The organism is Vreelandella boliviensis LC1, from assembly GCF_000236035.1.
Lineage (GTDB): Bacteria > Pseudomonadota > Gammaproteobacteria > Pseudomonadales > Halomonadaceae > Vreelandella > Vreelandella boliviensis.
On record NZ_JH393258.1, the window covers coordinates 482,843 to 540,513 of the forward strand.

Below are 57,671 nucleotides of genomic sequence, written 5' to 3' on the forward strand. Positions count from 1 at the left end.
CGTCCAGCTCGCTGGCTTCATCCGCGCCGCCAATAATATGTACTGCCGTTCCCGCACGCTCTAACGGCGTCAGCAGATCACGTACCGACTCCTGCCCGGCGCATACGACAATGCTATCAACGGCAAGTACTTGTTCGACGCCTTCGCGGCGAATATGCAGCCCTTCGTCGTCGATTTTGAGGTATTCGCAGCCGGTAAGGTTTTTCACTCCGCGCTGCTTAAGCGATGCCCGGTGTACCCAACCAGTGGTTTTACCCAGATACTTGCCGGGCTTGGAGGTTTTGCGCTGGAGCATAACAATCTCGCGAGGAACCACGGGCGACGTCGGCGCTTTTAAACCACCCCGTTCGCCCACCGCCAAATCAACGCCCCACTCGTCACACCAATCGGCGATATCCAATCCCGGGTGTCCTTGGTGGGCCAGCAATTCAGACACATCAAAACCGATGCCCCCTGCGCCAATCACCGCTACTTTACGGCCAACGCGGTCAGGGGATTCAATCGCCTCGGCGTAGCTCAGCACCTTACCGTGATCGTGCCCTGGCAAGTTTAGTTCGCGGGGTTGAACGCCGGTGGCCATGACCACCTCATCGAAGCTGGCAAGCGCTTCTGCAGTGGCGGTGGTTTTCAAGCGCACCTCTACCGCATACTTCTCCAACATCACCCGGTAGTAGCGCAGGGTTTCATTAAACTCCTCTTTACCGGGAATTTTACGCGCATAGTTAAACTGCCCGCCCAGCTCACTGCGCTGCTCAAACAAGACCACGTGATGCCCGCGGCTTGCGGCTGTTACAGCCGTTGCCAGCCCCGCCGGGCCGCCACCCACCACGGCTACCCGCTTGGGCGTTTGCGCGGGTTCTACGACTAGCTCAGTTTCGTGGCAGGCGCGAGGATTAACCAAACAGGAGGTTAACTTTCCAGCGAAGGTGTGATCCAGGCAGGCCTGGTTACAGGCGATGCAGGTGTTGATCTCGTCTGCCAGCCCCTCCTTGGCTTTGCGTACCCAGGCGGAGTCGGCTAGGAAAGGCCGCGCCATGGAAACCATATCGGCGTGGCCCGCTGCCAGCACGCGCTCGGCCACCTCGGGCATATTGATGCGGTTGGTGGTGATCAGCGGAATCGATAGCGCCGACTTGATCCGCCGTGTCACTTCAGTAAAGGCGGCGCGCGGCACGCTGGTCACAATCGTGGGCACCCGCGCTTCGTGCCAGCCGATGCCGGTATTGATCACATTCGCCCCGGCAGCTTCAATCGCTTGGCCCAGCGTAACGACCTCATCCCAGGTGCTGCCCTCTTCGACCAAATCAATCATCGAAAGGCGGAAGATAATCACAAAACGCTCCCCCACTGCCGCGCGAACTCGTCGCACAATCTCGACTGCAAAGCGCATACGGTTTTCAAACGCCCCGCCCCACTCATCGTCACGCTGGTTGGTACGCTGGCAGATAAACTGATTGATCAGGTAGCCTTCTGACCCCATGATTTCCACACCGTCGTAACCCGCCTGTTGAGCAAGCTTGGCACAGCGCACATAGTCGGCAATTTGCTGCTCAACTTGATCGCTGCTCAGCGCCCGAGGCATAAAGGGGTTGATGGGCGCTTGAATGGCCGAAGGGGCGACCAAGTCCGGCGAATAGGCGTAACGCCCGGCGTGGAGAATCTGCATACATAGGTGGCCACCCTCTGCATGCACCGCTTCAACGACCCCTCGGTGCTCTGGCAACTGCGCTTCATCAACCAGCGCGTTGGCTCCCTGGAACACCGCACCCTCAGGATTAGGCGCGATACCGCCGGTGACGATCAGGCTAACCCCTTCCCGCGCCCGCTCAGCATAAAAAGCGGCCAAACGTTCAAAGCCATTGGGTGCTTCTTCCAAATTGGTGTGCATTGAGCCCATTAAAATGCGGTTGGGCAGCGTTAAATGGCCAATCGTCAGCGGGCGAAAAAGATGCGGATAGGCGGGCGCACGGGTCATCACGGGTCTCCTTGATATTATTAGTCGCACGGTTAAAGCATATTCAAACAAGCGTATGACATCCTTGCCGCAACGTACAGACCTTTACTTACCGCAATATTGCCGAGTTTGCCGTTCTACCCTCTTGCTCAGCGTGCGAATCCACGTCACATTACCCGGCTAACGATAAGGAACCGTTGCTATGCCCTTGATGTATTTTCTGCCGCCGCTCGCCACTGTGCTTATCTGGTCGGGCAATATGACCATTAATCAGCTTAGCGTAGGCGCCATCGCACCAAGCAGCATCGCTTTTTTACGCTGGCTGCTCGCCCTCGCCGTGATGACCCCGTTTGTGCTGCCCGCAGCGTTACGCTACCGCGACGAAATCCGCCGCCAGTGGCCTAAACTAGCGCTGCTGGGCTTGCTCGGTATGGGCCTGTGGCAAGGGCTGGCCTATGTGGCGGCAGAAACCACGACCGCGACCAACATGGGTATTCTCGCCGCCATGGTGCCGCTGCTAACCGTACTGCTTAGCGCGCTGATTCTACGCGAGCCGCCGACCCTGGGCGGTATCGTGGGCGGCGTGCTGGCATTTGTGGGGGTGACCGTTCTACTAGGGCGCGGTAATCCGCTCTCGCTGCTGCAGTTACAGGTAGCCCTCGGTGATGCGCTGATGGTGGTGGCAGCTACCTGCTACGCACTCTATGGCGTAATGCTCAAACGCTGGTCGATGAATTTACCGCCCTGGGTGATGCTTTACGCCCAAGTCTGTTTCGCGGTGCTGTTTTTATTACCGCCTTATTTGATGGGGCCAATGACGCCCATTGATAGCCACAATATTGGACTCATTGTTTACGCGGGTATCCCTGCTTCGATCATTACTACCTTTTTATGGATGCGCGCGGTGCGCCAGATCGGCGCCAATCAATCGAGTATTTTCATCAACTTAATGCCGCTATTTAGCGCACTGATTGCGATGGCTTTCCTGGGTGAGCAAGTGGCGGGATTCCACTTTACCGGTGGGTTGCTGATTCTGGCCGGGGTGATCATGGCGCAAACGCTGACACAACCGTTGACCCGCGACTTAACCTCGGATAAGCCGGGCAGCGCCCAATAATGCTAGAATGGCCGTCGATTTCTAACGCTGGGAAGCCCTGATATGTCCCTGGAAGAACTGCATCTTAATCTGCGCAACCTAATGAGCGATGACTACGATCAGCTCAAGGCATTGATGGACGCCGTCTATCACGATATCGGCGGGTCATGGCCGAAGCGCACCATCGACAAATTAATCCAGGAATTCCCCGACGGCCAAATCGCCATTGAAGACGATGGCCTTCTGGTGGGCGTAGCACTCACCGTGCAGGTGGATTACGATGAATTCTCCAACCCCCATAAGTACGACGACCTAATCGGCCATCGCGAGATCATCCTCAATGACGAGGATGGCGACGCCATGTACGGGCTGGATGTGCTGATTCACCCAGACTACCGGGGTTATCGCCTGGGCCGCCGCCTTTACGAAGCGCGTAAAGAGCTGTGCCGCTCTATGAACCTGCGGGCAATTCTAGCCGGTGGGCGTATTCCGGAGTATCACCAGCACGCCCATGAACTCACCCCTGCCCAATACATTGATAAAGTTTCGCGTAAAGAGATCTACGATCCGATTCTCTCTTTCCAGCAGGCCAATGACTTCCAGGTAAAGCGCCTACTGCGCAAATACCTGCCGGAAGATGAGCAGTCGCGTGGCTACGCCACCTTGCTTGAGTGGAACAATATTCTGTTTGAGCCCGCGGCCAGCGTACTCGACAACAAACCTACCCAAGTGCGGGTGGGTGCCGTGCAGTGGCAGATGCGTGAATTTGCCTCAGTCGAGGCAGCCTTACAGCAGATCGAATACTTCGTAGACGCGCTATCCGACTACCAGAGTGACTTTGCAGTATTTCCAGAACTGTTCTACGCACCGCTAATGGGTCTTCAGGATCGTGATGCGCAGAAAGATCAAATGGGCGCGATCCGCTTCTTGGCTGGTTTTACTGAGCGCTTTAAATCCGAGCTGTCGCGGATGGCGGTGTCCTACAATATCAATATCGTCGGTGGTTCGATGATTGAAGTGGGTGACGATGACCGACTCTACAACATCGCCTACCTGTTCCACCGCGACGGCAGCGTTGAACGCCAGGCCAAGCTGCACATTACCCCACAAGAACGTCGAGATTGGGTAATTGAAGGCGGCGACGAGCTACAGGTGTTCGATACCGATGCAGGCAGGGTGGGCATCCTGATCTGCTACGACGTGGAATTCCCGGAACTTGGGCGTCTACTAGCAGACCAGGACATGGACATTCTGTTTGTTCCCTTCTGGACCGACACCAAAAACGGTTACCTGCGTGTTCGTCATTGTGCTCAGGCGCGGGCGATTGAAAACGAGTGCTACGTGGTGCTCTGCGGCAGCGTCGGCAACCTGCCTTCGATTGAAAACCTGGATATCCAGTACGCCCAATCAGCGGTGTTCTCGCCGTCTGACTTTGCGTTCCCTCACGATGCGGTACTGGCCGAAACCACGCCTAATACCGAGATGATCTTCTTCTCGGACTTGGATCTTACTCGCCTAACAGTAGTACGTGCCGAAGGTTCGGTGACCAACCTTAAAGACCGCCGCAAAGATCTGTTTGATCTACGCTGGCGCGACTGGTCGTGGAAATCGGGCGCGAATCTCGAAGAGTGAAGTGACTCATGAACACAACAGCGCCGCCCAATTGGGCGGCGTTGTCTTATGATGATCGCATGTCATTGCGAGCGCTACCCCACATGTCATTGCGAGCGAAGCGAAGCAATCTCGGGGTTGTGGCCACCGCGGCATAGATTGCGTCGTCGCAGGCTCCTCGCAATGACAGTTAGGGCGTTGTGCAGTTCAATCAGGCCAAACGAGGTGCGCAGGCACGCGGCCTTTGGCGTCGAACAGAATCCCCTCATCGCGTAGCTTACGATGTTGGCGCTCGGCACCACCGTGATCTGCAAGCTTCAAAGAAGATGCAATCACGCGATGCCAAGGCAACTGGTGGCCATCCGGCAGGTGGCGCATCGCCGAACCTACCATGCGTGGGGTAGCGCCTTCGGTCATGGCAGCAATGCGGCCATAAGTGGTCACACGCCCCGGCGGAATCTGATCGACAATGGTGTAGATCTGTTCGAGCAGTTCCGGCCGCGCCATATGATTATCCTTTTATTCCTTGCGAGTGCTTCAGAGCAAGTACTTCAGAGAACGTGCTTAAAGCCCCTCAACCAGTTGATCGATCGCTTGGAAAGCTTCTTTGAGGGCTGCGTCGCGCTGCTGGTCACCCATATTCAAACCTTCAGCATAGACCACGTGGGTATCTTTAATTCCCATCAGACCCAGCATGGTTTTTAGGTGGGGCGTCTGGCTATCCATTTCGGTGCCTGCGTACTGACCACCGCGCGCTGCCAGAATAATCGCGCGCTTGCCCTCTACCAACCCTTGCGGGCCATTTTCGGTATAGCGGAAGGTTTCACCGGCACGCAGTACTCGGTCAAACCACGCCTTCAGTTGCGAAGGAATTCCCAGGTTATACATCGGCACCGCAATCACCAGTACATCATTAGCATGCAGCTCAGCCAACAGTCCATCCGAGCGCGCGGCTAAAACCTGCTGATCAGCGGTACGCTCTGCGTCCGCCACTTGCCAAGCACCTAGTTCACTAATATCCAAGTGGGGCAGCGCGTTCTTAACGACATCACGCTGGGTGACCTCAATACCATTACGGGCGTTAGCCTGTTCGATAAAGCGATTCGCCAGCGCATTGGATTGGCCATTTTCCGCCAGAATAGAAGAGGTAATAACTAGGGCACGGGTCGTCATTGAAAACTCCAAAATCGGATAGGGGAAGAAAGTATAACTATTCTACGGCGCTTCCCAAGAACCAAAAGCGCAACGTTTTCCGACTTACATTCGATTAAATCGAATCATGCGACGGCCAATTAAAAAGCCCCGCGACGCAAAAATGCGAGGCGAGGCGCGGTCAGTGTATTAAATGGCTATAGCTCGGTTACTTCAGTTCAATTACTTCTTGGGCCAAGCCTTTGGGTCAACCTTGTTAACCAACTTGGGGAAGCGGCTAGGATCAAATACTGGCTCTTTGCCCGCTTTCAACTGCTCTTCGTAGTCGCGGAACAGCGCAAAAGCCACTGGCGACAACATGAGAATAGCGACCAGGTTAATAATCGCCATCATCCCCATAGAGAGATCGGCGAAGTTCCAGATAGCCCCCAGGCTTGCCACTGAACCGACCATAATCATCGCCAGCACCGCCAGGCGATAAATCATCACGGCAACCGGGGCGCGGCGTCCGGCTAGATACTCAATATTGGACTCGCCGTAGGAGTAGTTGGCAATCACCGAGGTAAACGCAAACAGCAGAATCGCCACCGCGATAAACATGCCGCCCCAATCGCCCACATGGCTGGACAGCGCCATTTGGGTCAACTGAATGCCGTTGTTCTCCTCACCCGACATCAGCTCCGGTCCAGCCATAATGATGATGGCCGCCGTGGCCGTGCAGATCACTAGCGTATCCAGAAACACCCCAAGCATCTGAATAAAGCCCTGGGCAGCGGGATGATCTGGCCGCGTAGAGGCCGTGGCTGCCGCATTGGGTGCGGAGCCCATGCCCGCTTCATTTGAAAATAACCCGCGCTGAATACCGTTCATAATCGCCTGGGAAACCGCGTAGCCCACCGCGCCACCGGCCGCCTGCTCAAAGCCAAAAGCACTGCGCACAATGGTCATGATCGCTGCGGGCAAATCGCTGATATTTAAACCCACTACCACCAGCGCCAGCACCAAATAGAGCAATGCCATTAAGGGCACAACAAGCTCAGCCACCTTGGCTATCGACTTCAAGCCACCAAAGATGATCGGCGCCACAACGGCCATCAAGACTAACCCCATAGCCCAGGTGGGAATGGCAAATGCCTGTTCCATGGCCTGGGCGATAGAGTTGGCCTGAACGCTGTTAAACGCCAACCCAAAAGCAATAATCAAACAGATAGAGAACAGCACAGCCAGCCAGCGCAGTCCCAGGCCACGCTCAATATAACGCGCAGGGCCGCCGCGGAAGGTGTTGTCGCCGTGGTCGGTTTTATACGCCTGGGCCAATGTCGATTCCACAAAGCTGGTCGCCATCCCCACCATTGCGGTCATCCACATCCAGAAAATGGCCCCAGGGCCACCAAAATAAATAGCCACCGCGACACCCGCCAGGTTACCGGTGCCTACCCGGGCGGCCAGACTGGTTGAGAGCGCTTGAAACGAAGAGATACCGCCATTTGATTGGCGCGAGCTACGCAGCAGCTTAAACATATGGCCGAAATAGCGCAGTTGAATACCGCGGGTCATCACCGTGAAATAGAGGCCTGCACCAATCAGCAGGTAAATCAACACGCTGCCCCAGAGCAAGCCGTTGCCGCGATCCACCAGCGATGTCAGCAACGGAGGAAGAGTAAAGTCCATGAAAATCACGCCTTTTTTAAACAATGAAGGCGCATCATTTTTCACGGCTGCACCAAAATGGCAAGAAAATTGGTAAAAAGTCTTTAAAACAGCAATAAACACTTATCACATTGAATCACAAAGCCACCGCCACACCAGCGCGGCTTCGTCGCTAACGTGTCGCCGGCTAGGCCGCACCAGCCAGAAGCGTTCATCGCTGAGCACACTGAGTTCAAAAGGCGCCACTAAATCGTTACGTTGCTCCATTAAGCGACGGTGGGTTAGCGCGATCCCCCCACTCTGGCTAGCGAGCGCCAGCGTCATCACCTGGTTATCACAAGTGAGCGACCAACACTGCGCTTCCAGGTGAGCAACCCCCGCTTCCTGCAGCCACCCCGGCCACCCCACGCCAAAGCCGACGGCGTGCAGCAGCGTATGTCCAGCCAGATCGCTCGGCGCATTTAGCGTCGCCGCCAATGCCTGCGAGCAAACAGGCAGTAGTTGCTCTTCGCCTAGCGGCTGCATCTCAACGCCCGTCCATTCCCCTTTGCCATAGCGAATTTCGATATCTGCCCCTTCGGGGCCAAAGTCATCAGGCCAAATAGCACTCACCACGCGAATCGCCACCTGGGGGTGAGCCCGGTGGAAGGCAATTAAACGCTGTGCCAACCACGACTGCTGAATAACCGGTGTGGCACGCAGCGTCACCGGCTGCTCAGAGGTGCTACCAAAGACCTCCAGGGTGCCCTCACTAATACGCGCAAAAGCGTCGTGAATGCTCGGCAGCCACGCCTGCCCGGCGGGGGTGAGCGTCAAGCTGCGGGCATGGCGCACAAACAGCTTCTGCCCCACGCGGTCTTCCAACAGCCTTACGCGTTGGCTAATGGCCGCTTGAGTAACGCCCAGCTCATTGCCTGCGGCGGTAAAGCTCAAGGTGCGCGCCGCAGATTCAAAGGCTTGCAGCCATAATAAAGGCGGTAGCTGGCTCATGAAAAAGTGACCTATAAATAAAATGACATCTTAGGGGTCAGATTAATCGTTTGTCACTGCCGTTGCTACTCCGCATCCTAGACAGCATCTACGCACACCCCTTTTGTAATGCCGTTGAGGGAGCGAATCGGAGATTTAATGAATAGTGCAGCACAGACCACACTAACGACACCTCATTCCCACGCCCCAGAGATGGGCGAATTAAGTTCTTATCAAGCGGGCCCGATACTCACTCAAGCGATGCTTGTCCACCATGGCGTTGCCCTTGAGTGGCAAGATGGTCAACAGACCACCCTACCGCTGCTGTGGCTACGCGATCACTGCGCCTGCCCAGCCTGCCGTCATCCGCAGACCCGCGAAAGGCTCTACCTGCCGCTTGAACCCATCACAGAGCCACCCAGTGTTGCGCTTCAGGATGGGCACTTACACCTGACCTGGCAGGATGGTCATGTCAGTGCCTTTCATAGCGGCTGGCTTTATCAGCGCCGCCCGGAAGCCAAGCTAACTTCTGCCTTGCCCAACACCCAGCCATGGGTCGACCACTTCACTCCTGAGCGCATCCGCCATAGCGATTTTTTAACACCGCAGGGCGAAAAAGCCTGGCTAACCGCCATGTTACGCGACGGGCTGGCACTGATTACCGACGGCCCGCTGGTAGAAGAGGAAGTGAGTCGTTTAGCTGAGCGTATTGGGCCCCTGCGCGCCACCAATTTTGGCGCCCGTTTTGATGTGCGCTCCAAACCCAACCCCAATAACGCGGCCTATACCGCGGTAGGGTTGCCGCTGCATATCGATCTGCCCAACTGGCGCCAACCGCCAGACATTCAGTTGCTCTACTGCCTGCAAAACGGCGCCAGCGGCGGCGAGTCGCTGTTCGCCGATGGTGAGCGTGTTGTCGAAGCCCTGCGCCAACAAGACCCGGCTGCGCTGACCATTCTCAGCGAGACGCCCATCGATTTTCGCTTTCAGGATGAAACCCACGATATATCTATGCGGGCGCCGGTGATCACCCTGGATAGTGCAGGCAACCTGCTCGAGATGCGCTTGAACAACTGGATTCGCGATGCCCTGCACCTGCCGGTAGAGCAGATGGACGCCTGGTACAGCGCCTACGCGTTACTGTGGAAGTTATTTCACAGCGAAGCACACCAGTTGGAGTTCACGCTTCGCCCAGGGCAGATGGTTGCCTTTGATAATCGCCGCGTACTTCACGGACGGCGCGAGTTCGATCCCAACAGCGGCGCACGCCATCTGCAGGGCACCTACTTAGACCGCGATATGTTGGCTTCACGCCTTCGCGTGCTCGCCCGCAACGATTAACGCGGCACTCATTTATTTAACAACAACACCCACCTGACAAAAACCTAGCAAGGAGATCGTATGACACACCTTAAACCTCTCGCCTCTGGCATTGCCCTCGCTACCACCGCGCTATTCGCATCGACAGCTCAAGCCGACGACCAAACCCTCGATTTTGGTGTGCCCGCCTGGCCCGGCATTACGGTAAAAAGCGCTATTGCAGAACAGCTATTGAACCCTCTGGGCTACGAAACCAGCACCCAGGAAATCGGCCTGCAGGTGATTTATCAAGGTATCGAGAGCGGCGATATCGACGCCTTCCTAGGCGCTTGGCTGCCCGCCCAGCGGGAAATGTTCGATCCCCGCAAGGAGTCCGGTGTGCTGATTGACGTGGCGAATAACGTCGATGGCGCGCAAATGACCCTGGCTGTGCCGGAATATCTGTATGAGAGTGGTATTCAGAGCTTTGCTGATTTAGATGAAAACCGCGACCAGTTCGACGGTGAGATCTATGGCTTCGGCGCGGGCTCCGCTGCCAGCGAGATTCTCCACAATGCCATTGATAACGACACCTGGGGATTAGGTGACTGGCAGGTAGTTGATACTAGTGAAGTGGGCATGCTATCCGCTGCACGTGATGCAATCTCTCGCCAAGAGCCAATTGTCTGGGTAGGCTGGACGCCCCACTGGATGAACCTTGAACTGCCCATGCGTTACCTGGAAGATCCTCAAGACCTATTCGGTGAGAACAATGGTGAAAGCGATGTGTTGACGCTATTGCGCAGTGACTACGCTGAAGCCAACCCCAATGTGGTGACGTTCTTTGAGCAATTCACCTTCACTGCTGAAGAGCAGAGCTGGATGATTCAGGCCTATGGCCAGGAAGAGCAAGCACTTGCCGACGTCGCCGAACAGTGGATCAACGACCACCCAGAGCGCATTGAAGCCATGCTCGCAGACATCACCACCACCGAGGGTGACCCCGCTTGGCCTGTCATTGAAGCCCAGTTCAACAACTAATCACACGTTGATGAGCTATTGCGCTTAGTATAAAAGCGTCTTCATCCCATCGGACTGCTGGCGTATGCTAGCGCTCTTTTAACCGATGGGAGTGGGCATGTCGCGGACATTGAGCAAGGGCGTTGGCCTGCTGGTAGTCGTCGTGCTACTCGGCATTATGTGGCATTTGCTACAGCGCTACGACCTACTGACCCAGGCGCGCCTTAGCGAGTATATCGGTTACATTCGCCAGTGGCGTACCGCGCCCTGGATGTTTGCCGCGGTAATGGTCACTTACGCCAGCGCCTTGCTGGTGATGTTTCCACTTAGCCTAATGGTAGTAGTAACAGGCTTATTGTTTGGCCCGATCTGGGGGCTGGCGTACGCCACGCTGGGTACATTAACCTCATCGATTGTGTCTTACTGGGTAGGCCGCTGGCTGGGCCGCGAGGCACTTATGCGCTACGGCGGACGCCATCTGCGCGGTCTCTCCGGCTACTTGTCCCGACGTGGCATCCGGACAATGACGGTGATTAACCTGCTGCCGCTCGCCCCATTCACGCTCACCAATATGCTGGCGGGCGCTTTTCACCTTAAGTTTCGCGACTATATGATCGGCTCCACCCTGGGCATCGTGCCGGGGCTGGCAGCAGTGATTTTATTGGGTAGTCAGTTAGGCGCGCTTTTTACCGCAGCCTCATCCAAAGATCTCATCCTAGCGGGCGTTGGGCTCGCCGCCGGGGTTGGCCTATTAATAGGCCTCAAGCGCTATGCCAACCGCCGTCAAGCGGCAAAAAAACAACCTCACCGCGAAGGCGAGTGATATTTGGCCAGCACCTCAGCGTAAAAAGTTGCCACAGCTGAGGCAAAGTTCTTAATATCAAACTCCTTGGCAAAGTGGCTGGACTGCTTGCCCAACTGCTGGCGCAGCTCAGTATTATCCTTTAACTCCACCACTTTCTGCCCCCACGCCTGGCGATTTTGCGGTGTTTTGAAGCCGTTGACTCCCTGGCGTACCACGTCATCAATACCGCTGGAACGCACCGCCACCACCGGCAACCCCGCTGACATCGCCTCAAGAATCACCATGCCCTGGGTTTCCGAGGTAGAGGCAAACACAAACAGATCGCCTAGGTGGTAATAAAGCGCCATCTGATCAGGCGGCACTGCACCCACCAGGGTTGCCTGCGAGGTTAGCTTCAAGGTGTCGATTTGAGTTTGAATCGCCTCGCGATCTGGCCCATCTCCAATCAGCAGCAAATGAAAATCCTCGTGCCCCTGAGACTGAAGGTCGGCGAGAGCTTCCAGCATAAAGCCAATATTTTTCTCTTTGCTAATCCGCGAAACGCTGATCAATATTTTGCGTGAAGAGCTAACACCTAATTGCTCACGCAACGCATCAAGCTCACTTTCATCCACTTGAGAGAAACGCTCGACATCAATGCCGGTTGGCTGCACCAGCGTGGGGGTTTTAACGCCGATCATGCGCAGATACTCTTCTGCCGAATAGGTTGGCACGATCACCCCCTGGCATCGGTTAGAAAAGCGCTTAATCAGGTAATGCGAGATCAGATTACGAAACAGTGCGCCTGGCAACGGCACAAAATGAGCATAGTGCTCCAGGCGAGTATGGTAGGTATAGATCACTGGCACCTTAAGCCGACGGCCCATAAACAGCCCCATGGAGCCAAGCCAGAAGGGGTGGTGCACATGAATAATATCCGGCTTGAATGCCCGTAGGCAGCGGCGAAACCGCGCGCTAAACGGGTTAGTTAACCGGAACTCGCCCTTCTGTCCAAACGCCATCAGCGTGGGGATACGTTTTATTGATCTATCGTCCTCGCAGGCTTCTCGGTAGCGTGGCACTAAAAGCTGAAGTAAGTGACCTAGATCGCATAAGCCATTACGCAGGCGGTCCACCGACACCGACACCCCAGACACAAACGGGAAGTAGTTATTGGATACCATCGCCACGCGCAGTGATTTACCCAGGAAGGGCGTTGGATCAATATCAAAATCGGGATAGTAGTCACGATCTTCAAAAATCAGCCGATGCAAACGCAGTGTGAGAAGCGCCAGTACACCGACAATCAGCAAAAATCGTGTATAGCTGACGTAGAAAAACGCATAAAGTGTCGACCAGACGCTGGTGACCATACGCCACCAGCCGGGGCTATCTACGTTTAAACGCACCGGGGCAATGGCGACATTCTCGCCTGCTACATCGACGATGACATAGTGATGAAAGCTGCTATCGGCATCGATCAGGATTCCGCCCGCACCGCCGGTGGTAACGTAATCCACGCCGTTAATCGTCCGCCGGTGGTAACGTAATCCACGCCGTTAATCGTCTGCTGGGAAAAAAGCGTTAAGTTGGCGGAAAATACAGTATCAACAGCATGCTCTTCCGCTAGCGCCATAATGCCGTCCGCCAGACGCGGATCATTGAGATAATTGTCCGCCTCAAACAGCGGCGCATCGCTCACCACATTGTGTAGCGGCAGGCCAATAAACAAAAACTTATGTTGTGCCTCAGAGGCCGCAAGCTCTCTGGACAACCAATCAAGCTGCCAAGAGGTAGATGACTTGCCGGTTACATCAAGAAAAATAAAGTGGCTGTTACCTGCAACAAAGGAGTAAAAGTGCGGGCCAAAATACTCATAAAACAGGTAGCTACCAAAATCACTGTCCTCGTTATCACCGTAGGTGAGTAAATAGGGGACATTGAGCTGCTCCAGACTTCGGTAGATCGCCTGATAGCTTTCGTGTTGGCCACCACTGACCGCATTGCCTGCCGAAATCAGAAAGTCGATGCCGCCCTGATTAATCAGTGGCACGATCTCATCTTGAAACACGCTCACCGAGTTATTGATATTGCCCACCACCGCAAAACGATAGTCGGTTCGCTCCCGCAATGCCTCTCGAATATCAGCCACTTCAAGGGTATGCACCGACTCAAACTCGGGCTCTGCCACATACAGCCAAATTTGGTGGGCAATCAGCCCAACCACCAGGGCGAGATTAAGATAGAAGAACAGCCGCAACCAGCGCTGGCGGGAAAGGCGAAGAAAGGAACGTCGTGGCATTTAAAAGCGCTTTTCAATAATAAAAATGGGTACCCGCCACTATACAGCAACGCTAAGTCGAGGTGGCGCCCCTGGTTAGCGCGCTTCACACCCGGTCAAGGTAGCCAGTAACCGGCGTGGCCCTGCCTGATTGCGGTGTTCACCCAGCCAAATACCTTGCCAAGTACCTAAGGCCAGACGTCCATCACGCACCGCCAGAGTAAGCTGCGTACCCAGCAGGCTGGCGGCCACATGGGCGGGCATGTCGTCGGGGCCTTCCAGGGTGTGTCGGAAATAGGGCAAATCTTCGGGCACCAGGCGACGCAGAAAAGCATCTAAATCGTGGCGAACATCCGGGTCACTGTTTTCATTAAGCGTTAACGAGGCAGAAGTGTGCATTAGCTGTAGATGCAGCATGCCAATATGGCAGTCACTTAAACATGGCAGCGCGCGGGCTACATCATTAGTAATCAAATGAAAGCCGCGCTCCATTTCAGGCAAATGGATCTCTTGTTGGCACCACATAAACACCCCTTTATTTGTTATGTAACCGGAAAAACTTCATCACCAGCATGCTCTTTTTGTATGGCAAAATAACCAGCAATAGCACTTACCATAGTCCATCGCTCATAGCTCATCGCCCAACATAGCTCATCGCCAAGGAGCGCGTTAATGAAAACACTGCTAGGAAGCAGCGTCGTCAGTATGGCCCTACTCACCGGCTGCACTGGCATTCCGGATGGCACGCAGCCAGTCTCTGGCTTCGAGCTAGACCGCTACCTGGGCCAGTGGTTCGAAATTGCCCGTTTGGATCACTCTTTTGAACGTGGCCTTGATTGCGTTACCGCCACTTACAGCCTGCGCGATGACGGTGGTGTGCGAGTCATTAACCGTGGTTACAACCTTGAAGAACAACAATGGGATGAGGCTGAAGGACGCGCCTACTTTATTGACGATGAAAGCGTTGGGCGCTTGAAGGTTAGCTTTTTTGGCCCCTTTTACGGCGGCTATAACGTTCTCGAATTGGATGAGGAGTACCAATGGGCGTTAGTGGCAGGCCCTAACCGCGACTACCTGTGGATACTTTCACGCACAGCGGAAATGGATAGCGCGACTGAGACTCGCCTGCGTCAACGGGCAGCCGAACTGGATTTCCCTACTGAAGAGCTGATTGATGTTAACCAAGGCGAGGCTTGTCCTAGCCGATAAGTAGCTTCTGATTAGCTCCCTTCCGCCAATATCGACACCCGCCCCGGCATTTCGCGCTGAACATAGTCAATAAAAGCGCGCAGCCGGGCGGGTACATGGCGGCGTTGCTCAAACACCGCATAAAAATCTGCCCGCACCCCCTGCCAGCCGGGCAACAGCGCTATCAATGCGCCACTGGCAAGGTGCTCGTTAACGTCCCACCAGGAGCGCAGCATTACACCATGGCCGTCCAACGCCAACCGGGTAATGACCTCACCATCGTTGCTGGCTAATCGACCGCTGACTTTTATCGACTGCATTTTTCCAGGCAATCCTTTTGCAGGCTGGGCGATTTGTTCAAAGCGCCAAAGCGGGAAATCACTGTCGTTCTCGCGAATCACCAAACAGGCGTGCTGCTGTAAATCTGCCGGTACTTTCAGAGGTGGCGCTTGGGCAATGTAAGCAGGCGACGCGCAGAGCACTCGTCGATTGACCAGAATGCGCCGAGCAACCAAGCGCGGCTCCGGTGGTTCCCCCACGCGAATGCCAATATCAAAGCCGTGATCGCTCAAATTGAGCGGAAAATTGGTTAACTCCAACCACCCTTCCACCTCGGAATGATCGGCACAAAAGCGCGATAGCAGCGGCGCAATATGGCGACGGCCAAAACCAAAGGTGGCGTTTACTCGCAAGCGTCCGCTAAGCGCTTGATTGACCCCCTCACCCAGTGAATTTTCCAGCTCATCCAGCTCATCTAAAATTAGCGCGCCACGAGCCAGATAGCGCTCGCCTTCAGCGGTTAGCGTCAGCCGCCGCGTGGTGCGAGCCGCCAGCTCTACCCCCAAGCGCGCTTCCAACTGCTTTAGCCGCTTGCTCACCGCCGAAAGCGATAGCCCCAGTTCGCGAGCCGTCGCGGTTAAACTCCCCGCCCGCGCCAAGTGCTGAAAAAAAGCCAAATCATCCAGGTGTGCCATTTCTCTCCTCAGCTATTCTGCACTTTCAGGCAACAATAACTTGAATAGTAGCCTGATTATCTCCGCCAAAATAGCCGCTACACTCTAACCACACTCATTAGCATGCCACTTAACGAACAAGAGCAAGGAGTCACTATGACCCACCGTATTGCCATTATCGCCGGTGACGGCATCGGCACCGAAGTGATGCCCGAAGGCATTCGCGCCCTAGAAGCCACCGCCAAACGCTTTAACATTGACCTTGAGTTCACCACCTTTGAGTTTGGTAGCTGCGACTACTACCTGGAGCACGGCAAAATGCTGCCGGATGACTGGTTCGAGCAGTTAAAAGGCTTCGATGCGCTGTTTTATGGCGCAGTGGGCTGGCCCGACAAAGTGCCCGACCATATTTCCCTGTGGGGCTCACTGCTGCAGTTCCGCCGCCGTTTTGATCAGTACATCAACCTGCGCCCCTGCAAGCTCATGCCCGGCATCAAAAGTCCGCTAGCAGGCCGCGAACCCGGCGATATCGATTTTTACGTGGTGCGAGAAAACACCGAAGGCGAGTACTCCAGCGTTGGCGGCAAAATGTTTGAAGGCACCGACCGTGAAGTGGTGATTCAAGACACGGTCATGACCCGCACCGGCGTTGACCGCGTCTTGAAGTACGCCTTTGAGCTGGCCCAAACCCGCCCGCGTAAAAAGCTCACCTCCGCGACCAAATCCAACGGCATCTCAATCACTATGCCCTACTGGGATGAACGCGTAGTCGAAATGGCCAAAGGCTACCCAGAGATCGCGGTGGATAAATTCCATATCGATATCCTGACCGCCAATTTCGTTCTCCACCCAGATTGGTTCGACGTGGTGGTAGGCAGCAACCTGTTCGGCGATATCCTGTCTGATCTCGGCCCCGCCTGCACCGGCACCATCGGTATCGCCCCTTCGGCGAACATCAACCCGGAAGGCCACTTTCCCAGCCTGTTCGAGCCAGTGCACGGCAGCGCGCCAGATATCGCCGGTAAAGGTATCGCCAACCCGATCGGTCAAATCTGGTCAGGCGCAATGATGCTGGAGCACCTCGGCTATAAAGAAGCCGGTGATGCGATGGTCACAGCCATAGAGGAAGTGTTAAGCGAGGGAGATGCCACCGTACTTACCCGCGATGTGGGTGGAGAAGGCACCACTGCGAGCCTAGGCAAAGCCATTGCCGATAAGCTGGGAAAATGAAGCTAGCGAAGTAATGCGTGCAACTAGCGAGTAGAGGAGCAGTAACCCAAAAACGCCTCGTCGGATGACTCCGGCGAGGCGTTTGCATTACTGGCTTAAACGAATTAGCTAGCCAGTTTGGCAGCCATTTTTGCGACCAGTTCGCCCTGGAAACGGGCAATTTTCAGTTCACGCTCGTCGGGCTGGCGAGAACCATCGCCACCAGCGAGGGTAGCTGCACCGTAGGGTGTGCCACCGCTTACTTTAGAAATATCAAACTGCTCTTCAATGCCGTAACCAATTGGCACAATCACCATGCCGTGGTGGGCTAGCGTCGTCCAGGTAGAGGTAATGGTCATTTCGTCGCCGCCGCCGGTACCGGTAGAGGTGAAAACACTGGCTACTTTGCCACGCAGGGCGCCATTCGCCCACAGACCCCCGGTCTGATCCAGGAAAGTACGCATCTGACCAGCCATATTACCAAAGCGGGTGGGCGTACCGAAAATGATCGCATCGTAATCGGCAAGCTCTTGGGGCGTAGCTTCTGGCGTATCGTAGTCCTGCTTGCCTCCCGCATTTTTAAACGCCTCGGCAGGCATTGTTTCCGGCACGCGCTTAACGGTGACTTCGACACCACTGACGCCCTTTGCACCTTCGGCCACGGCCTGGGCCAGCGTATCGATATGACCATACATGGAATAATAAAGTACCAGCACTTTCGTCATTACTATCTCCTTCGCTTATTCCTACACTCATTAGTTGTGCAGTGGGCGTCGCCCGATAAACAGTAACCACAACATAGCGCACTCAAGCATAGAAAAAAGCGAATGTTTTCGTCCGTGGGCGTCGATTTCATCGACGAACGCCACCTTGCACTTTACGCCATCCACCACTAGCTTTTGACTTGCCTACCTCAAACGTATCCAAGGAGTTTGGAATGACGATTTTTGAAGCCCTGCGCAAGGATCACGATATTCAGCGCGACCTGCTCGCCCGCTTAGTTGAGACACATGGAGACAGCGACGAGCGCGATAACCTGTATCAACAGGTGCGTGCCGAATTGCACTACCACGCCGCCGCCGAAGAGCGGGCGCTCTATATCCCCATGATGTCGATTGACCTGACCCAGGAAAAAGCCCGCCACAGTGTTGCCGAACATCATGAAATTGATGAGCTTTTAGAGCTCCTTGATGAAACTGACTACAGCGCTACGCATTGGCTCACCCACGCTAAGCAGCTCCAGGATTTGGTTACCCATCACCTGGATGAAGAGGAGCAAGAGGTTTTTCAATTGGCAGGCCGCGGCCTGGAAGATAAACAAAAGACGTCGCTCGCCGGCGAGTATCAAGAAGAAATGCAGCGCCAACGTTCTGCGTAACCAGCGTTTCACTTAAAGTAATAAGCAAATTGAGGAAAAGCGCTCATGCTTAACATGGGCGCTTTTTTGATGCTAGCGCCTTATTCGAGCCGCGCTTCAGATCCAACTTGCTGCATGAATACGCTTTTTCACGAATACGCTAGGCTTTTACACGTGAACGACCTACAGGTTTGTGACACACGCCCAGCGTGGTAAACCTAGGCTCGCTTTTTACACTGATAGCCAATCTGATAACAAATACTGAGGAGCGACAATGCTAGGCCAATGGCTCGACTGGTCGCTTGACGGGCAGCCCCCCGCCGCCAGCCAAGGCGACTTCGCAAGCGGCACTTACCATTTGCATGCGCCTGGCATTTTGGAACTCACTCCCACCACGGCAAGCCAGGACGCCCACGCGTGCATTTTTTCAGCAGCGATCCACGGCAACGAAACCGCACCGGTTGAGCTGGTGGGTGAATGGCTAAGCGGCTTGGAAGCGGGCAACATATCGCTCGGTGCGCCCGTCCTGGTGATTCTAGGCAACCTGCCCGCGCTTAAGGCGCAGCAGCGATTTCTGACTACCAATTTAAACCGCCTATTTAGCCGTGACCAAACCGCTAAGGGCGAGGAGCCAGATCGCGCCCGAGAATTAATGGCCGCTGTAGATGGCTTTTATGCCCGCCATGCCGGGCTACCCAAATTGCACTACGACCTACATACCGCGATTCGGGATAGCCGTTACCCCCGTTTTGTTGTAGAACCCTATGCCGACGCCACCACAGACGTCGAGCAGTGGGGCTGGCTAGCGGCAGCGGATATGCAGGCGGTGTTGCACCAACATCAGCACAGTTGGACGTTCTCCCACTACAGCAAGCATTATCACGCTGCCCAGGCATTTACCTTTGAGCTGGGCCGCGTCGCCCCTTTCGGTCAAAACGATATGGCTTCCCTAAAACCGATGCACGCGCTGCTCTCGACGCTTAGTGAAGGACGCGCCCCGCCCAATCAGCCAGCCGCAGACATTCTGTTTTTTCAGGTACATCACGAGTTAATTCGTCAATCAGATAACTTTCAGCTCTGTTTCGCCGAGGACACGGCGAACTTCAGCCGCTTTGAGCCAGGCACCCTGCTGGCACTAGACGGTAAGGCAGGTGAGTTTCGAGTGGGCAATACGCCTCTCTACGTGGTGTTCCCCAACGCCCAGGTGGAAGTTGGCGCCCGTGCGGCGCTACTGGTGGCGCCTATCGCTTGAATCCATGGTAGGCAATCTAACTAAGACAATAACAATGGTAAGGCGATAACAGGCTCTTCGACGTCGACAAGACCAACGTCGAATGCATAATCTTATAAGGAAAGCGCGCATAATGCGCCCAGCCTGATAGAATCGCCCCTTTTTTTCGCGCCAGCCGCATCAAACCCACATGTTGCTGCGGCAACTCTGTACTGGAGCCAATGATATGGCCGCTACGCCTACTCCCCTTGAAGTGCGTAATATAAAAAAACGCTTTGGTGATACGGAAGTTCTGAAAGGTCTCTCACTACAAGCCCAAAAGGGCGATGTGATTACCCTTATAGGTGCCTCTGGATCGGGTAAAAGTACTTTTTTGCGCTGCATGAACTTGCTTGAACAACCTGACGATGGCGACCTCATTGTCCATGGCGAACCCATTCGCTTTAAAACCACTCGACACGGTCGCGAACCCGAAGATTGGAAGCAGGTAGTACAAATGCGCGCCAAGCTCTCCATGGTCTTCCAGAGCTTCAACTTGTGGGCTCATATGACGCTGCTGGAAAACATCATCGAAGCGCCCATTCATGTGCTGAAAAAACCTAAAAAAGAAGCCTTGGAACATGCCCACGCCCTGCTTGATCGCGTCGGCTTAACGGCCCGCGCGAACGCCTATCCAGCGCAGATGTCCGGTGGCCAGCAGCAGCGCGGTGCAATTGCTCGCGCGCTGGCAATGGACCCTGAAGTGATGCTGTTTGACGAACCCACCTCTGCCCTTGATCCAGAATTGGTTGGTGATGTGTTAAAAGTCATGCACGGCCTCGCTGAAGAGGGCCGCACCATGGTCGTGGTCACCCACGAGATGGGGTTTGCCCGGGATGTCTCAAGCCAAGTGATTTACCTTCACCAGGGCCTGGTGGAAGAGGCTGGCCCCCCAGAGCAAGTGCTAGGCAACCCGCAATCATCGCGCCTGCAGCAATTCCTGGCCCCTAAATACTGATCCACGAGGCTCACCATGATTGATTTGCAAGGTTATGGCCCCCGGCTGATCGAGGGGGCAGGCGTTACCGTTCAATTAGCGGTGCTGTCGCTGATTTTAGCGATTATTTTAGGGTTGCTAACCGCCAGCGCAAAGATGTCGCGCAACTGGCTGTTAAGACGCACAGCCACGGTTTATACCACCCTGATTCGCGGCGTACCCGATCTCGTTTTGATGATGCTGCTGTTTTTTGGCGGTCAGATTGGCGTTAACGCCATCAGCGACATGCTCTATTACAACTACGACATCGACATTTACATTAACTTCAATGCCTTCGCCGCGGGCGTGCTGACCATTGGCTTTATTTTCGGTGCCTATATGGGCGAGACCTTTCGCGGCGCCTTTATGGCGGTGGATAACGGCCAGATTGAAGCAGGCAAAGCCTACGGTATGAGCAACGGTCTCGTCTTTCGCCGCATCCGCTTTCCACAAATGATGCGCCATGCGTTACCGGGGCTATCCAACAACTGGATGGTATTGCTCAAAACCACCGCCCTGGTGTCGGTCATTGGCTTGACGGATATGGTCCGCGTGGCAGCAGAAGCCTCACGAGCGACCCACGAGCCGTTTACCTTTTTACTCCCTGTCGCCGTGGTATACCTGCTCATCGCCAGCGTATCCGAATGGATTTTTGCTCGCCTGCAGAAACACTACGACATCGGCTTTGGAGGTCAGTGATATGCTCGATATTTCCACTTGGTTCAATGACCTGCTAGCTGGCAACGTCATTTTCACGGCGGATACGCTGGGTTACTACTGGGAAGGCTTGGTCACGACCACCCAACTGGTATTTTTATCGCTTGTTGCGGGATTAATTATCGCCGTACCGCTGGCCATTATGCGCAGCTCCAAGCATAAATGGATTAGTTTGCCGGTTTACTTCTTCACCTACGTATTTCGTGGCACACCGCTGCTGATTCAACTCTATATCATCTACTACGGCGTGGTCTTTATTGACGGCATTCAAGAGAGCTTTTTATGGCCAGTGCTGCGCGAAGCTTTTTATCCCGCGCTGATCGCCTTCACACTGAATACTGCCGCTTACACCACCGAGATTTTTCGGGGCGCCATCAAAGCCACCGCTAAGGGCGAAATTGAGGCCGCTCGTGCCTATGGCATGTCGCAGAATTTAATGATGCGTCGAATCATCTTACCCAGCGCCTTTCGACGCGCCCTGCCCGCCTACGGCAATGAAGTGATTTTTATGCTGCATGCCAGCGCCATTGCTAGCGTGGTCACGCTGATGGATTTAACCGGTGCTGCTCGCTTTGTTTATGCCCGCTACTACGCTCCGTTTGAGGCGTTTCTATTCGTGGCCGCCATTTATCTATGCTTAACGTTCGCTATTTTGTTCTTCTTTCGTTATTTGGAGAAAAGGCTGCTGGCCCACCTACGGCCTCAAGACGCTTAACCATGAAAAACCGGTTGATCATGGAAAAATGGTGCAAGCGTCAAACAAACGTTGGTTCATAAGCAGGCAGCCTCTTTCCGTTGCTGCCAAGCTGGGTTAGTTTACTAGTTGGTAAAAAAATTTTGGTCACCCTATGTAGCCACTTAAATGGAGTAACAATATGAAAAAACTACTATCCCTTTCACTGCTCGGCTTAGCAGTAGCTGCCGCTTCCTCGGCACACGCACGCGATTACGACAACGTGCGCATTGGCGTTGACGTTCCTTACGAGCCGATGGAATTCCGCACCGCAGAAGGCGAGCTCACTGGTTTCGATATTGACCTTGGCAACGAGCTGTGCGACCGCATGGGTGTTACCTGCGAGTGGGTTGAACAAGAGTGGGACGGCATCGTTCCCGGCCTAATGTCACGCAACTATGACGCCATCATGTCGTCCATGACTATTAACGACGAGCGCCGTGAGCAAGTGCTGTTCTCTGACCCCTACATCACTATGCCCTCTGCATGGTTTGCTGCCAGCGACCTAGGTATCAACGAAGCCACTAAAGAGACGCTGGAAGGTATGACCATCGGCGTTCAGCGCGGCACCCTGCAGGACAACTACGTGACTGATAACTTCAGTGATGTGGCCAACATCAGCCGCTACTCCACCGCCGACGATATGGTGCTGGATATGGAAGCTGAGCGTCTGGACATCGTGTTCCTCGACTTCCCGATTGGCCAATCCACGCTGCTGGAAAGCGAAGAAGCTGAGTACGTGGTGATTGGCGAGCGCATCAGCGAGCCAAAAGAGTACTTCGGTGACGGCTTTGGTATCGCCTTCCGTCAACGCGACGAAGCACTGGCCGAAAAATTCAACGAAGCCCTGGCTGAAGTGCAAGAAGACGGCACTTACGACGAGATCTACAGCCGTTATTTTGGTGAAGAAGAGTAAGCATTAAAGCAAGCTTTAATGTCTATCAACCGACCATCACCCCGGCAATCGCCGGGGTGATGCGTTTCTGCCTAGCGCATTCAATTAGTGAACTAGGTAAAGCTACCTCTGTCTGTGTATCATTGCGCCTATTCAACATGGAGGTTTTATGGCTCATTCGACTAGCCCACATGCAGGCACTCTCCCTCGCCCATCTTCCCACTGGACAGGTTGGGGGCAGTGGCTGGCGCTGATCACCATGACCGTTGACCACCTCACGCGCTATGTGTTGCCCGGTGATTGGGATTTAAGCTGGGCAGGCTCTTCCATTGGCCGTATCGCCTTTCCACTGTTTGCCGCCATGGTGGCTTGGCACGGGCTATTTAATACCCGCAATCCGTTACGCTACTCGCGGCGTATTTTAATTATCGGCCTGGTCGCCCAACTCCCCTACATGATGATGCCGCGCACGTCAGACGCTTTTATCCTGAACGTCTGCTTTACCCTCGCCAGCGGCTTAGCCTTAGGGACGTTAGTGCGCCAAGGTTGGCAGCACTACCAGCAGCAAACGTTGGGTTTTCCCTGGCTGTTAGCAGGCGCGGCGGTAGGCGTTACTGTTTGGTATTTGCTAGGGTTTTGGGTGGAGTACGGTCACAACGGGTTACTGCTGATTCCGCTACTAATGTTCGCATTGCACGCCTTGAGTCAAGCAGAAAGCCATTTTCAAGCGCGCCTGTGGGCAGGCTTAGCGGCGTTTCCGGTGCTTTGGATTGCTGGGCAGATGAATGCCTCTGATATGGCCAAATCGTTTACTGTAGGTACTTGCGTCATCGTGCTTATTCTTGCTGCAGGTGCAGCTCAACGCATCCCGCCAGTCAACTTAGCAATGCCGCGCCGTTTATGGCTGGCATGGTACCCCGGCCACTTTGCGTTAATTGCCTTATGGGTGCTGTTTAGCGGTCAACTGACTTAAATAAATAATTAATTACAAGTAAGCGATACGACAAATTAATGCATCGTATCGCGCATCCAAGGCTCGAATTGACGTAGCCTTGCGCGGCCCTCTGTTTTAGCGCGATACATGGCAATATCCGCCTGCTTGAGCACTTCCTCATGCTCACAGGCAGTCGTAGTAAAACAGGTATAACCGATACTGGGCGTTACGGCGACTTCATGATTGGCAAGATGATAAGGCTGTGAAAGCGCGTGTTGAACCCTAAGCATATAGGCCTCAGCATTTGCTTCAAAGGCCTGTTCAGCATCTTCCTCAAACAGCGCCAATAGAACAAACTCGTCACCGCTAAGCCTTGCGGCAAGATCCCCTTCACGCAAACAAGTTTGCAGGCGACTTGCGACCTGAACCAACAGATCATCCCCCGTGGCATGCCCCCAGGTATCATTAATCAATTTAAAGCGGTCCAGATCTAAAAACATCAACAGCCCGAACTGCGCTTGCACGCTGTCTTGATCACAAAGGGTCGCCAGCCGCTCAATCAGCAGCCGCCGGTTAGGCAAATCGGTTAAAGCATCATAGTAAGCTTGGCGATAAATCACCTCTTCGCTGCGCTTGCGCTCGGTAAAGTCCTCAACGATAACAACGCCACCAATAATTTCATCGTCAACGCTTCTTACACCATTAAAAAAAGCACGAACCGGAGTACCTTCAGAACGACCAGACAAGCAAGTAGATGAAAAAGCGCCCTCGTAATATCCGGCACCTTTATTCAGGGCATTCTGAGTGGCCGAGGCGATGCCCGTATCGGCATCGCTCTGCATGGAAAGCCCCAACAGCCCAGAACGCTCAATTGCCAATATTTCTAATAACTTATCATTGCAGTTTGTAACACACCCTTGCTTATCAAAATGCAGTACGCCCAGGGGCGAATGCTGAAAAATTGAAAGGTAACGATTTTCACTTTCAAGCAATTGTGCTTCTCGTGCGGTCATCGCGACATTCAATTCAATGTTGTTATGTATGACACGGCCTAATCGGTAACTGGTAGCAACCAACAACAAAACAAAAATGCCCAATAAAACCCCAATCATGGTATGCGTAGGAGCGTCAGAAAAGATAAACAACAGCTGAAGAGGAATCGCAATCGGCAGTATAAAAAACAGCACCATCCACCAGATTGAAGAAAGCATTGTCACGCAGCCTGCTGACACACCGGCTAGAACGATAGTCAAAGCAGCTGCATATTCTGGTGTTTCTTTATCAAACATTAGTAACCCAGCCAACCCCCAGACGCACCCCGCCAGTAATACCGTAAATGCAAATAACCGAAGCCAATAAGAACGCTCCTGCTCAGCAGGGGAAGCATTGATGAAGTTATGGGCTATTTTTAAACGTACCCCAGATAACGCGACGTTTGCGACGAGCCAGCTCAACAATAGAACGGAACTCACTACATCCCACATAATAAAAACTAATAAAATAGCACCTAATATACCTGTGCCAACTGGCTGCCAAAGGTTGCTATACAATAAACGCAATTTTTCATGGCGCAAGCGTTGGCTGTGAGACAACTCACTCGGCACGTCATCTATATATAGTTTTGGCTTGATCATTTAAAAACCACCTAAAATTCATTAAAAACAATGACATAATAAAAATAAAACTTACATAAACACTGGATGGATGGCATCGTTTAATCAGAAAAATCAGAGTAAATAAAAGAGCAGCTATTAGCACTTAAAAGATTGTTAACTTTTATGAACGATAAAATTCTTATCCAGGCAGTGCCAACGAACTTAGACGCACCCCAATCATTGGACGCTGATCCAATGATTGGGGTGTTAAGTAGAAATGTGGGATTTTTAACGATTACAGCTTGTGAGCAAAGCTCAGAGCGGGAGCCGGTGCATCAGGCAAAAGGGTACTGCAGGCACGAACCTTCTCAATCAACTCTGCGTGAGTAGGCGCGAGAATATTGACGTGAGCAAGCTTACGGCCGGCACGCTCTGCTTTGTCGTAACGGTGCAGATGGGTATTGGCAAGCGCTAACATCGCCGCGTTGTCGCCTTCACGACCAATCACGTTAATCATGCAGGTGGGGGCAATCGCCTGGGTATCGCCTAAGGGCAAGCCCTGTATCGCACGCAGGTGATTTTCAAACTGGCTAGTCACTGCGCCGTCCATCGTCCAGTGTCCAGAGTTATGCACCCGAGGCGCCATTTCGTTGGCCAGTAAGCTGCTATCGCGGGTTTGAAACAACTCTAATGCCAGCACGCCCACGTAATCCAGCTCATCCAACAACGCACGAATATAGCCATCAGCGGTTTGCTGAACGCTGGCATCCAGATCCGGCAGCGGCGCTACCGAGTAGCGCAAAATGCCATCGACATGCTGGTTTTCCGCCATGGGGTAAAAAACCACCTCGCCATCGCGCCCACGTACGGCGATCATCGAAACTTCGCGTACGAAATCGACGAAGGCCTCAACGACTAACTGCGAGTGACCAATCGCGTTCCACGCCTCGCCAGCCTGCTCGGGCTGTTTCAAAACTGCCTGGCCTTTACCGTCGTAGCCTTCAGTGACCGACTTAGCCACTACCGGGCAACCCAGTTCACGGGCGGCAGCTTCAAGCTGCTCGGCGCTCTCGACCACCCGGTAAGCAGGCGTAGGGATGCCTAAACGGTCAAACAGTGTCTTCTCTTCGACCCGGTTCTGGCACACTTCAATGGCGCGACTGCTGGGATAGACGGGCTTGTGCTGCTCGATCTCACGCACCAGTTGAACGGGTAAGTGCTCAAACTCGTAGGTCACCACGTCAACCTTGGCCAAAAACTCGGCTAAATGCTGGTTATTAGGATCGACAATCACATCGCCAATACCCGCACTGGGGTTACCCGTGGTATCTAAAAACGTGAAACGATTACCTAGCGGATAACCCGCTAGCGCCAACATGCGACCTAATTGACCTGCACCCAGTACACCGATGTTTTTTGCAATACCAGAGTTCATAGCCAGACTCCTTATTCCGCTTCCGGCTCGGGGCGCGGATCCGGGTTATCGAGGACTTTCTGAGTCTGCTCTGCGCGAAACGCTTCGACAGCGCTGCGTACGGTCGCATCTTGCAGGCCAATGATCTGCGCCGCCAACAAACCTGCGTTGGTCGCGCCGGCTTTACCAATCGCCAGGGTCCCCACCGCTATGCCGCCCGGCATCTGCGCAATGGAAAGTAGCGAATCCAAACCTTTTAGCGCTTTAGACTCCACCGGCACACCCAGAACCGGCAGCGGCGTTTGCGAGGCCACCATGCCAGGCAAGTGAGCAGCACCGCCCGCGCCCGCCACGATTACCTGCAAGCCGCGATCGGCAGCACTCTTGGCATAGTCGAACAGCAGGTCTGGCGTGCGGTGCGCCGACACTACGCGGGTTTCATAAGCCACGCCCAAACGCTCCAGCATGGAAACAGCGTGCTCCATGACCGGCCAATCAGACTTGGAACCCATGATCACGCCCACCTTGGGTGCGCTGTTCGACGACATGCAAAACTCCTCGGCCCAACGGCCTATAACAGCGAGATAAAAAAACGAAAAAGTAGCGAGTACCGAACCCGATACACATAAAAGTAGGAAGGCACATAGTTTACCAGAGCTAGCCCGTTTGCGGGCTTTGCCGAGGTCGTGAAATTTTCATCAAAATAGGCATTGAAATGCGCCCCGGTTGGCGGCATTGTGTGCTTGTCATTTCAGACTGATGGAGCCACATGAGCACGGCACGCGCAACTGCCACTGCGGACCAGCTTGATCCTCCGCGAAGCAGCCCTGACCTCGACGTCAGGGAACTTGAAAAACGTACGCGTTTAATGCGTATTATCACTCGTCTGATCGCAGTATCAGACCTAGGAAGCCGAGAAATTGCCCGCCGGGCAGGGCTTCCCGTTCAGAAAATTAGCGACCTGCTCGCCGGAAGGCTTGAGCATCTGGGAGTGGATGAACTCCACGCCCTGCGTCGCACCTTAGAGCTGGAGGCGCCATAGCAGACACTTTTCTGCTGTTCCCACTTCTCCACTCCACGCAGACCGCCTCTCGGCGGTCTGCCAAGAAAGTTTTTCCCTTCACGCTCAAGCCCTATCTCAACTGCTATCTCAAGCCCTACTCCGAGATCACTTCACTTCATTGGTAATTTAAAAATCGAGGTCGCCGCGCTTTGCTCGCGATGACACTCACATGTCATTGCGAGGAGCGCAGCGACGCGGCAATCTTAACCTGCGGTGGTAGTAACCCCGAGATTGCTTCACTGCGTTCGCAATGACACTCACATGTCATTGCGAGGAGCCTGCGACGAAGCAATCTTCCTCGAGTTCGCAATGATCAAGCAATGTCTCATTGCTCACGGCGCAATCGCAATTCCCCCAAACGCTACAACAGCCACCACTACCCAAGCGGGCAGCTTCCATACGGTTAATAGCAAAAATCCGGTAAGCGCCAGAGCAAACTCTTCTGCGCCAATGATCGCGCTCGTCCACACCGGCTGATAAAGCGCCGCGCCTAAAATGCCTACCACCGCTGCATTGGCACCGCGCATCAGTGCCTGGGCGCTGGCCCACTGACGAAATTGATTCCAAAACGGCAGCACGCCCACTAACAGCAAAAAGCCGGGAATAAAGATCGCCAGCAACGCCAGCAAGGCGCCGATTAAACCATTGATACCGGGCAGCAGCGCGCCTAAATAAGCCGCAAACGTAAACAGCGGCCCTGGTACTGCCTGAGCGGCCCCGTAACCGGCCAAAAACTCATCCGGCGTGATCCAACCCGACTGCACCACTTCGGCTTCCAACAGCGGCAGCACCACATGCCCGCCGCCAAACACTAACGCACCAGAACGGTAAAACGCATCAGCGATATCCAGCCAGGCAGCAGCTCCCGCCAGTAGCGGCAGCAGAATCAACAGCCCACCGAACAGCCCCAGCGCCACCATGCCTGCCCGACGCGATACCGGAAAATAAAGCGACTCACTTGCTGTGGCAACAGCGCTATTGCGGCAAAGCGCTAGTCCTACCAAGCCACCCAATATAATCGCCGCGACCTGACCCAGCGGGCCGCTGATCAATACCACTGTAAATATCGCCGCAAGCGCGATTCCCGTGCGAGTTTTATCCGGGCAAAGATTACGCGCCATGCCCCATACCGCGTGGGCCACAATCGCCACCGCCACCACTTTTAGGCCGTGAATAATGCCACTGGCAATGGGGCCATCCAGCACCGCCGCACCAAACGCAAATAGCACCAGGATGATCGCCGAGGGCAGTGTAAACGCCAGCCACGCCATGGCCGCGCCCCAAGGACCAGCGCGCAGTAGGCCAAGTGCAAAGCCCACCTGACTGCTAGCAGGCCCCGGTAAGAACTGACACAGCGCCACTAGATCAGCATAAGCCTGTTCGGTTAACCACTGGCGGCGCTCCACAAAGGCCGTGCGAAAATAACCTAAGTGCGCCACCGGGCCGCCAAAGGACGTTAAGCCCAGCGCTAAAAATGCCCAAAACACCTCACCTATGCGCCCACGTGCCTGCGTTTGCTCCACCATTTCGGCCACCTGTTATCCCATTAAAAAAGCGCAAGGCTTTTATACTAAGCCTTGCGCTTTAATTCTTTATGACAGCATGTTCATAACAATACGCTCATCACGGCAACGTGGATTATTCCTGGTCGGTCACCGCACCGGTGCTGGCCGAGCTAACCAAGCGCGCATATTTGGCGAGCACACCGCGTGTATAGCGGGGTTCAGGCTGCTGCCAGGCGGCGCGACGGCGGATTAGCTCTTCAGCAGAGAGGTCAACGTCGATGGTATCTGCTTCAGCATCGATGGTAATGGTATCGCCATCTTCCACCAGCGCCAGCGGGCCACCGTCGAAAGCTTCTGGCGACACATGGCCGACCACAAAGCCATGGCTGCCACCCGAGAAACGCCCATCGGTAATGAGCGCCACGTCGTTGCCCAAACCGCGGCCCATAATCGCCGAGGTCGGCGTGAGCATTTCGCGCATACCGGGGCCACCTTTCGGCCCTTCGTAGCGAATTACCACCACATCGCCGGCGACTACGGTGCCATCGTTAATACGCGCCTGGGCTTCTTCTTCCGAGCCGAATACCCGCGCCGAACCAGAGAAGCGTGTGCCCTCTTTACCGGTGATTTTCGCTACCGCGCCTTCCGGTGCCAGATTGCCGTAGAGCATGCGCAGATGGCTTTCCGTTTTAATCGGATTACCCAGTGGTGCAATGATCGGCGGCTCGGCAGGGTAAGGCTCAACCTCAGCCAAGTTCTCTTCCAGGGTTTTACCTGTGACGGTTAAGCACTCGCCGTTGAGCAAGCCTGCATCCAGCAGCATTTTCATCAGCGGCTGAATACCACCAATCGCCACCAGCTCGCTCATCATGTAGTGGCCGCTGGGGCGCAGGTCAGCGAGTACCGGCACACGCTTACCAATTTCAGTGAAGTCGGCCAGCGACAGCTCAACGCCGATGGTGCGCGCCATGGCGATAAGGTGCAGCACCGCATTGGTAGAACCACCCAACGCGATAGTGACCGTAATGGCGTTCTCAAACGCCTCACGGGTCATGATATCGGAAGGCTTAATATCATCCGCCAGTAGCGCCAGCACTGCTTCGCCAGCGGCTTTACAGTCGTCGCGCTTCTCCTGAGAGATGGCGTTCTGCGCCGAGCTGCCCGGCAGGCTCATACCCAAGGCTTCAATGGCCGAAGCCATAGTGTTGGCGGTGTACATACCGCCACAGGAACCGGGACCAGGGATCGCCGTTTCTTCGATGTTTTTAAGCTCGATCAGGTCGATATCACCGCGGGAGTGCGCGCCCATCGCCTCGAAAACCGAAACGATATCGGTATGCCCCTTGCCGGGCATAATGGTGCCGCCGTAAACAAACACACTGGGGCGGTTTAAGCGCGCCAGGCCCATCAGGCAGCCCGGCATGTTCTTATCGCAGCCGCCAATAGCCACCACGCCATCAAAGCCTTCGCAGCCCGCGACGGTTTCGATGGAATCGGCGATCACTTCCCGGGATACCAGTGAATACTTCATACCTTCGGTGCCGTTGGCAATACCATCGGAAATCGTGATGGTATTGAAAATCACACCTTTACCACCGCCCGCATCCGCGCCATCACGGGCAAACTCGGCCAGCTCATTAATGTGGCTATTGCAGGGCGTTACCATGCTCCAGGTAGAGGCAATGCCCACCTGAGGCTTTTTGAAATCGGCGTCATTAAAACCCACGGCGCGCAGCATGGCGCGGCTGGCGGCTTTGCCGGGGCCATCGACCACTTGAGCAGAGTGGCGGCGGGAATTATTGGTAGGCTCGGTCATTAGAAGTTTCTCTCAAAATTGTTCACGGTATCAGCATAGCTTGGCGATGCTACGGCGTTCGCGCAAGGCTAGAGGCCGCTTAAGTGATTTTATTAAAAGTCATTACTGCCAGGATCGTGCATCACGTGGCAAATCGCCCTTGGGATCATAGACCTCAAGCATATCGTTCTCTGTCAGCGTTTCGGTATACAGAACGAGGTTAGTGCCTAAGCCGTGTGCCAACGAAGGAAAAAGTATTCCCTTAGCCCCCTGCTCCAACACCATATCGCCTAATAGCCAGCTAGGCGGCTCAATACGCTGATTAAACCAATACTTACGCCAATCACAGTTAAGCTCTTGCCACAGGCTATCCCATTTTGAGTTATAACCTGATCGAAAATCGACAATACTAGTCACGCTAACCGTATAGCTAACAATCAGCCCAGGAGGCATTAACGCAGAAAGCTGTTTGTACTCCGCTAACGCGGTCTGTTCCTCAAGCGAGAGATATAACGCATCTACACCAACACGGTTCATCCGCCCGCCATGCTCTCTCGCACCGGCCCCACTAGTAGGAGAAAACGACCAGCGTGGAACATGTACCCGGTATGCCTTAGTCTTCAGCTCTGGCAGCAATATCATCCCACCACACCTGCTTGCAGCGCCTGAACATAGCGCAACAGGTCCTCTGCGCGCCCTTCACTTACGAGTTGCTCGGGTGTTTTATAGTCAAACGCACTAAGCGGCTCGTTGCGAAACCAAAACAGGGCGTCATGAAAATCACCATTAATATCCGCCGCGGCGCCGAGCACACGGAGTGCATCACGCAGATAACGTTGGAGTTTTTCTGCCCCCTGGGCGCGCGAGATCGTCGTACGATGGACATGCGCTTGGGTGGCCAGCGTTTGGATATCGATACTCAATGCGCTGGCGAACAACCTCGGGTTAATCAGAGGGTGACGCTCTTCGCGAGCAACGCCCTTCAAGTCAGCCAAAAACCGCTCGAACGAGTCAGGCACCCGATACCTAGAAGGCTCATTAAGAGATTCTTTTACCGTACCCATTGTCATCGATAACCTCCCGCTACGCTTTTACAGCTAACATGCAACTTATATGCATCACATATTCATCATAGCAGCTCTCAAACAGGACGCTAGGGTTTCAAGCTTCAGAGCTAAACTTATGGCACCATACACTTAGTCGCCCCGCCACCGTCGTGAGACATCATCCATTAAGGAATCGTGCATGTCTGCAAACTCTCTGCTCACACAAATGCCGCTAACGCCGGGCTTTATGGTGGTGCATGCCAATCGCCTGGAAGACTTGCGCGGCTTGGCAGTGGAGTGGATGCGACGACACCCGCTCTCGCCGCTGGAGAACGAGACCATTCTGGTGCAGAGCAATGGCATTGGGCAGTGGCTAAAGCTCGCTCTAGCTGAAGACCCGGCCCAAGGCGGTGCAGGCATAGCGGCGGCATTGAACGTCACACTGCCCGCGCGTTTTCTGTGGCAGGCTTACCGCACGGTGTTGACCCAGTTAACAAAAGACGGCTTTACCCACGACGACCAGGCGGTGCCCGAAACCTCGCCGTTTGATAAGTCGCGGTTGATATGGCGCCTTCTACGCCTGCTGCCCAGCCTTGCCGAGCAGGAAGCTTTTGCGCCGCTGGCGCGCTTTTTAGAAGTGGATCGCGACCAGCGCAAACACTACCAACTGGCCGAGCGGCTGGCGGATCTGTTCGATCAGTATCAGGTGTATCGTGCAGACTGGCTGGACGCCTGGGCAAAAGGCAACGACGTACTGATCACCGCCCGAGGCGAAGCCCGCCCGCTGGAAGAACACCAGCTATGGCAGCCAGAGCTGTGGCGCGCACTGCGCGACGATGTGGCTAACAATCTAGGCGAGGCGGGCCTTAACAGCAGCCGCGCCCAGGTGCATAGCCGTTTTCTGGAAGCCGCCGTTCAGCTTGAAGGCCAAGCGTGCCCACCCGGTCTGCCCCGGCGATTGATTATTTTCGGCATCTCATCGCTGCCGCAACAGACATTAGAAGCCCTGGCGGCACTGTCCCGCTGCTGCCAAATCGTGCTCTGTGTGCATAACCCCTGCCAGTACTATTGGGCGGATATTATCGAGCACAAAGACCTGCTGCGCGCCAGCCGCTACCGTCAGCGGCGCAAGGCCGGCATGCCTGATGCGTTAGACGTGCTGGGCACCGGCGATGCCAGTGATGCCCTGCACCTCCACGCCCAGCCGCTGCTGGCGGCCTGGGGCAAGCAGGGACGCGACTACCTGCGCCTGCTCGATGAGCACGACGACGCGGGCAACTACCAAACCCTGTTTGAACAACAGGCGCTGCGCATTGATATGTTCGAACCGTTTAGCGGCGATGAGCGTAACTGCCTACTCAGCCAGTTGCAGGACGATATCCGCGAACTGCGCCCGGTGGCGGAAACCCAAACCCACTGGCCCCCGCTAGACCCGGCCAGCGACGACTCCATCGTGTTTCATATCGCCCACGGCCCCCAGCGGGAAGTGGAGATTCTTCACGACCAACTGCTCGCGGCCTTCAGCGCCGACCCGGATCTGCGCCCGAGGGATATTATCGTCATGGTGCCGGATATTGACCGCTACGCGCCGCATATTGAAGCCGTATTCGGCCAGTACCGTTCCGCTTTCGGTAGCTATCACTCGAAACCCGACGACCCGCGCTATATCCCCTACACGCTTTCGGATCAAGCTAGCCGCCACCGATTGCCGATGATGATTGCGCTAGAAAAACTGCTTCGCTTGCCGGAGCTGCGCCTTTCGGTAAGCGACCTGCTGGATCTGCTGGAAGTCCCCGCGCTGCGCGCCCGCTTTGGCATCGATGAACACGACCTGCCCACCCTCAGCCGTTGGATAGAGGGCGCAGGCATCCGCTGGGGGCTCAATGCCGAGCAGCGAACCCGATTGGATCTTCCCGAAGGCCTGACCCAAAACACCTGGGCGTTTGGCCTGCGCCGCCTGCTGCTGGGGTATACGGTAGGGAGTGCCGAGGCGTGGCAAGGGATTGAACCGTTTGACGATATCGGCGGGCTGGAAGCCTCACTGGCAGGCCCGCTGGCAAATCTGCTGGAGAAACTGGAAACCACTTGGGAAACCTTCTGCCAGCCCACCGACGCCGCCACCTGGGTGGCCCGGCTACGTGAACTGCTGGAGACCTACTTCCTGACCGATGACGCCCAGGAAAGCGTGATGCTCACCAAGCTGGAGACAGCGCTACAGCAGCTGTTGGACAGCACCGAAGAGGCTGAGCTTTTTGATTCCCTGCCGCTCTCCATGGTGCGCGAACACTGGCTGGGGCAAATCGACGAACATAGCCTCTCCCAACGCTTTCTGGCCGGGGCAGTCAACTTCGCCACCTTAATGCCCATGCGCGCGATTCCGTTTAAGCGTGTGTGTTTACTGGGCATGAACGATGGCGAGTACCCGCGCTCCCAGCCGCCGCTGGATTTCGATTTGATGGGCAGCGACTACCGCCCCGGCGACCGCTCGCGGCGTGAAGACGACCGCTACCTGTTTCTAGAAGCACTGCTCTCCGCCCGCCAACAGCTCTACATCAGTTGGGTGGGCCGCAGCCAGATCGACAACAACCCCATGCCGCCTTCAGTGCTGGTCGGCCAGCTTCGCGACCACCTGGAAACGGGCTGGCATACGCAGAACGGCGAGCCGGTGCTGGAAGCATTAACCACCGAGCACCCGCTGCAGCCGTTTAGCCGTCGCTACTTCTCTTCCCAGGCCAGCGACTCCCCCGCCCAGGCGCGGTTATTTACATACGCCCACGAGTGGCACGCCCTGCACGCACCGCGAAGCGAAAGACAATCAGGAGAGAAACCAGCGGCGCTTAAACCGGACAGCGAACAGCAAGGCACGTTAACCCTGAACCAGCTAGGCAGCTTTCTGCGCGAACCCGCCAAGGCGTTTTTCAACACCCGCCTGGGTGTCTATTTTGAGCAGGAGGAGCTTACCCAGCTAGACGTTGAACCCTTCACCCTGGACGGGCTACAAAACTGGCAGTTGCAGGATCAGTTAATCGCCGCCCAGCGCCATGCCGTGGATAACGGCCAGCCGCGCATAGAAGCACTGCACGCAGAACTAGAACGCTTTAAAGGCCAGGGCGTTTTGGCGGTAGGTGCCTTTGGTGAACGGATGCGCGAAGCGCTGGCGGAACCGATGGACGCCCTTTTTGACGCCTACGAAGAAGCACTGCAAGAGTGGCCTCAAGTAGTCGCAGCCCCCCAGGCGGTGCATGTTGATGGAGTTGAAAGAGCTGAAGGAAAGGTAACGCTGGAAGACTGGCTGGGCGAGCTACGCCAGGATGACGCAGGTAACCGCTGCCGCCTGCTACTGCTCAGCAGCAGCCTAGTCAGCCAGGGGCGCGGCCGTGGCCAGTACCGTTGGCAGCACCTACTACGCCCCTGGGTAGCGCACCTGGCGGGCAACATTGAGCGCCCGATGACCACCCAGCTACTCTCCAAAGCGGGCCATGTGCGCCTGGAGCCTCTAGAGGCCGAGAATGCCCGCTTCCAGCTAGAAGCCCTGCTCAGCGCTTGGTGCGATGGCATGAAGGCGCCGCTACCGCTGGCCCCCCAGGCCGCTTTCGCCTGGCTGGCCAAGCAGGGAACGCCGGATTCAGAAACCGACAGTGATGCTTATGCCGCTGCCGAAAGCGCCTATGAAGGCGGCCGTTATCAAACCGGCGAAGTCGCCCAAAGCACCTACCTCTCCCACCAATGGCCGAGCTTTGGAAAACTGTTCACCGAGCGTACCGAACACGGGCATACCTTCGCCTCATTGACCGAAGCGCTCTACGCACCGCTGCACAGTTCGGTGAAAGGTTAATGCTCAATATAATGTGCTAAGTGTTCTTCTGGCTAAGCGACAAAATCCGCTTCGCCAGGGCGATCATCTCCGGGTCGCCGGTGTTCTTTTCCGCCACATCGGAAAGCTTGATCACCGGCAGCCAGCCCTGCCCTTCCGGGCGAGCCTCGACCATCTTCACCACCATGTTCATCGGCTCAACGCCCACATCGTTGGTAAAGTTGGTGCCGATACCGAACGCCATGCCGATACGATCCTGGCAAAAGGCCTGGATGCGTTCAACACGTTCCGGCGTCAGCGCATCGGAGAAGATAATCGTCTTGCTCAGCGGATTGATGCCCAGGCGCTCATAGTGGGCGATGGTCTGGGAGGCAAATTCGAAAGGGTCGCCGCTATCGTGGCGAACGCCATCAAAAAGCTTGGCGAACTTCTTATCGAAGCTGTCGTAAAAGGCCCGCGAAGTAAAGGTATCCGTCAAGGCGATACCCAGATCACCGCGGTACACATCCACCCAATGCTCCAGAGCGAGACTATTGGCCATTTTGAAACCAAAGCGGGCACCGTGGAACATAAACCACTCATGGGCATGGGTGCCGATCGGCTTAACCCCGTGGCGCATGGCCAGCAGCACATTGCTGGTGCCGCTGAACGCCTCACCGCCATAGTGGCCAAGTGCGCCCACCACGCGGTCATGAACGTCAAACGAGAAGCGACGCCGGGTACCAAACTCGGCAATTTTCAGCCCTAAACGGCGGTAGAGTTCGATCTTCTCCTGGGCGCGCTGTTCAATCAACGCATCGGCCTCTGGCGTGATCGTTACGCCGCGCACGCGATACCAAAGCTCGCTGATCAACGCCATCAGCGGCACTTCCCAAAGAATGGTGCGATACCAGGGCCCTTCGATAATCACCGAAAGGTCGCTCCCCTGTTGCTCGATAATCACCTCGCTAGGGTTATAGTGAAACCCGGCGAGGAAGTCGAGGTAGGTAGGGTCGAGATAAGGGCAGGTGATTTCGAGATAGCGCTTCTCTTCATCGCGCAGGCGAAGTTCTACCATCTGATCGACTTCGCGGCGCAGCGCGGCACCGAAGCCATCAGGAAAATTGTGCTCGCCACGATTGATAAAAGCGTAGCGCGCATGGGCATAAGGAAAGCGTTTGATCACGGCGTTCTGCATCGTGATCTTGTAGAAGTCATTATCCAGCAGCGATGTCAGCATGAGATCCCATCGTTAGAGTGAACCGAAGCCGCCGGTAGCGTAAACTCATTGCACCAAGAGTGGCTCGGCGACAAGATTATCAGGTGGCGGGGCTGTCATACAGTTTAGGAGCTGTCTTCATGCGTATTACCCAAACACATCGCGCAATCATTCTCTCTGGCGTGAGCGAGTATATTGGTGATTCGGTGGAAACTCATGTGTTTGGCTCAAGGCTAGATGATTCCAAGCGAGGCGGCGGCGCTGATCTACTGTTGATCTCCCAGACAGCGATACCGCCGCAGCCTCGCGCTGAACTCAAACAAGTACTCGAAGAATACCTCAAAATGCCGGTGGAAATTGTCACCTATGTATCGACTGAAAAGCCAAGCCCCACCCAAGCGAGAGTCTTAGCCGAAGCGCGCCCGATTGGTTAGAAGGATACGTCATGAGCCAGCCCGCCCCACTCGATCCATTGAGTCTCCCGCTCCACGGCAGTCGCTTGATAGAGGCCAGCGCTGGCACCGGCAAAACCTTCACCATCGCGCTGCTTTACGTGCGCCTGGTACTCGGCGGCCACAGTACGGAAGACGACACGGCCTTTGTTCGCCCGCTCACGCCTCCGGAAACCTTGGTCGTTACCTTCACCAACGCCGCCACTCAAGAGCTACGTGAACGGATCCGCAACCGCTTGGTAGAAGCAGCAGAAGTATTTCGCGCTGAAGACATAGACGGAGGGGCTGATTCACTGCTCCTTCAACTCCGCGACCAATACGACCCCGTCACCTGGCCCGCCTGCTCGCGGCGCCTGGCCCTGGCCGCCGAGTGGATGGACGAAGCTGCGGTTTCCACCATCCATAGCTGGTGCTACCGCATGCTGCGCGAACACGCCTTCGATAGTGGCAGCCTGTTCTCGCTCAATTTAGAGAACGACCAGCGCGAGCTGGAACAGGAAGTGGTGCGCGACTACTGGCGCAGCTTCTACTACCCACTGGACAGCGACGCCCTCGGCATTGTCACCCGCTACTGGCAATCACCGGACGACCTGCACGCCCCGCTGCTACGGCTACTACCCGAAAGCGAAGCGCTGGGCGGCGAAAAGCCCGCACCCCGCGAAACCCTGGCCGCCACCCAGGCCGAACGCAATGCCCAGCTCCGCGAACTCAAAGCCCCCTGGCCCGCCTGGCTGGACGAACTGGTGCCCGCCCTAGAAGAGGCCGCTAAAAGCAAAGCCTTCAAAGGCCAAAGCTTCAACGCCAAAAGCCGCGCCAACTGGCTAGGCGCGCTGCGGGAATGGAGCGAAAGCGACGCCGACCGCCCCGCGCTCACCGACGCCGCCTGGAAACGCATGACGCCGGACGGCATGGCGGATATCTGGAAAGAGGGCGCGCCGCCCTGCCCGCAAGTATGGCAAGCACTGGCGCAGCTACCGCAAGCGTTGGGCGCCCTGCCCGAGCCGCGCAACGACCTGCTGATTCACGCCGTGCAGTGGTGCCGCGCCCGCCTTGAGCGCGAGCAGGAACGCCGCGCCGAGATGGGCCCCAACGACCTGCTCACACATCTGGATCGCGCCCTGCGGGGCCCCAACAAAGAAGCATTGGCAGCACAGATCCAGCGCCAGTTCCCCGTGGCACTGATCGACGAGTTCCAAGACACCGATCCGATCCAGTACCGCATTTTTAACGCCGTGTACGATGTCGCCACGCCCCAACGCGACAGCGCCATTCTGCTGATCGGCGACCCCAAGCAGGCCATCTACGCCTTTCGCGGTGCGGATATCTTCACATACCTGCAGGCCCGCCACGACACCGATGGCCGCCATGTCACCCTAGGCACCAACTTTCGCTCCAGCAAAGCGATGGTAGATGCGGTCAACCACTGCTTTAGCTATGCCGATAAACACGACGCGGGTGCCTTTTTATTCCGCGCTGACGGTGGCGACAACCCGCTGCCGTTTAACCCCGTTAAGGCCAAAGGCACCAAGGACACCCTGATACTCAACGGACAACCGCTACCCGCGATGACCCTGTGGGAGCTTCCAAGCGACGAACCGCTCTCCAAAACCGCCTACCAAACCGAAATGGCCGAGCGCTGCGCCTCGCATATGGCCGCGCTATTGGAAGCAGGCCGCAAGCAACAGGCAGGCTTTGCACCCGTGGTTGAACCTGGGGACGATAACGGAGAGCAATCACTCACTCCGCTGGCTCCCTCGGACATGGCGGTGCTGGTCAACGGCCTTCAGGAAGCCCGGGCGATTCGCCTGGCGCTGGCCAGCCGGGGCATTAAGAGCGTGTACCTTTCCGATCACGACAAGGTGTTTAGCTCCCCCATCGCCCCGCAGCTGGCCATTTGGCTGCGCGCCTGCGCCGAGCCCCAGGCCAACTCCCGCCAAGCGGAAGCCAAACTGCGCGCCGCCCTGGCCACGCCGGTGATCGGGCTAAGCCTTGAAGAGCTCGACCACCTCAACCAGAGCGAGCTGGCCTGGGAAGCGCGGGTCGAGCAGTTCAGCGACTACCACCGCCTGTGGCAGCGCCAAGGCGTGCTGCCGCTGGTGCGCCGCTTGATGGTCGATTTTGATATCGCCGCCCGGCTACTGGGCGAATTCGCCGAGGGTGAGCGTTTGCTAACCGACCTGCTCCACCTGGGCGAAATGCTCCAGCATGCCAGCCAAGAGCTGGATGGCGAACACGCTCTGATTCGCTTTCTGGCCGAGGCAATTGCCGACCCGGATAGCCACGGCGACAGCCACAAGCTGCGCCTGGAGAGCGACGCCGATCTGGTCAAGGTCGTCACCATCCACAAATCCAAGGGGCTGGAGTACCCGCTGGTGTTCCTGCCGTTTATCGCCAACCACCGCCCGGTCAGCGACAGCGACCTGCCGCTGCGCTGGCACGACAGCCAAGGCAAGCTGCAACTCAGCCTAAGCGCCGATGAAGCCACGCTGGCTACCGCCGACCGCGAACGCCTTGGCGAAGACTTGCGCAAGCTTTATGTGGCGCTCACCCGCGCCCGCCACGCCACCTGGCTGGGGCTGGCCCCGCTAAAAGGCAGCGAGAACAGCGCCATCGGCCACCTGATCAACGGCGGCAAGGCCATCGCCCCCAGCGGGTTTAGCCAAGCGCTAGGCGAACTGGTGGAAGGCAGCGATATCGCGCTAAGCACCGCCCCGGAACCTACCGCACTGCGTTTTACCCCCGCGCCGGAACAGCAGGCATTGGGCCACGCCCGCACCCCGCTGCGCCCCGCCCGGGAACAGTGGTGGATCGCCAGCTACTCGGCGCTGCGAACCTCGGGGGCTGTCTCAAGTGCTATCTCAAGGGCTATCTCAGGAACGATACCGACGGCGCAGCCAACGCCCACGCCAGAACCCACCACGCCCCAGGAAGCCACCACCCTGGAAGTGCTGGACGAGCCCCACGACAACGCCATCAACACCGAAGCGTTTCACCTGCACCGCTTTCCGCGTGGCCCCGGCCCCGGCACCTTTCTGCACGGGCTGTTAGAGTGGGCAGGCCAGCTAGGCTTTAACAAAGCGCTGGAAGACCCCGCCGCACGGGAAGATATGCTGCGACGGCGCGTGCAGCTTCGCGGCTGGCAGGCATGGCACGACACTCTGGCAGGCTGGTTTGAAGAACTGCTCAATGTTCCTCTTCCCCTGCCTTCGTCAAAGCCACTTTCACAACCTGGCGAAAGCGGCCAAGTGGCGCTAAGCGAACTAGGCAGCTACCAAGTAGAGCTGGAGTTCTGGTTTGCCGCCCATCAGGTGGGAACCCGCAAACTCGACGAACTAGTAAGTGACCACTTACTGCCCGGGGTATCGCGCCCAGCGTTGGATGCCGACACGCTCAACGGTATGCTCAAAGGCTTTATCGATCTGGCCTTTGAGCATGAAGGCCGCTTCTACGTGCTCGACTGGAAATCCAACTACCTAGGCAGCGACGACAGCGCCTACACCGTTGATGCCCTGCGCAACGCCATGCTCGAAAAGCGCTACGATCTGCAAGCGGCGCTCTACCTGCTCGCGCTGCATCGGCTGCTCAAAGCGCGCCTGCCCGACTACGACCCGCACCAGCATTTAGGCGGTTCGATGACGGTATTCCTGCGCGGCAGCCGCACCACCGCCCGCGGAGTACACGCCGTGCCTGCGCCGGTCGCGCTGATTGAAGCGCTGGACGCGCTCTTTGCAGGCACGGCAGCAGATGCAGAAGCAGCCCATCAGGAGGTGGTGGTATGAGGAAACAGTTATGAGTAAGCGAGACACGTCTTCCATGAACGAGTCCATGAACTTGGATCTGTTCGCCGAAGACGCACCGCCCGCTGCACCTGATTCAACCGCACCGGCAACACCACCGACAGAATCAGCCGCCAGCCCCACCCAGCCACACCCTGCGCTAAACGACACCGCCGCGCTGCTACAACTGTGTGAGCGCTGGGTTTCCCGTGGCTGGCTGCGGGATTTAGACCTGGCCTTGGTGCGCTTTTTCGAGCGCGAAAGCCAACACGCCCCGCCGCTGCTACTGCTGGGTGCAGCGCTGGCTAGCCACCAGCTTGGCCGTGGCCATGTCTGCCTGGATTTAGCCGCCACCCTAGAAGCGCCGGATTTTGCCCTATCGCTACCGCCCGAAGGCGACGACCTCAACGACCCGCCGCCGCTGCCCAGCCATGTGCTGGCCACGCTAACGCTGAGTGAGTGGCAGACCGCGCTTCACCACCCCACGCTGATCAGCGACGGCCACGGCAATACGCCGCTGGTGGTGAGCCACAGCGGCAACACCAGCAAACTCTACCTACGCCGCTACTGGCAGTTTGAGCAAACCCTACACCAGGAAATCGCCAACCGCCTCACCACGAAGGATGGCAATGGCCCTTGTAGGAGCCAGACTTGTCGGGCGATGGGTGACGATAGTCACCCTGGAATACTCTCCCAAGCCCTAAACATCCTCTTCCAACCCACCACTACCGTAGATTGGCAAAAAAACGCCTGCGCCCTAGCCGCCCGCAGCCCCTTCGCAATCATCACCGGCGGCCCCGGCACCGGCAAAACCACCACCGTGGTGCGCCTGCTGTCCCTGCTGCAAACCCTGCAGCTAGCAGAACCCAACGTACACCCGCTTCGCATTCGCCTAGCCGCCCCCACCGGCAAAGCCGCCGCACGGCTAAATGAATCCATCGCCGGTCAGGTCAATGACCTGCCCATCAGCGAGTTATCATCGTTATTAGCCGAGTACTCTGCCGCTTCCTCATCAAGCGCAATGGATATTCCTACGGAAGTGACCACGCTTCACAGGCTGTTGGGTGCCCGCGCCGACACCCGACACTTCCGCCACAACGCCGCCAACCCACTGGCGCTGGATGTGCTAGTGGTGGACGAAGCCTCAATGGTGGATATCGAAATGATGACGGCGCTACTCAGCGCCCTACCCGCCAACGCCAAGCTGGTGCTGCTGGGGGATAAAGACCAGCTGGCCTCGGTAGAAGCAGGCGCCGTGCTGGGCGACCTGTGCCGCCGCGCCGACGCCGCCCACTACACACCCACCACGGCAAAGTGGCTGACTGAAATCAACGGCCACCCGCTGCCGGAAACATTAATCGACCCCAACGGCCAGCCGCTGGATCAAGCCATTACCATGCTGCGGGTAAGCCACCGTTTTAATGCCCAAAGCGGCATCGGCCAGCTCGCCCAGGCGATTAACCAGCCGCTAAGCGATGAACTAAGTGAACGGGAGAAGCACCAAGTGGTGCATAGCGTACTGAATAACGGCTATGCCGACCTGCACCACTTGGTATTAAAACCAGACGCACAAAACGAAGACAGCGTCCTGGAGCGCCTGGTAATCACCGGCAGTCCGGAGCGTTTTCCTAACGCAGGCGAAGGCCGCACCAACCACAAGGGCGAGCCAATAGCACCGCCCACCGGCTACCGTTACTACCTAAATACCTTAGCGAGTGAACGGCCCAATACGGCTCTGGCGTTTGAAGAGAACAGCAAAGTTTACGATGCCTGGGCCAAACAAGTACTAACCGCCTACAGCCGCTTTCAGCTGCTATGCGCACTGCGCAAAGGCCCGTGGGGAGTAGAAGGCTTAAACCTGCGCATCGCCAAAACATTGCGACGCGAAATGCTACTGTTCGGCAACGACCACACATTAGAAAAAGGCTGGTTCGAAGGCCGCCCGGTACTTGTCACCCAAAACGATTACGGCCTGAAACTAATGAACGGCGATATCGGCATCACAATGGCGGTGCCTGATCCGCGCACGCCTGGAAGGTCTCTTTTGCGCGTCGCTTTCCCAACCAGTGATGCAGAAAAGCCCATTCATTGGGTGCTGCCTTCACGCCTGCACGCGGTGGAAACCGTGTTCGCCATGACGGTACACAAATCCCAAGGCTCAGAATTTCAGCACACCGCCCTGCTGTTACCCCAAACGCCCAATCCCATCCTCACCCGCGAGCTGGTCTACACCGGCATCACCCGCGCCCGCGATTGGCTCACGCTGATCGAAGCTAAGCGCGGGATATTGAATGATGCAGTGACTAGGGAGGTTATTAGGGTTAGTGGGTTGGGGAGCTTGTAATCAAAACCGACATTACCGTTGGTGATGTCGGTTTTCGGCCGAGGCTGTGTGAAAACCTAAAAATCAGTTGGCGATGACAGTGTCCAGTCGTCTTGGCACAGCTATCGGCCAGCAATACGTTTCAGAACGCCTTTATTTATTATTTCCGCATCTCTAGCTGTTTGAGATGATCGTCGCTAAGAAACACCCGCTAAAGAGCGTTATCGGTTTTTACAAGCTTGGCAGCACCAGGTTTAAGCCCTTACCCACGCATTGCCTGGACTAACCCCTGGGTGCCAAAGATATTTAGTACGCGTTTCATGTTGTAAGCAAGCACATGGAGGCTCATTTCCGTGCTGACGTTCTTAAGCCCCTTGGTCAGGAAGTGCGTCGCTCCCATCCACGCTTTCAACGTCCCAAAGGGGTGTTCGACCGTCTGACGACGGAGACGCATCATTTGTGGCGCCTGATCCAGCCTAAATTTCACCGCCTCCAGTACCTCTTCGTGTTCCCACCGTTTGATACGCCGATAGATACCTGTGGTGCATTGCGGCTTCATAAAACAACTCGGACAGGCCGAACTCCAATAGCAATGAAGCGTCTGGCCCTTTTCAACATTTTTAAAGCGCCAAGTCAGACGTTCTCTCGCCGGACAGCGATATTCATTACGCTCAGGCACATAGCGGAAAGCTTCTCTGGGAAACATACCTTTAGCCTGGCTAGGCGAGGTTTTGGGCTTGGGAAGATACGTCGTGATACCGGCCTTGTGACACGCAAGTATCTCCTCACCCGTAAAGTAACCGCGATCAGCTACGACGTGGAGATCACTGACAGCACTAGCATCGCGTACTTGATTGGCCATCCGGTAAAGCTGACGCCGGTCACTGCCGACATTGGTAACCTCATGGGCGACAATCAGATGATGCTGGCTATCGACAGCCGTCTGTACGTTGTAGCCTACGATTCCTGTTCCTCGCGCGGTCATGGAACGAGCGTCAGGGTCTGTCAAAGAGACTTGCTGGTCAGGGGACTCAGTTCTTTGAATTTCAATGGATTGTAGTTGCTGAACTTCTTCTGTTAAGGAAGCGATCTTTTCCTTCAAACCTGTTGTCTGCATTTCTGTGATAGCGGCAGAGCCTTGATCCATGGCGTCGAGCTGACGTAAGTAACGTTCAATACTTTTATCGATTTCTTCTGCCCGCCGCTTCATCTTAGCCAAGGTGAAGTTACGGTCTCGATTGTTAACTGCCTTAAATTTGCTGCCATCAATCGCCATTACCGAATGTGAAAAGAGCCCTAGGCGTCGACATATCATGACAAAGTCGCGGCAAGTAGCTTGAATCGCTTTGCCGTTGTTTTTGCGGAAATCTGCGATCGTTTTGAAATCCGGCGCTAGGCGTTCCGTTAGCCACATGAGTTCAACATTACGCTGTGCCTCACGTTCCAGTCGGCGGCTAGACTGGATGCGATTGAGGTAACCGTAGAGATAGATTTTCAAAAGAACGGCAGGATGGTATGCGGGCCGACCCGTCGCATGAGGGTCAACGCCATTAAAGCCCAGCTGTTTGAGGTCAAGGGCGTCAACAAAAGCCTCAATGGCCCGAACCGGATTATCTTCAGAGACAAAATCATCCAGAAGCTCAGGAAACAAGGTAGCTTGGGATCGGGATTCACCTGCGACGAACCGTTTCATCGGTACCTCCCACGTTCTGTCATGGGACAAGTATAGCGACAGCTACGTTTTCACACAGCCTCGGCCAGGAGCGGACGTTGAGTGGGAAGTGTCGGCTCTAAAGCTGCCACCTGAGGTCTAAAAAAACTTAAGGGCTTTCTTCTCTCAAGCGAAACGTAAGGTAACGCGCCGATTGTGGCGGCCTTTCTTCTCGATCTTGGCACAGATGACCTTACCCACTTCATTAGTGTTGAGCACATGTGTTCCGCCGCATGGCTGAGTATCGAGGCCGGAAATATCAACAACGCGCACCATACCGAGCATTGCAGGAGAAGACACGGCCGAGGTAGGCGTGATTTCAGAAACATTATTGTATTTATCGGTTGGATACATGTGGGTGGTAATCGGTAGTGCGGCACCTACTAACTCGTTAAGTCGGTGGTTGATGTGCTCTTTATCAAAAGAAGATTCTGGTAGATCGAAATCAAGCCTTCCCTTGTCCGTAGCGATGCTACATCCAGTCACAGGTGCATCAACAATGGAGCACAGTAAGTGCAAGCAGGTATGCATGCGCATATGTTGGTAGCGGTGCTTCCAATCGAGACACCCTTGCAGCTTCATTCCAATGTTGATTGCCGAACTCCCGTCCTCTAATTGATGCCAAATAATTGAGGGTATAAGCGAGTCGCGCTGAGTCCCTACTACTGCAACCTCACAGCCTTCTGGTAAAAGAAAACAACCTTTATCTCCGGGCTGCCCACCCCCTGTCGGATAAAACAGAGTTTGATCCAAAGCGACACCTAACTCACTAACAGCTAATACATGGGCGGTGAATTGTTGCTGATATGGTTCCTCGTAAAATAGGGGCCGGGTAGGTATGGCCATTGCTAGCATAGAATCATCCTCCTACACTTTGGATATGATGCTGTAATACGGACTGGACTAGATTGCTCAGCCCAGGAGGATTCACCAAAACGACATCTCGAGACGGGCCAACTACTCTAAGGTTCAGCGGATAGGAAGGCTCAGGTGCTTCGCCGTCAATGTTGCGCAGCCGATATTGACGATGGTGTTGTTCTTGAACCGTGCACTCAAGCGTCAAGCTACCCAAGCACCTCTGATCGGCGTCCAGCACGAAGACCTTCTCTTTATCTGAAAACTCGCCCACTATGTGCAAGCGCTCGCCAAGCGAAAAGGCCCCTACAAACTCGTAGCCAATCGACAGATTCTCCCGCTGCAGCTGCAGTTGATTTACAATGCTCACGTAAGTGTTATCCGGCACATCGCGGGTAATGACACTAGATGGGCTGATGAAAACATTGTCACCAATACGTACCGGGCCAAGAATGCGTGCCCCCGCCCCGACCTCTACGCGATTACCCAGACTGGGGTGACGTTTCCCACCGTGATTATCGGCTATACCGGAAGCTCCCAACGTGATTCCCCCTAGCAGATAACAATCATTACCAATTTCACAGGTTTCGCCTATGACTGTGCCAAACCCATGGTCTAGCACGAAGCTCCTACCAATAGACGCTGCCGGATGAATTTCCGCGCCAGATTGCAGCTTTCCGACACTTGCGAGCCTGTGCGCAATAGTTTCCCGCCCTACCATGTCATAGGCTCCCCATACTTGATGCGCTACGCGATAAAACAATACCGCCTTGAACGAGGCATAGGCAGCAAGGATCAAATCCGCCCGTCCTTTCGAGGCTGGGTCGCGTGAGGCATATGCATGAAGATCTTCGGCCGCCTGCTGCAGAGCAGTATTCAAGAGCCCGCTCGGGCAGGACTCAAGCAAAGTCATATCATCTGGATTGAGTGCAGCCATTATATGTTCCAGCAGCTGTTCATATAGCAGCATCGTGAATGTCGTTTCCCGCATACTGTGTACCCTCCATACGTAGTTTCGAAGTACTCATTCAAAATTCGGTAGGTAACCGTCGACTCCGTCGTATATAAGCGTAAGTATCCGCGCACCCTTGGGAAACTCCCGAGATAGTTCAGCGATGGCAACTAAATTTGCCGCAGAAGACAAACCTAGACTTATGCCCTCGCAGCGCATGGTCTGACGTAAACGCTCTAAGCAAGCTTGTTTAGAGACCTTTAGCATCCTGTCTAGCACCCCAAGGTTTAGGATGCTGGGAACCAGGCCGATAGACAGGCCCTGAATATCATGGGGAGCATGGCGGTCGGTTAGTAGATCGCACTGCTCAGGTTCCACGCCGAAGACCCGTAACGTTGGCCAGCACGACTTGAGAGTTTCCCCCAGGCCGGTGATATGTCCACCGGTGCCTATTCCTGCTACCAAGCAGTCGAGAGGAATATCTGTGAAATCGCGTATAACCTCCCGGGCAGTCGTGCATCGATGTATATCTGGATTAGCAGGGTTGCGCTGCTGGTTGAGCATTACGAACATCGGGTTTTCTAGTTGCAATTCCATTGCCTTTTCACCATGAGAGTTATTGCCACGCCGACTGTCAGAGAGCACCACTTCAGCACCGTAGAGCCGCAGCAACTTTTGTTTTTCCAAGCTATAGTTGTCTGGAATTACTAACACAACGCGGTAGCCGAGAATGTTTCCAGCAATTGCCAAGCCAATGCCGGTGTTTCCTCCGCTCGGCTCAATGATCGTCTGACCGCTACCTGGCGAAAGAACCCCGCGAGTCTCAGCGTCACGAATCATAGCTAAGGCGATGCGCGTCTTATGGCTACCTCCAGGGTTAAGCGACTCTAGCTTCGCATACACTTCGAGCCCAGTTTCGGCGCTGAAGGCTGCGAGCCTTATCACCGGCGTCTCACCGATTAGCTCTAGTAGAGATTCGTAGATCATCAGACCTCACCTCAGTAGAGCGGCATGTCGTGATCGATATCACGTGCCCACGCCTTCATGCCACCATGTAGCACTTGGATATTTGAGAACCCGGCCTCCAACAGTTGTCGGGCTGCCCGTTCGGCGCGTGGCCCTCCGTAGCAGATTAGGCATAGGTGACGATCACGATCCACTTCACTTAGGTGTTCGGCCAGTTCGCCTAGTGGGATGTTTGAAGCGCCTGAGAGACGGCAAACTTCCAGCTCGTTTGGCTCGCGCACGTCGAGTAACTGAATGTCCTCGCCGACGGCAAAGTAGTGTTGCAGCTCCTGCGGGCTGATGAAAAGTTCCGCCGGTAGCCTTTCCTGAGGAGCTGCATCGGAGGCGCAGGCTATATGTGCCTCGACCTGCAGCTCGCGGCTAATGCGGGCGGGTGAGCAGGTTGGGCAATCAAGACGACGCTTAAAGCGAACTTCAGTGAACTTCATAGCAAGGGCGTCGAAGCGCATCAGACGGCCAACGAGAGATTCTCCAATATTAAGGATCAGCTTAATCACTTCTGTAGCCTGGATTAGACCAACCACACCGGGTAACACACCAATCACGCCGCCAGCATTACAGTTAGGCGCTAGTTCGGCTGGTGGGCTCTTCGGATAAAGGCAGCGATAACAGGGGCCATTCTGATGGTTAAAGAGGCTCATCTGACCATCGAAGCGATGCAAAGCGCCATACACTAGCGGGCGTCCCAAGAGTACGCAGGCGTCGTTGAGCAGATACCGAGTAGCAAAATTATCGGTACCGTCGACCACTAGGTCGTAATCACCCACCAGCCCTAGCACGTTGTCAGGAGTCAGAGCGAAATCGTGGGCGTCGATACGGATACCCGGGTTTAGATCCCCTAGGCGCCGTCGCGCTGATTCAACCTTGGCCATGCCAAGAGTAGCGGTACCGTGTACTACCTGCCGCTGCAAATTGCTGCTTTCAACCCGGTCAAAATCCACTAGACCGAGAGTTCCGACACCAGCGGCCGCTAGGTAAAGGCTGACCGGCGAGCCTAAGCCACCGGTACCGATGATCAATACCCGCGCATTCTTCAAGCGCAGCTGCCCCTCTCGTCCGACGTCGGGCAGTGTAATGTGACGAACATAGCGGCGCACTTCGTCGTTGCTCAGCTCGTCGAAGTCCAACCCACCGGAGGTCGCGAGCATGATATCAAGCTCGGTGCCAGGCAACAGTTGGCTATCAGCGTCCACCAGTTCACCACCGGCGGTGAGCAAAAAATGTTCCTTGAACTGATCATTACTGTAGAACAGGTGGTCACGCAGTGCTGGATATTTCTGGCAGACATTATGGACAAGCTCACGCACCGTGCCACCTTCGCCTTCCAATCGAGCGGAGGGCAACTTTGCAATACGAGTCAACACTTCCGGAAAGATCACGACATTCATAATCAAGCTCCTATTAATGATCCTCACAAAGCGCCGGGAAATCCCGACTACAAACAAAGCTTTCGCCATCCCACTCGAACAGCTTCGCACCAACCACTTCCCCAGATCGGACGTCAACTACCAAGTAAGAAACGGGATAGATGGGTTGGCCACCAAATAGCGCTTTATCCTCATCCTCTCGGCTGAAATAAGCGCCTACATCCGGATGCGAGTGATAAATAACGCTTACCGGGTTGTCGCTTTGTAGGCTCCGATTCAACAGCACGGTGTCGGCCACGGCGAAGGTATAGCCGTTGGCTGCACTGCGCCGGTAGATATCAGGGCTGCTTTTGTGGAGCTGGTTCTGGATATTTCTGCCGCAGTGCACTCGTGCATCGACGAAAACAAAACCGCAGCACTCCTCAGGATAGGCATTAGCGGCATGGCGATAGATAGCCAGCAATGCTTGGGGATTAAAAACATCCTTGGCCGTCATGGAGCAGACCTCTTCGCTAAGAACTTTTCCAACGGCACTTTGGTGAGGGCGAACCCAGCTAAAAGAAGGGCGGAGTAAAAGGCGAGATCCTGTGAGATCGGTTGCCCTTCATACCAAGAACCGATGATCACGGCGAATACCGGAAATATGATAAATACAAAGGAAAGGATCACTGGGCTAAGACGCTTTAACAGGAAGAAATAAACGATAAACCCGCCTACTGAGGCGAATAGACCGAGGTAAATCAACGCCCACCAGGAACTCGCGCTGAAACTAGCGAAGTCGGGCCGCTCAACGCCCAGCCCTACCAGGAACAGCATCAAGCCGGCGAGGCCGATCGGAATAGTGTTGTATGTGATGACGCTGATTTCGGTGCCTTTCTGCTTAGTAATCACATAGCACAATGCATGCATCACAGCCGCGGCCAGAATCGCAAGGACGCCAACAAACTCAGACTGTTCGAAGTTGAGGCCCTGGCTGCGCAGGATCATAAACAAACTGCCGAAGCCGATGGCGATTCCCATCACTTGGGTAAGATAGATACGCTCGCGCAGAAAAACGGAAGAAAAAATAACAATGAATACTGGCATACAGCTAAATAGCAGCGCAGTAAGGCCGGATGAAACGTGGGTCTCCCCGTAATTGAGCAGGTAGTACGGCAAGCTGAAATAGCTGAGGGTGACAAAGACAAAGAAGCCACCTCTCCCGCGGGGAAATAATATCGAATCGCCTCGAATCAGTGCGAAACAAAGGAATAAGGGGAAAGCGATCAAGAACCTCAAACCAGAAGCTGTTAGCGGCGGTATTGATTCCACTGCAATTTTGATTCCCAGCCAGGTCGTGCCCCAGCTAATACAAACGATCAAAAAAAGCAGACTGGTGATGAAGCCCCCCAACCATTTCTGCCAGCTTTTGCGAGCATTTTCGGCCACTGCAGTAATTGACATGACGGCAATCCCTCTACCTGCTAAATTAAACCCATTAACTGGGGTAAAAACCATAATTGACACCCTAAAACTAGACTATTAGGACTTAAAATGGCTGTCAAAACAATTATTGACACGGTTTCAATTCTGAAAGACGCGCTAAGTTCCGGACAAGGAGCTAAGTACAAGCGGCTCGCTGGAGCGATGGAGGTAAGAATTCTAGAAGGAAGCATTGAGGCAGGGTCAAAACTACCGCCTCATCGCCATCTGGCGGACAGGCTCGGAGTGACAATTGGTACGGTAAGTCGCGCATATTCCGAATTAGAACGCATGGGGCTAGTCATGGCGCGAGTGGGTGACGGCACCTTCGTACGCCAATGCGGCCTAGAGCATAAACGCGACGATGACTTCAGCAATTTCATCGATGAGGTGCCTGATCAGTACGACATGAGTCGCAACATGCACATCCCTGGGGCTGAGACTTCCCTACTTGCCCAAAGCCTTATGGAACTTGCCAAGGATAACCAGGCTCTTCAAGAGCTAACGCTTTACAACCCAGACGCGGGACTACCAAGGTACCGCCAGGCTGGCGCAACCTGGCTTGCCCACGGAAATTTCCGCCCTCAGGCTGAACAAGTGCTATGCACTAACGGTGGCCAGCATGGGCTACTATGCACCCTCATGGCCGTGTTGCGTGCGGGGGACACAATTGTCACTGAACAACTCACCTACCCCGGCCTGATTACCGCTGCACGTATGCTGGGTATCAAGCTGCTCGGCGCAGAAATGGATGAAGAAGGTATTACCCCAGCGTCTATCGATGAACTCTGTCAGCACAACCGTGTCTCGGCTATTTATTGCACACCCACCCTACAAAATCCGACCACTTGCGTCCTTTCTTCGCCACGCCGAGAAGCGATCGTCGAGATCTGTCGTAAACACAATCTGTTAATAATTGAAGATGAGGCACACGCCATTCTTGTAGAAGATCGTGCCCCGCCACTTAGTTTTTTCGCGCCAGAGCGCAGCATCCTGATTAGCAGCCTGAGCAAAGCCGTTGCAGCGGGCCTGCGGGTGGGATTTCTACACGCACCAACGACGCTACTTAGTCGGATCACCGCAGCCCTGCGTGCCTCCTGCTGGATGGCGACTCCCCTAGCGATGGAGCTAGCGACCCATTGGATCGAGGAGGGTACTGCGGAGAAGTTGCTACGTGATCAGATCGCAGAGATCATTCGGCGCAAAGCGCTAGTGCAAGGCCTGCTGGACGGATTTACCTATCGTACCCACCCACAGAGTCCCCATTTCTGGATTGAGGTGCCTGAACCCTGGCGAGCCTCTGATATTGAAACCGACCTGAAGTTGAAGAACTATCTGATTACAACAGCAGAGGCCTTCGCTGTTGGCCGGGCAGCGGTACCGCAGTTTATCCGCGCAAGCGTCACTAACGCTTCACACGATGATCAGTTGCTTCGGATGGGCTTCCAGACAATCGCGAATACCCTGCGTCAGGGCAGCACCCAGTTCGAAGGAGAATTGATCTTACCCAGCAACAGTGGACACTGGTTTAAGCGATCATTCGAGATTCAAAGACCTCAGGACTGATCATTCCTATAGCACTATGCCGCCGGTGCTTATTGTAGTCGAGTTCGATGTATTCAAACACCTGACGCCTTATATCGCTTCGCGTTTTAAATTGCTCTCCATGAATCGCTTCAACCTTCAGGCTGTGGAAGAAGCTTTCGGCACAGGCATTACCATAACAGTTGCCTTTAGCGCTCATACTGCACTTAAGCTCATGTCGCCTAAGCAGCGATTGGTAAAGCGTGGAACAGTACTGACTGCCTCGATCCGAGTGGACTATGACGCCTTTGGGCATTTTACGTCTCCATAGCGCCATTTGTAGCGCGTCACAGACAAGATCAGCCGTCATGCGCTCACTCATTGCCCAACCGACCACTTTACGAGAGTAAAGATCAATGAGGACTGCTAGGTAAAGCCAACCCTCGCCCGTCGCCAAATAAGTGATATCGCCCACCCACTTTTGATTGGGAGCTGAGGCCGTGAAGTTTTGCTCTAGTAGATTCGCTGCCACCGGCAGCGAATGCCGAGAGTTCGTGGTGGCCTTGAACTTGCGAGCGGCTTTAGCGCGCAAGCCTTGACGCTGTAAGCTGGCAGCTACCGTCTTACGGTTGATCGGCATCCCATCATCTTGCAGGTCTAGGGTTAATCTCGGGGCGCCTGAGCGGCCCTTACGCTGGTGAAAAGCCTCAGCCACACGCTGATCGAGAATGGCTTGCTCGCTGCGTTTTGGGGACGGTACTCCTTCGCGCTGCCGCCAAGCGTAGTAGCCGCTTCGAGCGACCCCAACAACACGGCACATACGTTGAACACTGAAAGCCTGACGATGGCGATGAATAAAGGCGTACTTCACTTCAGGCTCTTCGCAAAGTACACCGCGGCCTTTTTTGTGATGGCCAGCTCTTCATTTGCCTCAGCTAATTGGCGCTTCAAGCGGACGTTTTCTTCTGCTAGCGACCGCTCTCGTTCAGAGGTGTCTTGCTGAAGCTGGGCTTTAGAGCGCCATTGATAGAGCTGACTGGCGTGTATTCCCAATTCACGAGCCGCTGCTGCAACGCCAATGCGATCAGCGAGTGCTAACGCTTCTTGACGGTAGGCATCTGAGTAACGGGTATAGGATTTTTTCTTCATCGATGTCGTCGATCTTGCCATGGTTCACCTCATCGTAGCGTATTACATTCTTGAGGTGTCCACTGTTACTGGGCAGGATCAGCCGCCTTCGAACCAGAAACCTGGACACCCGCTCTGGCAAGCTTCGCTGAAACGTTGCGTGACTCGGTGGTGGTGGATGAGCCTCAGCTTACTGTGTCTTGAACTAGGTACCGACACTCCGCTATAGCGTTGCCCTATTCGCTTTTCAGTCGGTTCATAGATGCATGTAGGACGGCGAGAACGTCAACTTGATCTGGTTTGATGTAGTAGATAATGCGGTAAGCGCCACACAGGACTTACCTTATTTGAGCGATGTCGTACTCGGGCACTTTGCGCCCTGAAGCGGGGAAATCACCAATCTGTTGTGACCTCCGGGTGATTTTTATCAACGGAGCTCAACGCATAAGCTTCTGAATCCTGCGCGATATAGGCATAAATCGCGTCCAAATGAGCTTCTGCTGCTGTCCAGAACACATTCATTCAGGTAGGCCGTATTTCTTGCGAATATCCCCCACATTTGTAACGTTACCCGCTTGGCTATCCGCCATGCCCTTCTCGATGGACTCCCGGATATAGATCTCATGCATAAGGTCTTCCCAGGTGGCATTCGCAGGAAGTTGTTCAATTAGCTTGTGTGCGTCGTCTTTGCTCATCGCAGCTGACATGGTGACTACCTTTTTAGGTACGTAGAAAATGCTTTTAGAGGATACCTTGGGCTACCGAAAGTGTTGCGGTTTATGCCATTTTCTGCAAATACATCGCGTGTGTCCTTATAAATATTTTCAGCCTGGTGCTTCCCCGAGGGACAGTTTTTGGGTGCCGAGGGCACTGCTCACATACTCAATGCCTATAACAGCCACTATCTCAACACATGCTATCCAGCCCTAATGGCATGTATTGTTGGCTCACTCTATTAGCCGCTCGCTCAACGCAACGAGATCCTCAGCCACCGCATCCCATGCTTGCTCGGCTTCTAAATCTTTACGCTGCTGCGGGCCATACTCTGTACGCCGGGGTATAAACGCCGTTTTCATTCCCAATGCACGGGCAGCCCCCAGATCGTAATTGTGCGCTGCGCATAGCATCACTTCTTCAGGCGGCAGGCGCAGCAGGCGGCAAGCGCCTAAATAGACCTCTGGGTCAGGCTTATAGTGCTGGAATAATTCAGCGCAAAACACCATGTCCCATGGCAGTTTGGCATAACGGGCAACGTCCACCATTAACGATAAATTGCCGTTGGTCAGGGTGGCGATAATGTAGCGCTCTTTCAGTTGCTGAAGGCCACGCTGAACATCCGGCCATGGGTCTAACTGGTGCCAAAAGTGATTAACACGATCAATGGTCGCCTCGTCTAGCGTAATCCCATGTTGCTTGAGTAGTTTGACTAGGCTTTCCCGATGCAGATCTTCCAACCCCGTCCATGGAATTTCACCTTTACGCACCCGATCCATCGAAGGCGCATAATGCTGACGCCATTGATCCGTCAACGCTTCACCGGGCAGCTCTATCCCCAGTTCCTGCTCTAACGCCCTGAACTGGTTAATCAAACTGGAACGCCAATCGACAATAGTACCGAACACGTCAAACACGATGGCTTTCATTAACGTCTCCTTGCCGCTGGATGGTCATTAATAGTCCGAGTAGTGTCATGGCGATCAGCAGGCTCCAGCCGACCATAAAGCTACCCGTTATATCCAGCATCCACCCCAGCAGTGGCGGTACCGATACAATCGCCAGTTGGTTAATCGCCATGGCCAGCCCCAGCACAAAGCCGGTTTTATCGGCAGGCGCCGACTCCGCCACATAAGCTACCCAAGGGCCGTACCAACCGAAGCCAAAAAAGCCCAGCCAGGACATCAAGCAGCCCAGCATGAACATTGAATTCAGCGGTAGCCAAACCAATACCAGCAACCCCACTATCACCGCCACCATGCACACCATGACCGGGAAATAGCGCGAGCGACAGCGATCGCTCCAGGCTGCCAGCAAAATACGCCCGGCAACCCCGGCCCCCTGAGCCACGAATAGCAACGTCGCGGCTTGCAGTACCTCCATCTGCAAACGACTGTGCAGATAGAGCACGGTAAAAATCAAAATGCCGTACTGAACCGAGATCAAACTAATACCGGACGCCATAATCTGCTTCATGGCCGGTTCACGAATCATCGCCAGTCGCGATAAGACAACGTTGGTTAGACTGCCTTCAGAGGCTCTTGCGACCGGCACCGCGCCAGCAGGGGCACGGTAAAAGAGCATAAAGACCAACGCCCCGAAGATCGCAATCAGCCCGCCCACCAGAAAAGAGGCGCGCCACCCCCAGGTGATAGCGACGGTTGGCAGGATGATCGCCGCCAGCGCACCGCCCAGCGGCAAACCCGCCTGACGAATTCCCATGGCAAAGCCGCGCTGAGATTTATCAAACCAAGCCGCTACCGATTTGCTGCCTCCGGGTTGGGCGGTACTGTAGCCCGCCCCTACGAGAACCAAAAACAGCAGCATGGCCCAGTAGCTCTCAGCCAGCACGGCAGCGCTAAGCGCGATGCCTACTACGAGGGTGCCTAACCCCACCACCAAACGCTCACTGAACCTGTCCAGCAACTCCCCGGCAACCAACAGCCCGACCAAAGGCACCAGCTGAGCCGCCGAGACCAACGCCCCAATCTGAAATGCGGAGAGCCCCATATCTGCTTGTATATAGACGCTTATGGCGCCGATACCCTGAACGAAGAAACACGCCGCTGCTTGGGCAAGGGTGGCTATCAGCAAAATGATCCAGCGGTAGTTTTGAGCAGAAGCCATCGGCAGCAGCATCGTCATAGGGGTTCTCAGCACATTGAGCCTTTCCCTAGCATTAGCCATTTCTGAGCGTTCAACAACGCAGATATCGCAATGCCTGTTGCCAAATCAGCAAGCACCGCGACTTTACTGGCTAGGTTGCACTACAGGCTAAAAAGAGACGAAAACATTGCCGACGCTGCAACATGCTCTCAAAGTACCAATCAAACAACGTCAGACAACGCTCTCACATCCTTCATTTCTACAAGAACGTCCCATAGCCGCTGAGCTTCTGCTGCTAGGGCTGCTGTTCGTCGCAGCAGAATAATTTTTAATGGCACATCAAAGGCTGTGCTTCCCGCTCGAATAAGCCGCTTGGCACTAAGATCCTCTCGCACTAACGAATAGGGCAGCCACGCAACACCCAATTTTGATAACGTCATATGACGCAAACTGTCAGCGAGGCCAGCATCATGGTGTTGCTGCAAATTTAAGCCTTGCTGCGCGAGCATGGCACTCAGCGACCACTCCAAGTGGCACTCTTGTGAGTAATTCAGAAATGAGAGTGGAGTGCCGTCTGCCACATGTAAATTAAACAGTGGCTGACCGGCAACATTTGGCGCGCTAACAGGGATGAGATACTCGGTATCCAGCTCAATAGAAGCGTAGCTATCACTCACTATTCCCAAGCGCCTTGCGATAAGCTGTTCACAGTCGAAGAGTGCCACTACGTAGTCGGTTTCTCCCTGATTGAGCGCGGCTAGGCACTCCGGCAAGGTATTCGAGTCAATGCTAAATTTA

Annotated in this window: 50 protein-coding genes (2 of these 50 running past the window's edge); 20 read left to right on the forward strand and 30 right to left on the reverse strand. The window is 55.1% G+C overall.

Annotation, left to right across the window (positions count from 1 at the left end; genetic code table 11):
• On the reverse strand, positions 1 to 1,975 hold the 5' portion of the coding sequence (locus tag KUC_RS11430) for an NADPH-dependent 2,4-dienoyl-CoA reductase (protein WP_040480718.1). It extends 47 nt beyond the left edge of the window; 1,975 of the gene's 2,022 nt are visible here — the first part of the coding sequence; it begins with the start codon at positions 1,973 to 1,975; its stop codon lies off the left edge, out of view.
• Positions 1,976 to 2,156: 181 nt separating this feature from the next.
• On the opposite strand from KUC_RS11430, the gene KUC_RS11435 reads away from it, so the two are divergent.
• Positions 2,157 to 3,071: a DMT family transporter gene (locus KUC_RS11435; RefSeq protein ID WP_040480720.1), complete on the forward strand. Its 915-nt coding sequence runs from the start codon at positions 2,157 to 2,159 to the stop codon at positions 3,069 to 3,071.
• Between the two features lie 42 nt (positions 3,072 to 3,113).
• On the forward strand, positions 3,114 to 4,682 hold the full coding sequence (locus tag KUC_RS11440) for a bifunctional GNAT family N-acetyltransferase/carbon-nitrogen hydrolase family protein (RefSeq protein WP_007113352.1): 1,569 nt from the start codon (positions 3,114 to 3,116) through the stop codon (positions 4,680 to 4,682).
• Between the two features lie 186 nt (positions 4,683 to 4,868).
• Here KUC_RS11440 and KUC_RS11445 read toward each other — a convergent pair whose 3' ends face one another.
• The 4 genes from KUC_RS11445 to KUC_RS11460 all read right to left on the reverse strand — a co-directional run bounded on the left by KUC_RS11445 (position 4,869) and on the right by KUC_RS11460 (position 8,453).
• A complete protein-coding gene (locus KUC_RS11445) occupies positions 4,869 to 5,168 on the reverse strand; it encodes an MGMT family protein (protein ID WP_007113353.1) in 300 nt (99 codons plus the stop codon).
• A gap of 57 nt (positions 5,169 to 5,225) precedes the next feature.
• On the reverse strand, positions 5,226 to 5,834 hold the full coding sequence (locus tag KUC_RS11450; RefSeq protein WP_040480722.1) for an FMN-dependent NADH-azoreductase: 609 nt from the start codon (positions 5,832 to 5,834) through the stop codon (positions 5,226 to 5,228).
• Positions 5,835 to 6,035: 201 nt separating this feature from the next.
• The gene (locus KUC_RS11455) at positions 6,036 to 7,484 is read right to left on the reverse strand and encodes an alanine/glycine:cation symporter family protein (protein ID WP_040481028.1); all 1,449 of its coding nucleotides are present in this window, start codon (positions 7,482 to 7,484) and stop codon (positions 6,036 to 6,038) included.
• 105 nt (positions 7,485 to 7,589) lie between these two features.
• The gene (locus KUC_RS11460; protein WP_007113356.1) at positions 7,590 to 8,453 is read right to left on the reverse strand and encodes a LysR substrate-binding domain-containing protein; all 864 of its coding nucleotides are present in this window, start codon (positions 8,451 to 8,453) and stop codon (positions 7,590 to 7,592) included.
• Positions 8,454 to 8,591: 138 nt separating this feature from the next.
• Here KUC_RS11460 and KUC_RS11465 point away from each other — a divergent pair, with 138 nt between their 5' ends.
• The 3 genes from KUC_RS11465 (at position 8,592) to KUC_RS11475 (ending at position 11,574) form a co-directional block, all read left to right on the forward strand.
• Positions 8,592 to 9,773 carry a TauD/TfdA family dioxygenase gene (locus KUC_RS11465; protein WP_040480724.1) on the forward strand — a complete coding sequence of 394 codons (1,182 nt, stop codon included), beginning with the start codon at positions 8,592 to 8,594 and terminating at the stop codon, positions 9,771 to 9,773.
• A 60-nt stretch (positions 9,774 to 9,833) separates the two neighbouring features.
• Positions 9,834 to 10,772, forward strand: coding sequence for an ABC transporter substrate-binding protein (locus tag KUC_RS11470; RefSeq protein WP_007113358.1), 939 nt, complete (start codon positions 9,834 to 9,836; stop codon positions 10,770 to 10,772).
• Between the two features lie 97 nt (positions 10,773 to 10,869).
• On the forward strand, positions 10,870 to 11,574 hold the full coding sequence (locus KUC_RS11475) for a TVP38/TMEM64 family protein (RefSeq protein WP_040480727.1): 705 nt from the start codon (positions 10,870 to 10,872) through the stop codon (positions 11,572 to 11,574).
• On the opposite strand, the gene KUC_RS11480 is transcribed toward KUC_RS11475, so the two are convergent.
• From KUC_RS11480 to KUC_RS11485, 3 genes are all read right to left on the reverse strand, one after another.
• Positions 11,556 to 13,055 (reverse strand): glycosyltransferase, encoded by a 1,500-nt coding sequence (locus KUC_RS11480; RefSeq protein WP_007113360.1) that lies wholly within the window; start codon positions 13,053 to 13,055, stop codon positions 11,556 to 11,558. The two genes, KUC_RS11475 and KUC_RS11480, sit on opposite strands and share 19 nt — an antisense overlap.
• A complete protein-coding gene (locus KUC_RS20055) occupies positions 13,016 to 13,837 on the reverse strand; it encodes a metallophosphoesterase family protein (protein WP_007113361.1) in 822 nt (273 codons plus the stop codon). The genes KUC_RS11480 and KUC_RS20055 overlap by 40 nt, the downstream gene beginning before the upstream one ends.
• Positions 13,838 to 13,912: 75 nt before the next feature.
• Complete coding sequence (locus KUC_RS11485; RefSeq protein ID WP_040480729.1) at positions 13,913 to 14,341, reverse strand: secondary thiamine-phosphate synthase enzyme YjbQ; 429 nt, start codon at positions 14,339 to 14,341, stop codon at positions 13,913 to 13,915.
• Positions 14,342 to 14,488: 147 nt separating this feature from the next.
• Between KUC_RS11485 and KUC_RS11490 the strand changes: the two genes are divergently transcribed.
• Positions 14,489 to 15,025, forward strand: coding sequence for a lipocalin family protein (locus tag KUC_RS11490; RefSeq protein ID WP_007113363.1), 537 nt, complete (start codon positions 14,489 to 14,491; stop codon positions 15,023 to 15,025).
• Positions 15,026 to 15,036: 11 nt separating this feature from the next.
• Here the strand turns inward: KUC_RS11490 and KUC_RS11495 are convergent, their stop codons facing one another.
• Complete coding sequence (locus KUC_RS11495; RefSeq protein ID WP_007113364.1) at positions 15,037 to 15,978, reverse strand: LysR family transcriptional regulator; 942 nt, start codon at positions 15,976 to 15,978, stop codon at positions 15,037 to 15,039.
• Positions 15,979 to 16,113: 135 nt separating this feature from the next.
• Between KUC_RS11495 and KUC_RS11500 the strand changes: the two genes are divergently transcribed.
• The gene (locus tag KUC_RS11500; protein WP_040480731.1) at positions 16,114 to 17,187 is read left to right on the forward strand and encodes a tartrate dehydrogenase; all 1,074 of its coding nucleotides are present in this window, start codon (positions 16,114 to 16,116) and stop codon (positions 17,185 to 17,187) included.
• Positions 17,188 to 17,291: 104 nt separating this feature from the next.
• On the opposite strand, the gene wrbA is transcribed toward KUC_RS11500, so the two are convergent.
• A complete protein-coding gene (gene wrbA, locus KUC_RS11505; RefSeq protein ID WP_040480733.1) occupies positions 17,292 to 17,891 on the reverse strand; it encodes an NAD(P)H:quinone oxidoreductase in 600 nt (199 codons plus the stop codon).
• A gap of 212 nt (positions 17,892 to 18,103) precedes the next feature.
• On the opposite strand from wrbA, the gene KUC_RS11510 reads away from it, so the two are divergent.
• The 7 genes from KUC_RS11510 to KUC_RS11540 all read left to right on the forward strand — a co-directional run bounded on the left by KUC_RS11510 (position 18,104) and on the right by KUC_RS11540 (position 24,087).
• The gene (locus tag KUC_RS11510; protein ID WP_007113368.1) at positions 18,104 to 18,544 is read left to right on the forward strand and encodes a hemerythrin domain-containing protein; all 441 of its coding nucleotides are present in this window, start codon (positions 18,104 to 18,106) and stop codon (positions 18,542 to 18,544) included.
• Positions 18,545 to 18,797: 253 nt separating this feature from the next.
• Positions 18,798 to 19,775: a succinylglutamate desuccinylase gene (locus tag KUC_RS11515; protein ID WP_007113369.1), complete on the forward strand. Its 978-nt coding sequence runs from the start codon at positions 18,798 to 18,800 to the stop codon at positions 19,773 to 19,775.
• 205 nt (positions 19,776 to 19,980) lie between these two features.
• The gene (locus tag KUC_RS11520; RefSeq protein ID WP_007113370.1) at positions 19,981 to 20,751 is read left to right on the forward strand and encodes an ABC transporter ATP-binding protein; all 771 of its coding nucleotides are present in this window, start codon (positions 19,981 to 19,983) and stop codon (positions 20,749 to 20,751) included.
• A gap of 15 nt (positions 20,752 to 20,766) precedes the next feature.
• Positions 20,767 to 21,468: an ABC transporter permease gene (locus KUC_RS11525; protein ID WP_007113371.1), complete on the forward strand. Its 702-nt coding sequence runs from the start codon at positions 20,767 to 20,769 to the stop codon at positions 21,466 to 21,468.
• 1 nt (position 21,469) lies between these two features.
• Positions 21,470 to 22,201, forward strand: a complete 732-nt coding sequence (locus KUC_RS11530) for an ABC transporter permease (RefSeq protein ID WP_040480735.1) — start codon at positions 21,470 to 21,472, stop codon at positions 22,199 to 22,201.
• 160 nt (positions 22,202 to 22,361) lie between these two features.
• A complete protein-coding gene (locus tag KUC_RS11535) occupies positions 22,362 to 23,135 on the forward strand; it encodes a transporter substrate-binding domain-containing protein (protein ID WP_007113373.1) in 774 nt (257 codons plus the stop codon).
• A 148-nt stretch (positions 23,136 to 23,283) separates the two neighbouring features.
• Positions 23,284 to 24,087, forward strand: a complete 804-nt coding sequence (locus KUC_RS11540) for a TraX family protein (RefSeq protein ID WP_007113374.1) — start codon at positions 23,284 to 23,286, stop codon at positions 24,085 to 24,087.
• Positions 24,088 to 24,122: 35 nt separating this feature from the next.
• Here KUC_RS11540 and KUC_RS11545 read toward each other — a convergent pair whose 3' ends face one another.
• From KUC_RS11545 to purE, 3 genes are all read right to left on the reverse strand, one after another.
• Positions 24,123 to 25,682: a sensor domain-containing diguanylate cyclase gene (locus KUC_RS11545; protein WP_007113375.1), complete on the reverse strand. Its 1,560-nt coding sequence runs from the start codon at positions 25,680 to 25,682 to the stop codon at positions 24,123 to 24,125.
• A 256-nt stretch (positions 25,683 to 25,938) separates the two neighbouring features.
• Entirely contained in the window at positions 25,939 to 27,078 is a 1,140-nt protein-coding gene (locus KUC_RS11550; RefSeq protein ID WP_007113376.1) for a 5-(carboxyamino)imidazole ribonucleotide synthase, read from the reverse strand.
• A gap of 11 nt (positions 27,079 to 27,089) precedes the next feature.
• Positions 27,090 to 27,605, reverse strand: coding sequence for a 5-(carboxyamino)imidazole ribonucleotide mutase (gene purE, locus KUC_RS11555; RefSeq protein ID WP_040480737.1), 516 nt, complete (start codon positions 27,603 to 27,605; stop codon positions 27,090 to 27,092).
• A gap of 221 nt (positions 27,606 to 27,826) precedes the next feature.
• Here purE and KUC_RS11560 point away from each other — a divergent pair, with 221 nt between their 5' ends.
• Positions 27,827 to 28,099 (forward strand): XRE family transcriptional regulator, encoded by a 273-nt coding sequence (locus KUC_RS11560; protein ID WP_040480739.1) that lies wholly within the window; start codon positions 27,827 to 27,829, stop codon positions 28,097 to 28,099.
• A 353-nt stretch (positions 28,100 to 28,452) separates the two neighbouring features.
• On the opposite strand, the gene chrA is transcribed toward KUC_RS11560, so the two are convergent.
• From chrA to KUC_RS11580, 4 genes are all read right to left on the reverse strand, one after another.
• Positions 28,453 to 29,646, reverse strand: coding sequence for a chromate efflux transporter (chrA, locus tag KUC_RS11565; RefSeq protein WP_176459035.1), 1,194 nt, complete (start codon positions 29,644 to 29,646; stop codon positions 28,453 to 28,455).
• 112 nt (positions 29,647 to 29,758) lie between these two features.
• Complete coding sequence (gene ilvD / locus KUC_RS11570; protein ID WP_007113381.1) at positions 29,759 to 31,441, reverse strand: dihydroxy-acid dehydratase; 1,683 nt, start codon at positions 31,439 to 31,441, stop codon at positions 29,759 to 29,761.
• A gap of 102 nt (positions 31,442 to 31,543) precedes the next feature.
• Positions 31,544 to 32,062, reverse strand: coding sequence for an RES family NAD+ phosphorylase (locus tag KUC_RS11575; protein WP_040480741.1), 519 nt, complete (start codon positions 32,060 to 32,062; stop codon positions 31,544 to 31,546).
• Entirely contained in the window at positions 32,059 to 32,490 is a 432-nt protein-coding gene (locus KUC_RS11580; RefSeq protein ID WP_050804850.1) for a DUF2384 domain-containing protein, read from the reverse strand. The genes KUC_RS11575 and KUC_RS11580 overlap by 4 nt, the downstream gene beginning before the upstream one ends.
• Positions 32,491 to 32,665: 175 nt before the next feature.
• Here KUC_RS11580 and recC point away from each other — a divergent pair, with 175 nt between their 5' ends.
• Positions 32,666 to 36,301 carry an exodeoxyribonuclease V subunit gamma gene (recC, locus tag KUC_RS11585; protein WP_040480743.1) on the forward strand — a complete coding sequence of 1,212 codons (3,636 nt, stop codon included), beginning with the start codon at positions 32,666 to 32,668 and terminating at the stop codon, positions 36,299 to 36,301.
• Positions 36,302 to 36,317: 16 nt separating this feature from the next.
• Here the strand turns inward: recC and pncB are convergent, their stop codons facing one another.
• Positions 36,318 to 37,499: a nicotinate phosphoribosyltransferase gene (gene pncB / locus KUC_RS11590; protein ID WP_007113385.1), complete on the reverse strand. Its 1,182-nt coding sequence runs from the start codon at positions 37,497 to 37,499 to the stop codon at positions 36,318 to 36,320.
• Between the two features lie 119 nt (positions 37,500 to 37,618).
• On the opposite strand from pncB, the gene KUC_RS11595 reads away from it, so the two are divergent.
• The 3 genes from KUC_RS11595 to recD are packed head-to-tail and all read left to right on the forward strand — an operon-like array spanning position 37,619 to position 44,050.
• The gene (locus KUC_RS11595) at positions 37,619 to 37,912 is read left to right on the forward strand and encodes a nucleotidyltransferase domain-containing protein (protein ID WP_007113386.1); all 294 of its coding nucleotides are present in this window, start codon (positions 37,619 to 37,621) and stop codon (positions 37,910 to 37,912) included.
• 11 nt (positions 37,913 to 37,923) lie between these two features.
• Positions 37,924 to 41,709: an exodeoxyribonuclease V subunit beta gene (gene recB / locus KUC_RS11600; RefSeq protein ID WP_040480746.1), complete on the forward strand. Its 3,786-nt coding sequence runs from the start codon at positions 37,924 to 37,926 to the stop codon at positions 41,707 to 41,709.
• Positions 41,710 to 41,755: 46 nt separating this feature from the next.
• The gene (recD, locus tag KUC_RS11605) at positions 41,756 to 44,050 is read left to right on the forward strand and encodes an exodeoxyribonuclease V subunit alpha (protein ID WP_007113388.1); all 2,295 of its coding nucleotides are present in this window, start codon (positions 41,756 to 41,758) and stop codon (positions 44,048 to 44,050) included.
• Between the two features lie 241 nt (positions 44,051 to 44,291).
• Here the strand turns inward: recD and KUC_RS11610 are convergent, their stop codons facing one another.
• The 7 genes from KUC_RS11610 to KUC_RS11640 all read right to left on the reverse strand — a co-directional run bounded on the left by KUC_RS11610 (position 44,292) and on the right by KUC_RS11640 (position 51,383).
• Positions 44,292 to 45,722 (reverse strand): IS1182 family transposase, encoded by a 1,431-nt coding sequence (locus KUC_RS11610; RefSeq protein ID WP_007113389.1) that lies wholly within the window; start codon positions 45,720 to 45,722, stop codon positions 44,292 to 44,294.
• A 144-nt stretch (positions 45,723 to 45,866) separates the two neighbouring features.
• Positions 45,867 to 46,595 (reverse strand): alanyl-tRNA editing protein, encoded by a 729-nt coding sequence (locus KUC_RS11615; protein ID WP_040480748.1) that lies wholly within the window; start codon positions 46,593 to 46,595, stop codon positions 45,867 to 45,869.
• 4 nt (positions 46,596 to 46,599) lie between these two features.
• Entirely contained in the window at positions 46,600 to 47,586 is a 987-nt protein-coding gene (locus tag KUC_RS11620; protein WP_007113391.1) for a serine O-acetyltransferase, read from the reverse strand.
• A 33-nt stretch (positions 47,587 to 47,619) separates the two neighbouring features.
• Complete coding sequence (locus KUC_RS11625) at positions 47,620 to 48,534, reverse strand: PLP-dependent cysteine synthase family protein (RefSeq protein ID WP_007113392.1); 915 nt, start codon at positions 48,532 to 48,534, stop codon at positions 47,620 to 47,622.
• A gap of 11 nt (positions 48,535 to 48,545) precedes the next feature.
• The gene (gene moeB / locus KUC_RS11630; RefSeq protein WP_007113393.1) at positions 48,546 to 49,961 is read right to left on the reverse strand and encodes a molybdopterin-synthase adenylyltransferase MoeB; all 1,416 of its coding nucleotides are present in this window, start codon (positions 49,959 to 49,961) and stop codon (positions 48,546 to 48,548) included.
• Between the two features lie 13 nt (positions 49,962 to 49,974).
• Positions 49,975 to 50,436: a M67 family metallopeptidase gene (locus KUC_RS19815; protein ID WP_007113394.1), complete on the reverse strand. Its 462-nt coding sequence runs from the start codon at positions 50,434 to 50,436 to the stop codon at positions 49,975 to 49,977.
• Positions 50,433 to 51,383 carry a DMT family transporter gene (locus KUC_RS11640; RefSeq protein ID WP_040481030.1) on the reverse strand — a complete coding sequence of 317 codons (951 nt, stop codon included), beginning with the start codon at positions 51,381 to 51,383 and terminating at the stop codon, positions 50,433 to 50,435. Before KUC_RS11640 ends, KUC_RS19815 begins: the two co-directional genes overlap by 4 nt.
• A gap of 90 nt (positions 51,384 to 51,473) precedes the next feature.
• Here KUC_RS11640 and KUC_RS11645 point away from each other — a divergent pair, with 90 nt between their 5' ends.
• Entirely contained in the window at positions 51,474 to 52,967 is a 1,494-nt protein-coding gene (locus tag KUC_RS11645) for an aminotransferase-like domain-containing protein (RefSeq protein ID WP_007113396.1), read from the forward strand.
• Here the strand turns inward: KUC_RS11645 and KUC_RS11650 are convergent.
• From KUC_RS11650 to KUC_RS11675, 5 genes are all read right to left on the reverse strand, one after another.
• Positions 52,930 to 54,095, reverse strand: a protein-coding gene (locus KUC_RS11650) for an IS3 family transposase (protein ID WP_085940832.1) whose coding sequence is annotated in 2 segments (ribosomal slippage) — positions 52,930 to 53,834 and positions 53,834 to 54,095 — 1,167 coding nt in all. Because the reading frame shifts where the segments join, the coding sequence is not laid out codon by codon here. The two genes, KUC_RS11645 and KUC_RS11650, sit on opposite strands and share 38 nt — an antisense overlap.
• Before the next feature lie 476 nt (positions 54,096 to 54,571).
• Positions 54,572 to 54,760, reverse strand: coding sequence for a hypothetical protein (locus KUC_RS11660; protein ID WP_040480751.1), 189 nt, complete (start codon positions 54,758 to 54,760; stop codon positions 54,572 to 54,574).
• A gap of 240 nt (positions 54,761 to 55,000) precedes the next feature.
• Complete coding sequence (locus KUC_RS11665; protein ID WP_040480753.1) at positions 55,001 to 55,696, reverse strand: haloacid dehalogenase type II; 696 nt, start codon at positions 55,694 to 55,696, stop codon at positions 55,001 to 55,003.
• A complete protein-coding gene (locus KUC_RS11670; protein ID WP_244264790.1) occupies positions 55,677 to 56,927 on the reverse strand; it encodes an MFS transporter in 1,251 nt (416 codons plus the stop codon). Before KUC_RS11670 ends, KUC_RS11665 begins: the two co-directional genes overlap by 20 nt.
• A gap of 167 nt (positions 56,928 to 57,094) precedes the next feature.
• Positions 57,095 to 57,671: the 3' portion of a LysR family transcriptional regulator gene (locus KUC_RS11675; protein WP_040480755.1), read on the reverse strand. Its footprint extends 362 nt past the window's final position; the window shows 577 of its 939 coding nt (coding positions 363-939); its start codon lies off the right edge, out of view — the gene reads right to left on this strand; its stop codon occupies positions 57,095 to 57,097.

Excerpts from the sequence above, each read along its gene's own strand:
- KUC_RS11435 (WP_040480720.1), top strand. The coding sequence starts at position 2,157 with ATGCCCTTGATGTATTTTCTGCCGCCGCTCGCCACTGTGCTTATCTGG.
- KUC_RS11440 (WP_007113352.1), top strand. The coding sequence starts at position 3,114 with ATGTCCCTGGAAGAACTGCATCTTAATCTGCGCAACCTAATGAGCGAT.
- KUC_RS11445 (WP_007113353.1), bottom strand. The coding sequence starts at position 5,168 with ATGGCGCGGCCGGAACTGCTCGAACAGATCTACACCATTGTCGATCAG.
- KUC_RS11450 (WP_040480722.1), bottom strand. The coding sequence starts at position 5,834 with ATGACGACCCGTGCCCTAGTTATTACCTCTTCTATTCTGGCGGAAAAT.
- KUC_RS11455 (WP_040481028.1), bottom strand. The coding sequence starts at position 7,484 with ATGGACTTTACTCTTCCTCCGTTGCTGACATCGCTGGTGGATCGCGGC.
- KUC_RS11460 (WP_007113356.1), bottom strand. The coding sequence starts at position 8,453 with ATGAGCCAGCTACCGCCTTTATTATGGCTGCAAGCCTTTGAATCTGCG.
- KUC_RS11465 (WP_040480724.1), top strand. The coding sequence starts at position 8,592 with ATGAATAGTGCAGCACAGACCACACTAACGACACCTCATTCCCACGCC.
- KUC_RS11470 (WP_007113358.1), top strand. The coding sequence starts at position 9,834 with ATGACACACCTTAAACCTCTCGCCTCTGGCATTGCCCTCGCTACCACC.
- KUC_RS11475 (WP_040480727.1), top strand. The coding sequence starts at position 10,870 with ATGTCGCGGACATTGAGCAAGGGCGTTGGCCTGCTGGTAGTCGTCGTG.
- KUC_RS20055 (WP_007113361.1), bottom strand. The coding sequence starts at position 13,837 with ATGCCACGACGTTCCTTTCTTCGCCTTTCCCGCCAGCGCTGGTTGCGG.
- KUC_RS11485 (WP_040480729.1), bottom strand. The coding sequence starts at position 14,341 with ATGTGGTGCCAACAAGAGATCCATTTGCCTGAAATGGAGCGCGGCTTT.
- KUC_RS11490 (WP_007113363.1), top strand. The coding sequence starts at position 14,489 with ATGAAAACACTGCTAGGAAGCAGCGTCGTCAGTATGGCCCTACTCACC.
- KUC_RS11495 (WP_007113364.1), bottom strand. The coding sequence starts at position 15,978 with ATGGCACACCTGGATGATTTGGCTTTTTTTCAGCACTTGGCGCGGGCG.
- KUC_RS11500 (WP_040480731.1), top strand. The coding sequence starts at position 16,114 with ATGACCCACCGTATTGCCATTATCGCCGGTGACGGCATCGGCACCGAA.
- wrbA (WP_040480733.1), bottom strand. The coding sequence starts at position 17,891 with ATGACGAAAGTGCTGGTACTTTATTATTCCATGTATGGTCATATCGAT.
- KUC_RS11510 (WP_007113368.1), top strand. The coding sequence starts at position 18,104 with ATGACGATTTTTGAAGCCCTGCGCAAGGATCACGATATTCAGCGCGAC.
- KUC_RS11515 (WP_007113369.1), top strand. The coding sequence starts at position 18,798 with ATGCTAGGCCAATGGCTCGACTGGTCGCTTGACGGGCAGCCCCCCGCC.
- KUC_RS11520 (WP_007113370.1), top strand. The coding sequence starts at position 19,981 with ATGGCCGCTACGCCTACTCCCCTTGAAGTGCGTAATATAAAAAAACGC.
- KUC_RS11525 (WP_007113371.1), top strand. The coding sequence starts at position 20,767 with ATGATTGATTTGCAAGGTTATGGCCCCCGGCTGATCGAGGGGGCAGGC.
- KUC_RS11530 (WP_040480735.1), top strand. The coding sequence starts at position 21,470 with ATGCTCGATATTTCCACTTGGTTCAATGACCTGCTAGCTGGCAACGTC.
- KUC_RS11535 (WP_007113373.1), top strand. The coding sequence starts at position 22,362 with ATGAAAAAACTACTATCCCTTTCACTGCTCGGCTTAGCAGTAGCTGCC.
- KUC_RS11540 (WP_007113374.1), top strand. The coding sequence starts at position 23,284 with ATGGCTCATTCGACTAGCCCACATGCAGGCACTCTCCCTCGCCCATCT.
- KUC_RS11545 (WP_007113375.1), bottom strand. The coding sequence starts at position 25,682 with ATGATCAAGCCAAAACTATATATAGATGACGTGCCGAGTGAGTTGTCT.
- KUC_RS11550 (WP_007113376.1), bottom strand. The coding sequence starts at position 27,078 with ATGAACTCTGGTATTGCAAAAAACATCGGTGTACTGGGTGCAGGTCAA.
- purE (WP_040480737.1), bottom strand. The coding sequence starts at position 27,605 with ATGTCGTCGAACAGCGCACCCAAGGTGGGCGTGATCATGGGTTCCAAG.
- KUC_RS11560 (WP_040480739.1), top strand. The coding sequence starts at position 27,827 with ATGAGCACGGCACGCGCAACTGCCACTGCGGACCAGCTTGATCCTCCG.
- chrA (WP_176459035.1), bottom strand. The coding sequence starts at position 29,646 with ATGGTGGAGCAAACGCAGGCACGTGGGCGCATAGGTGAGGTGTTTTGG.
- ilvD (WP_007113381.1), bottom strand. The coding sequence starts at position 31,441 with ATGACCGAGCCTACCAATAATTCCCGCCGCCACTCTGCTCAAGTGGTC.
- KUC_RS11575 (WP_040480741.1), bottom strand. The coding sequence starts at position 32,062 with ATGATATTGCTGCCAGAGCTGAAGACTAAGGCATACCGGGTACATGTT.
- KUC_RS11580 (WP_050804850.1), bottom strand. The coding sequence starts at position 32,490 with ATGACAATGGGTACGGTAAAAGAATCTCTTAATGAGCCTTCTAGGTAT.
- recC (WP_040480743.1), top strand. The coding sequence starts at position 32,666 with ATGTCTGCAAACTCTCTGCTCACACAAATGCCGCTAACGCCGGGCTTT.
- pncB (WP_007113385.1), bottom strand. The coding sequence starts at position 37,499 with ATGCTGACATCGCTGCTGGATAATGACTTCTACAAGATCACGATGCAG.
- KUC_RS11595 (WP_007113386.1), top strand. The coding sequence starts at position 37,619 with ATGCGTATTACCCAAACACATCGCGCAATCATTCTCTCTGGCGTGAGC.
- recB (WP_040480746.1), top strand. The coding sequence starts at position 37,924 with ATGAGCCAGCCCGCCCCACTCGATCCATTGAGTCTCCCGCTCCACGGC.
- recD (WP_007113388.1), top strand. The coding sequence starts at position 41,756 with ATGAACTTGGATCTGTTCGCCGAAGACGCACCGCCCGCTGCACCTGAT.
- KUC_RS11610 (WP_007113389.1), bottom strand. The coding sequence starts at position 45,722 with ATGAAACGGTTCGTCGCAGGTGAATCCCGATCCCAAGCTACCTTGTTT.
- KUC_RS11615 (WP_040480748.1), bottom strand. The coding sequence starts at position 46,595 with ATGCTAGCAATGGCCATACCTACCCGGCCCCTATTTTACGAGGAACCA.
- KUC_RS11620 (WP_007113391.1), bottom strand. The coding sequence starts at position 47,586 with ATGCGGGAAACGACATTCACGATGCTGCTATATGAACAGCTGCTGGAA.
- KUC_RS11625 (WP_007113392.1), bottom strand. The coding sequence starts at position 48,534 with ATGATCTACGAATCTCTACTAGAGCTAATCGGTGAGACGCCGGTGATA.
- moeB (WP_007113393.1), bottom strand. The coding sequence starts at position 49,961 with ATGAATGTCGTGATCTTTCCGGAAGTGTTGACTCGTATTGCAAAGTTG.
- KUC_RS19815 (WP_007113394.1), bottom strand. The coding sequence starts at position 50,436 with ATGACGGCCAAGGATGTTTTTAATCCCCAAGCATTGCTGGCTATCTAT.
- KUC_RS11640 (WP_040481030.1), bottom strand. The coding sequence starts at position 51,383 with ATGTCAATTACTGCAGTGGCCGAAAATGCTCGCAAAAGCTGGCAGAAA.
- KUC_RS11645 (WP_007113396.1), top strand. The coding sequence starts at position 51,474 with ATGGCTGTCAAAACAATTATTGACACGGTTTCAATTCTGAAAGACGCG.
- KUC_RS11660 (WP_040480751.1), bottom strand. The coding sequence starts at position 54,760 with ATGTCAGCTGCGATGAGCAAAGACGACGCACACAAGCTAATTGAACAA.
- KUC_RS11665 (WP_040480753.1), bottom strand. The coding sequence starts at position 55,696 with ATGAAAGCCATCGTGTTTGACGTGTTCGGTACTATTGTCGATTGGCGT.